We start from the raw sequence: 57,671 nt of genomic DNA on the forward strand, positions 1-57,671 counted from the left end.
GGTGACGGGTCTTCAGCTTGTCGAGCCGGCCGCGCAGCCCGTCCAGGCCCTCCTGGAGGTCGGTGACGGCCTTGTCGAGCTTGTCCTGCCCGGCGTCGTCGGTGCCCTTGGGCGGGTTGTCGGCCTTGGACTTGGCCGTGGACAGGGTGGACTGCTTCGTCTCGGCCTGGGTGAGGAGCTTGTCCGCCTCGCCCTGGATGGTCTCCAGGTCGGTGGAGTAGTCCTTGAGGGCGATTCCGGCGTCGGCGTAGCGGTCGTGGGCCTTGCTGACCGTCTTGGCCGTCTCGGTCGCCTTCTCGGCGAAGGCGCGACCGGCCTCGGAGTCCCAGCTCTCCAGGTTGCCGATCCGGCGCAGCGCGTCGGCGGTCTTGGTGATGGTGTCGGCGGTGGCCGTGAAGCGGCGGGCGAGAGCTTTCATGTCGGTGACGTCGCCGGGCACGGGGTCGCCGCTCTCCCCGAGCACCTCCCACCGGTGGTCGGCGGGGCGGGTCACTTCTTCTTCCCCTTCTTGCCCACCAGCGCGTCGTACAGCGCGGTGTCGAGCTCGGTGTAGGCCTTCCCGGCCTCCTTGGCGATCGTGCCGAGCCCCTGGATCTCCTCGATCATCTTCTTACGGTTGTCGTCCCAGCCGTCGGAGAACTCCTGGAGCCGGTCGTGCAGCGTCTGGTGGCCGACGGTGCGGCGGTCGTAGGCGTCCATGAGCTTGTCGAGCCCTTCCAGCTCGGTCGCCACCGTCCGCAGACCGGTTCCGGCCGTGTCGAGATCCTGCGTCGAGACCCTGAGCTTCTTGCTCACGCGTCTTCCTCCCCCGTCGGCTCCTCGTCGCGGTGCTGCCAGCGCAAGGTCCCGGCCACCGCGTCGAACAACTCCGCCATGGCGTCCGCGATCGGCTCCAGCGGTGTGCTGAACGTCAGCATCAGCACCTCGTCGCGGCCCGGGACCGGGACGAAGTACTCGACGACGGTGTCCTCGAACTCGGAGCCCAGCTTCCGGGACTGCTTCGTCCGCTCCTGACGCCGCACCCGGGCCACGCGGCCGACGGCGGGCAGCGACTCCAGGGTGACCTCGCCGGTGCCGGCCAGGGCGGCCACGGCGTCGAGGCCGTCGAACCTCTCGTACAGGCGGGAGATCAGCAGTGAGGCCGACAGCGGGATGCCGCCGGCCTCCAGGAACGACAGGTACAGCACCACCCCGCCCTGCCCGACCGCGGCGTCGGCCGTGCCGAGCAGCTGCTCCTCGGCCTTGCGGCGCAGCACGGGCTGGTCGTCGACGCCCGCGAACTGCCGTTTGATCAGGGCGTTCACGGAGGCCTCGCGGCGGTCGGCGGGCAGCAGCGGGATGCGGTACCAGTCCTCGGGCGTGATCAGCCCGAAGACCGGTGCGCGCGGCCCGGCCGGCTCTGTCGTCGGAGCTTGTCTCACTGGTGTTCTCTCACGTGCGGCCGAAAAGGGACCTCGCCGGGGGCCGCTCATCGTCCGCCCCCGCCGATGCCGGGCCAGCTTAGCCGCCGGGTTCCTGGCGCCTCCGGCTCCCGCGAACCCTCACCCGAGGCTCACTTTTCGGCCACAACCGGGGCTTCTGCTTCGCCGCCAGGTCCTCCACCCAGCCGAAGGCCAGGACGCAGCAGCCGATCAGGACCCAGACCAGGAACAGGACCGGCCAGACGCTCTCCAGCAGCCCGGGCACGTTCTGCTCCAGCAGGGGGAAGCCCCACAGCCGGTCCCACAGGGTCGCGGCGATCAGGATGCAGGTGTTGTGCCACAGGTAGATGGTCACGGCCCGGGAGTTGAGCAGCGAGATCGTCCCCGCGAAGGGGCGCAGCCGGCGCGGCCACTCGGACCAGGACGGGCTGAGGTGCAGCAGCATGAACACCGTGCCGAAGGACCACAGGGCCTGGGCGAGCGGCATGCTGTCCAGGTCGTTGCCGGTGCCGAAGTCGTGGCGCAGGGCGTACCAGAGACCGGCCAGGGCGATGACGGGTGCGACGGACGGCACGATGTAGCGCGGCAGCCGCCGCAGGATGCCCTCCTGGTGGGCCATGCCGAGGATCCAGCAGGCGCCGAAGGTGGAGAAGTCCGTGAGCGCCGAGGGGATCCGCTCGCCGGGCAGCGTGATCCAGCCCTGCTCGAAGGCGACGGCCAGGGCGATCGGCGCGAGGATCGTGCCGACCGGCAGGGCGCGCAGGGCCTTCAGCAGCACCGGCGACAGCAGGACGTACCAGAGGTAGGCGCGGATGTACCACAGCGGGCCCGCGAGGTCCACGGCCCAGTTCTCGCCGATGAACCCGTGGACGCCGGGCAGCCCCTCGGCGTACGGCGGGTCGCTGAGCGGGACGATCCAGAAGGTGAGGTGGAGCAGCCACCAGCCGGGGTGCCCGTCCGCGTCCGGGCCCCAGCCCTGGAGGACCATGCCGGTGACGCCGACGACGCCGAGCAGCCACAGCGGGGGCAGCAGCCGGCGCATCCGGCCGCGGATCACCTCCACGGCCGGGCGCTTCAGAGAGCGGGCCATGAGGTTTCCGGCGAGCGCGAACATCACGCCCATGGACGGGAACACCAGCGGCAGCCAGGCCCAGCCCGTCAGGTGGTACAGCACGACACGGAACAGGGCGAGGGCGCGCAGCAGGTCGAAGTACCGGTCGCGGCCGGGCTTCTTGACGGGGGCCGCCTCGCTCGGCGCGGTCGGGGTGGCGGGAGTCGCGTGCGTGGTCATCCGGTCGGCCTCCCGTCCATCTGCGGACGGCCGGCGGACGAGCTGGGCCCGGGCAGGCCCACCGCGCCCGTGCGCCGCAGCTTCTGCCAGCGCAGCCGGCCGCCGGTGAGGGCGGTGATCCAGGACTGGAGCAGGACGACGTACATGAGCTGGCGGTAGAGGAGTTGCTGGAGCGGGAGTGAGATCAGGTGGGTCATGCGTTCCTTGTCCAGGTGGAACGCATAGGCCGCGCACACCCCTTGCACCGCGAGGACGCCCAGCCAGGCGCCGATGGTCTTCTCCGTGGGGCCGAACACCAGCCCGTACAGCAGGAAGACGTCGATCAGCGGGGCCAGCAGCGGCGCCACGACCATGAACATCGACACCAGCGGCATGCCCACCCGCCCGAAGCGGCCCGAGGGCCCCCGCTCGACGATGGACCGGCGGTGCTTCCAGATGGCCTGCATGGTGCCGTACGACCAGCGGTAGCGCTGGGACCACAGCTGCTGGACGGACTCCGGGGCCTCGGTCCAGGCGACGGCCTTCTCGGCGTACACCACGTGCCAGCCGTCACGGTGCATGGCCATGGTGATGTCGGTGTCCTCGGCGAGCGTGTCGTCGCTCATGCCGCCGACGCGCTCCAGTGCGCTGCGCCGGAACGCCCCGACCGCGCCGGGGATGGTGGGCATGCAGCGCAGCACGTCGTACATGCGGCGGTCGAGGTTGAAGCCCATCACGTACTCGATGTGCTGCCACGCGCCGATGAGGGAGTCCCGGTTGCCGACCTTGGCGTTGCCCGCGACGGCGCCGACGCGCGGGTCGCCGAAGGGCTGGACGAGCTCGCGGACGGTGGTCGGTTCGAAGACGGTGTCGCCGTCCATCATCACGATCAGGTCGTACCGGGCGTTGGCGATGCCCCGGTTGAGGGCGGCGGGCTTGCCCGCGTTGAGCTGGCGGACCACACGTACGCCGGGCAGACCGAGGTTCTCCACGATGCGGGCGGTGCCGTCGCTGGAGCCGTCGTCAATGACCAGCACCTCGATGGGGTGGTCGCTGGCGACCAGCGAGCGGACCGTCTGCTCGATGCACTTGGCCTCGTTGTAGGCGGGCACGAGGACGGACACCGGTTCCGTGATGGGCTCGCCCCAGTGGAAGCCGCGGCGCCGGACCCGGCGGGCGTGCGCCACGGAGAGGATCAGCATCAGCCCGAGACGCCCGAAGACCAGCACGCCGACGACGGCGAGGCCGGCGACGAGGACCCCGGTCGTCTTCTCGGACGCCTGCACCAGGAAGACCCACGCCTCGCCCTTCAGCGACTCCAGCCCGGCGACGGTGGTGTGCGCGCTCGGTGCGTCCAGGGCGCCGGTGAGGGTGTGGAAGCGGTAACCCTTGTCCTGCAGTCCTGAGATGTACTCGTCGAGCGCGGCCACGGTCTGGGAGCGGTCGCCGCCGGAGTCGTGCATCAGCACGATGGCGCCCTTGCCGCCCTTCGGCGTGGCATTGCTGATGATCTTCTGGACCCCGGGCCGGCGCCAGTCCTCGCTGTCGGTGTTGTTGACGATGGTGATGTAGCCCTTGCTGCCGATGTACTCCGTGACCGGCCAGGTGTTGTTGTCCATGTTGTGGGCGAACGACGAGTAGGGCGGGCGGAACAGCGAGGTGCGGATGCCGGCCGCGCCGGCCAGCGCGAGCTGGTTCTGGGACAGCTCCCAGTCGATGCGGCTCTTGGTCTGCAGCGACAGGTCCGGGTGGTTGAAGGTGTGCAGGCCGATCTCGTGGCCCTCGTCGACCATGCGCTGGACGAGGTCCGGGTGACGGGAGGCCATGGTGCCGGTGATGAAGAAGACCGCCCGGGCGTCGTGCTTCTTCAGGACGTCGAGGACCTTGGGCGTCCACATCGGGTCGGGACCGTCGTCGAAGGTCAGCACCAGCTCGTTGTCCGGGAGGTCCAGGCTGGCCGGCTTCCCGCCCCGGGTGTCGATGACGGGGCCGCCCTTGAGGATGTCCTTCGGGACGCGGTCGTTCGCCGCGGGCGGTCCGACGCGGTGGTCGGCGAGGACCTCGCTGTGCACGTATCCGCGCAGCATGAGCATCGCCCCCAGCGCGACGAGAACGAGCAGGGGCAGCAACAGACGCATGGGCAGGCGCCGGCGCCTGGAGCCGCCACGGGCTCGGGACGCGGGCCCGGAACGGCGAGTACGGGATGCCATGGGTGGTGGTACTCCGGGTGGTGCGGGATGGGGTGGTACGGGGACGGGTGCGGGCGGACGGTGTGCTGGACGGGCCCGGCCGGTCGGGGGCGTCGCGGTGCTGCGCGGTGGGCGGACTCAGCGACGTCCTGTGGGTCCCGCTGCGCGAGCGGGACGGGTGGGTGGAGCGGGTGAACGGTGGCCCCGGACCGGAGAGCTCGGGTTCCTCCGGCCGGCCGGGCCTGTCGGGAATGCGGCGCCCGGCCGGAAGGGCGGTGATGCGGTGCCCGGAGCGGCGGGCACCGCTGTCGCGGCGCGGTCTAGCCGGCGGCCGGCGCCTCGGCGACGGGCTGCGGCTCGGCGGGGCCTTCCGCGACCGTGCCACCGTCGCCGCCGGTGCCCGTGGTCTCGGTGGGCGGGGCCGTGGGCTCGCCCGTCGGTGTCGGGTCGGTGACCGGCGTGCTCGGCGGGTCCGCCGGTTTGGTCGGGGCCGGGTCGGTGGCCTTGGGACCCGGTGCCGGGGCGGTCCGGGTCGCGGTCGGCGTGGGCTCGGCGGACGTGCCGGAACGGCCGGGGCCGGCGGTGGCATCGGGTGCGGTGGCGCTGGAGTCGGGCGCGGGTGCCGTGGCCTCGCCGGTCGCCGGTGCGCTGCCCGGCGCGGTGGCGCCGGGGTCTCCGGCCGGTGCCGACTCGGCGGGCAGCCGCGGGGTGTCGACCTGTCCGGCCGGCGGGTTGTCCTCCTTGGTCGGCACGGGCAGCCAGGGAGCGTTGGAGTTGCCCGACAGCAGCGTGGCGACGATGACGACGGCGTAGACGCCGCAGGCCAGGGCGATGGCCATGCCGATCCGGCGGAAGCGGCGGCTGCGGCGGCCGGACTCGTCGACGAAGACGGGCCGGTCGGCGGCGGCCTCGGCGCCGGGGCCTTCCTTGACCTGTCGCAGGAACCCGTCCCCGAGCTGCACGGCGTCGAGCTGGACGGTGACCTCGTGCGGATCGTGGGTCTGCCCGGCCTCATCGGAGGCGTGCCCCGACGGGTCGGCCTGCTCCTGCCAGGGGTCGCGGACCGAGGTCCGGGTCCCCGACTCCGGGGCGAACGAGTCTGCCTCGCCGTCGCTCTGGCGGGGAATGCCGCGCAGTATCTCCGTCCCGGCGGGCAGCCGGTCGCCGGTCGCCCGGACATCACGGCCGGGGAAGACCTGCGTGGCTCTCCTGTCCCGGACTCTGCTGTCCGACGGGAGTTCCCCGGTAGCCGTCGCAGCCTCGGGCCACTCGGGTTGGGCGTCTTCTCGCCACTCTTTCACGCGCACGCACTTCCCCCCACGGGATGGTTCAGGTGCGCTTGACGACCTGAGCACTCGCCGTCGGAGCGGGCCCCCACCCGTCCGAGCGCCCCCTCTTACCACACCGTGCTCAGGGGTCGAATGTAGCGCACGCGCAGGTTCTGTGCGCACGCCGTGTCGAATCGTGTCAGTCGTGAGACGCCATGAGGACATCGTCGCCGGCCGGAATCCAGGCGCCTGCGGGCCTGGTCAACCACCCTTCCGCCGCAGCCAGACGGGCTGCCGCCCGGCGCAGCGCGTCGAACCCGGGATGGGTCAAACCCTTGCGCCACACCAGGGAGACGGGGGACAGCGGAACCGGGTCGACCAGGGGCCGCACCACCATCGACGGCAGGGCCGGGAACTCCACGACGGCCAGGACCGGGTTGCGTGTTCTGGCCATGACCCGCTGGAATTCCTCGTCTCCGACGGCCAGCGGCGCGGGTGGCGCGATTTCGATGCCCCGCCCCTCGAACAGCAGCCGCGCGAGGCCGGTCCACTCCGGCGTACGCGGATTGCCGGCGCCCGCGTAGACGCTCTCGCCGGCCAGCTCGGCGAGCGGCACGGACTCCCACGCGGCCAGCCGGTGGTCCTCGGGCAGGACGACCGCCATCGGCTCGAACCGCACGGGCTGGTGGTCGAGCCCGGACCGCAGCGCCGGGTCGAGTCCGGCGAACCGTCCGAACGACGCGTCCAGCCGGCCGGCGAGCAGTTCACCGGCGGCTCCGGTCAGGCCGCTCTCGTAGCGGGCCATCAGCTCATGGCGAGGGGCGAGTTCACGCGCCTCGTGCAGCACGCGGCGCGGTGTGACCAGGCCCGGCGAGTTGAGGTCGACCAGCAGCGGCCGGGCCTGGTCGAAGGCGGCGAGCAGTTCGTCCTGCGCCCGCAGCACCCGGCGGGCATACGGCAGCAGCCGCTCCCCGTCGGGAGTGAGCGTCACCTGCCGCGTGGTCCGCACGAACAACTCGGCCCCCAGCTCCCGCTCCAGCCGCCGCACGTCCCGGCTGAGCGCCTGCTGAGCCACATGCAACCGCACCGCGGCCCGCGTGAAGTGCAACTCCTCGGCAACGGTGACGAAGCCACGCAGCAGCCGAGGGTCGAGGTGGGCGGACATGCGGCGAACTTACAGCGGGCGGGGGGACGGGAGTGCGGGGCGCCGGTGGCACCCGCCCTCAGAGGCCGGTGTCCCTCCGGGAGGTCTCGCTCTCGGTCGCCCCCATGCCCGTGCCCTTCGGGCCTTCCGCGCCCGCCGTCGGTGAAGCCTGACCCACCCGGTGTCGAGGGACCGACCGCATCGGCGGCCTGGTCAGGGTGATCTGGCGGACGACCTGCTGGAAGCACGCCAGGGCGGCGAGGCCGGGCAGGGCGGCCGCCGCGGTGCCGAGGATCGTCCGGGGTGCCTGGACGACGCACAGCAGCACGGCGATACAGGAGAAGACCAGGACGACACACCAGGAGTGCACCGCACGGCGCTGGTGCAGCGCGGCCCGCAGCACGGACAGGGAGCCCACCAGCCAGGGCCCGTAGACCAGCAGGGGCCACCAGGTGCGCAGGCCCCTCGCCGCGGGGGACACGGCGACCAGGCGCAGGGGGTCGTAGGCGACCATGCCGCTCAGGAGGCTCACCGCGGCGGCGATGACGGCCGCCATGGCGGCGACGAGGAAGCTGGTGGTGCGGAGCAGGCCCGGGGCTTTGCGGGCCCGGACCTTGCGGTGCCGCCGGGGGACGTCCCGCACGGGCGGCAGTTCCTCGGTGATGTCCTGGAGCCGCCGCATGTGCGCGCCCGCGGCCGGGTCCGGGGCCGGAGCAGGGGCCGAGACCGGAGCAGGGGCCGGAGCCGGAGCAGGAGCCGGGTCCAGGTCCACGTCACGAGGGGCGGGGATCCTCGCCGCCTGCTCCCCGAGGGCCTCCTCGAGGATGAACGCCAGTTCCTCGGCGGGGTCCCAGGTCGGGTCCGGAGGAGTCAGGGGAGTGATGAAATCGCGGGCCGGAGCCCGATGCCGGCCGGTGCCCTCTACTTTGTCGTACATGGCGTGACCCGACTATTCCGCGAGCGCGAAAGCAGACCAATCCGTCGCACTGATCCACCGTCGGGCGAGATCCTTTTCCAACGTGCTCATGGCGTTGATGAAATCGCGCAGAACCGGCTCGGTCACCTGCAACGTTACCGGGCAACCCCCTCTGGTGAGCGTCCCGTTGACTGTCGCCGACGAGTGCGCTGGAGCGGGAATGTAGGTGTACGGGCCGAGCGTTACCGCCCAGCCGTCTTTCCTGGTCGCCTCGGTCATGTACCGACTAACCGTCGACCCACTTCGGCGGATGCGCGGCAAACGAGTGAAGGATTTTCCCGAATGAGCATCTTTTCCATGCGCCATGAGGAGCATTAGGAATCTCTATATCTCTGTATGAAGAACATGGAGGGGTGTTTTTCGCCACGGCGTTTCGGCCCTTCTCGCCACGGATCCACAACCCAGGTGCGTGAGTGCGCACGGAACAGGTGTTGGACCGCGTGATCGTCCCCGGGCGACGGTGGAGGCATGCCGCAACTCTCCCCGTACCGCCGCCTGTTCCGCCTGCCCGGCGCCCGCGCCTTCACCGCCGGGAACCTCATCGCCCGGCTGCCGATGGGCATGTTCAGCGTCAGCGCCGTCGTGATGATCGCCGGGACCCGGGGCTCGTACGCCCTCGCCGGTGCCGTCACGGCGACGGGACTCGCGGCGACCGCGCTGGTCGCGCCGTGGACCGCGCGGCTCGTCGACCGGTACGGCCAGGCCCGCGTGGCCCTGCCCGCCACGCTGATCGCCGTCCTCGGCTCCCTCTCCCTGCTGCTGTGCGTGCGCCACGACGCCCCGGACTGGACCCTGTTCGCCTCCTACGCCGCCACCGCCACGACCCCCAACACCGGCGGCATGTCCCGGGCCCGCTGGGCATATCTCCTGGCCGGCGACCCGAAGGCGCTGCACACCGCCAACTCCTTCGAGCAGGCGGCGGACGAACTGTGCTTCATGCTGGGCCCGGTGCTCGCGGCCTTCCTGTGCGGGACGTTCTTCCCCGAGGCGGGCACCCTCGTGGGCGCGGTGCTGCTGCTGACCGGCATGGTCCTGTTCACGACCCGGCGTGCGACGGAGCCCCCCGTCCGCGCACACATACCCGGCAGGGCGCCCCTGCGCGCCCCCGGCATGCCTCGGCTGCTCGCGGTCTGCCTGGCGATGGGCGGCATCTTCGGCGCGACGGAGGTGGTCACGCTGGCGTTCGCCGACGCGCAGGGGCGGCAGTCGTCGGCCGGTGCCGTGCTCGCGCTCCAGGCCGCGGGCTCCTGTGCGGCGGGCCTGCTCTACGGCGCCGTGAAACCCGCCGGGCCGGCCGCGGCCCGGCTGCCCTGGTGCTTGGCCGCCATGGCCGCGCTGCTGACCCTGCCGCTGCTGGCCGCGGCCCTCACCGGCTCGCTCCTCCTCCTGGCGGCCGCGCTGCTGGTCGCCGGGATGGCGACGGCCCCGACGATGGTCACCACCATGACGCTGGTCCAGCAGCGCACCCCCGAGGGCCGGCTGAACGAGGGCATGACTCTCGCGGTGACCGGCCTGCTCGGCGGCATCGCCGGCGGCAGCGCGCTCGGCGGCTGGACGGTGGAGCACCTCTCGCCGACGGCGGGCTACGCGGTCCCGGTGACGGCGGCGGCCGCAGCCCTGGCCCTGTCCTTGAGCAGCGCTTCGAATCGCTTCACCGAGTGCCTCGCACCCCATTGACGCCCTCACGCACCCCGCATACGTTCGATCGTCGAAGCGCTTCGACGTCGTGCGCCGGGAGAAGAGGCCCCCCACATGAAGTTCACCGACGGCTACTGGCTGCTGCGCGAGGGCGTCACCGCGGCCCACCCGGCCCAGGTCCTCGACGTCACCGAGTCGGGCGGCACGCTGGAGATCCTCGCACCGACGCGGCCCGTCCGTTCCCGCGGCGACCTGATGACCGGCCCGGTCCTCACGATCAAGGCGCACACCCCCATGCCCGACGTCATCGGCCTGACCCTGACGCACTTCACCGGCGGGGAGCCCCACGGCCCCGAGTTCGAACTCACGGCGTCGGACACCACCGCACGGATCGCGTACGACGACGACCACGCGACCCTGACCTCGGGCGACCTGTCGGTCCGGCTGGTCCGCGGCGGCCCCTGGCACGTCGAGTTCCTCGCGCACGGCCGTACGCTCACCAGCAGCGGCCACAAGAACGCGGGCATCATGCGGGACGCCTCCGGCGCGCACCACCTGCGTGAACAGCTGGTCCTGACGGTCGGCACCTCCGTCTACGGCCTCGGTGAGCGCTTCGGCCCGCTGGTGAAGAACGGGCAGGTCGTCGACATCTGGCAGGCCGACGGCGGCACGTGCAGCGAACAGGCCTACAAGAACGTGCCGTTCTACCTCACGGACGCGGGCTACGGCGTCTTCGTCGACCACCCGGGCAAGGTGTCCTTCGAGGTCGCCTCGGAGGTCGTCTCCCGGGTGCAGTTCAGCGCGGAGACGCAGGAGCTGACGTACTACGTCATCCACGGCCCCACCCCGAAGGACATCCTGCGCAGGTACACCGCCCTGACCGGCCGCCCGGCCCTTCCGCCCGCCTGGTCGTTCGGCCTGTGGCTGTCGACGTCCTTCACCACCTCGTACGACGAGGAGACGGTGACGTCCTTCATCGAGGGCATGGAGGAGCGTGAACTGCCGCTGTCCGTCTTCCACTTCGACTGCTTCTGGATGCGGGAGTTCAACTGGTGCGACTTCCGGTGGGATCCCCGCGTCTTCCCCGACCCGGCGGGCATGCTGGCCCGGCTGAAGGCCCGCGGCCTGCGCGTCTCCGTATGGATCAATCCGTACATCGCCCAGCGCTCCCCGCTGTTCGCCGAGGGCAAGGCGCTCGGGCACCTGCTGAAGCGCCCGGACGGCAGCGTCTGGCAGTGGGACATGTGGCAGCCCGGCATGGCCCTGGTCGACTTCACGTCACCGGCCGCCCGCGACTGGTACGCCGCGAAGCTGGAAGGGCTGCTCGCGCAGGGCGTCGACTGCTTCAAGACCGACTTCGGCGAACGGGTGCCGCTCGATGTGACCTGGTCCGACGGTTCGGACCCGGAGCGGATGCACAACTACTACACGTACCTGTACAACCGCACGGTCTTCGAGGTGCTGCGCAAGCACCGCGGTGAGGAGGAGGCCGTGCTCTTCGCCCGCTCGGCGACGGCGGGCAGCCAGCAGTTTCCCGTGCACTGGGGCGGTGACTGCGAGGCGACGTACGAGTCGATGGCCGAGTCGCTGCGCGGCGGCCTGTCCCTCGGCCTGTCGGGCTTCGGCTTCTGGAGCCACGACATCGGCGGCTTCGAGGGCACCCCCACACCGGCCCTGTTCAAGCGCTGGCTGGCCTTCGGGCTGCTCTCCTCGCACAGCCGCCTGCACGGCAGCAGCTCCTACCGGGTCCCCTGGCAGTTCGACGAGGAGTCGGTCGACGTGGCCCGCCACTTCACCCGGTTGAAGCTCCGCCTCATGCCCTACCTGTACGAGACGGCCCGCACCGCGCACACCGAGGGCCTGCCCGTGATGCGGGCCATGGTGCTGGAGTTCCCCCACGACCCGGGGTGCGCGCACCTGGAACGGCAGTACATGCTCGGCCCGGACCTGCTGGTCGCACCGGTGTTCAGCGACGAGGGCGACGTCACGTACTACGTCCCCGAGGGCACCTGGACGCACTTCCTGACCGGCGAGCCGGTGACCGGCCCGCGCTGGGTGCGCGAGCGCCACGGCTTCCTGAGCGTGCCCCTGCTGGTCCGGCCCGGCGCGGTGATCCCGGTCGGCGCGCGCGACGACCGCCCGGACTACGACCACGCCGACGGAGTGACGCTGCGGGCGTACGGCCTGCGGCCCGGCGACGAGGTGACGGTGCCGGTCGGGGACGTGACCTTCACGGTCGTCCGCGAGGGGAACACCCTGCGGGCGACGTGCGCCCACCCGGCGGCCGGCTGGAGCCTGGCCGCGGGCGAACGCGAGGTCCAGGCACCGCCCGGCACGGGCCTGCTCACGCTGGAGCTCGGCTGATGGCCAAGATCACGGACGTGGCACGGCGGGCCGGGGTCTCCCCCAGCACCGTCTCCTACGCGCTGAGCGGCAAGCGCCCGATCTCCGACGAGACCCGGCGGCGCGTCGAGGCGGCCGCCCGTGACCTGGGCTACCGCCCCCACGCGGGCGGCCACGCCCTGGCCGGCGGCAAGCCGAACGTCCTGGCCCTCGCGGCGCCGCTGCGCCCCGGCGTGCATGTCCCGGTGGTGATGCGGCTGGCGGTGTCGGTGGTGACGACGGCCCGCGCGCACGGCCACGACGTCCTGCTGCTCACCCAGGAGGAGGCCGGGGAGGGACTGAGCCGCGCCATGGGCACGGCCGCGGTGGACGGGCTGCTGCTGACGGACGTCGAACTCCACGACCCCCGCCTCCCCCGGCTCCGCTCCCTGGACCGCCCGTCGGTCGTGATCGGCGTTCCGGCGAACCCGCGCGGTCTGACCTGCGTCGACCTCGACTTCGGGGCGGCGGGCGAGGCGTGCGTGGAGCACCTGGCGGAGCTGGGCCACCGGACGGTCGCCCTGGTCGGCTCGCCCCCGGAGGTCTACCTCCGCAGGACGGCCTACGCCCACCACCTCATGCAGGGCTTCACCACGGCCGCCGCCCGTCACGGCCTGACCACGTCCGTCCACCCGGGCGATGCCGACCCCAGCACGGCCCCGCGGCTCGCCGAGCGGTTGCTCCGGGAGCACCCCGCCCTCACCGCCGTGGTCGTCCACAACGAACCTCTCCTGGCCCCCCTGATCGCCGCCTTCGAGCAGCTCGGCCTGCGCGTTCCCGGCGACCTCTCCGTCACGGCCGTCTGCCCCGACGATCTGGCGGCGGCGCCCCGCGTCCCGGTCACGTCCGTGTCCCTGCCGGCCGATGAGCTGGGCACCCGCGCGGTGGAACTGCTGATGCGGAAGCTGCACGGCACGTCCGTACCGCAGACGACGCTCCTGCCGCCGCGGCTGACGGAACGGGCCAGCACGTCACGCCGGGTGTCCTAGCCTTGTCACCGGCGACTCCATGACGAAGGCCCCGCCGCTCGGAAGCGGCGGGGCCTTCGCCCACATGGGATGAGTGGAGATGGCGGGAATCGAACCCGCGTCCAACGGTGCAGAATCAGGGCTTCTCCGTGTGCAGTTCGCTGCGATTTTCTCGGCCCCGGCGATCACGCGAACAAGTCGCCGACGGGCCCAGTCACTGTTTGATTTCCCATCGAACCCCGTGACCGGGCTCGATGGTTTAGTTCCCTAGCTTATGCCAGGATCCGGGTCGGGAACGCTCCCGGGCTGACACCCATTTAGGGTCCTTCAGTCACTGCTTATCAGGCAGCGAGGGCGAAGGACTGGGAATCGCGCTTGGTATTGGCGATTATTTTTTGCGACATATGGTTTACGAGATCATTGCCGCTTCCTCGACACGCTTCCCCTGCTTCGACAGCCGCTGTCGAAACCGATCATCCCCATGTTGTGTTGACAATCCCCTCCGGAGAGGGGCACGCACCCGCCGTGGGGTGCAGACACCATCGTACGTGACCAACGCAGGTCGGTGCCAGCGTATTCCCTACGCCCCGCGCTGCCTCCGCTTCACCGCCGCGATCGCGCGGTCGGTCTCCCGGCGGTCCTGCTTCTCCCGCAGCGCCTGACGCTTGTCGTACTCCTTCTTGCCCTTCGCCAGCGCGATCTCGACCTTGGCCCGGCCGTCCTTGAAGTACAGCGCGAGGGGCACGATGGTGTGGCCCGTCTCCCCCGTCTTCGACTCCAGCTTGTCGATCTCGGCGCGGTGCAGCAGCAGCTTCCGCTTGCGCCGGGCGCTGTGGTTGGTCCACGTGCCCTGGCTGTACTCCGGCACGTGCACGTTGTGCAGCCACGCCTCGTTCCCGTCCAGCTGGACGAAGCCGTCGACCAGCGACGCCCGTCCCTGGCGCAGGGACTTCACCTCGGTCCCGGTGAGGACCAGGCCGGCCTCGTAGGTGTCGATGATGAGGTAGTCGTGCCGCGCCTTCTTGTTCTGCGCGATCAGCTTGCGCCCTTTTTCCTTAGCCATAGTGCCGACCATTTTCGCACTACGGAGGCGCTCTGCGGAAAGTGGATTACGAGGGGCTCGCGAGGCCGCGCAGTACGGACCCGGCCCGCTGCAGGGCGTCCTCGTCGGTCTCCAGGTCAGGCGTGATGCCCCGGCCGTCGACCCCGCGGCCGGAGGGGGTGCGGTAGTGCCCGACGGTCAGCTCCGCGACGGAGCCGTCCGGCAGCCGGCTCGGCATCTGGACCGAGCCCTTGCCGAAGGTGCGGGAGCCCACGACGAGCGCCCGTCCGCGGTCCTGTACGGCGCCGGTGAGGAGCTCGGCGGCGCTCATCGTCCCACCGTCGACGAGCGCGACCAGGGGCCTCGTGGTGTCCCCGCCGGACTCGGCGTGCAGGACGCGCTGCTCGCCGTCGACGTCGTAGGTGGCGACCAGGCCGCCGTCGAGGAAGGCGGATGCGGCGGTCACGGCCTCGCTGACCAGACCGCCGGAGTTGCCGCGCAGGTCGAGGACGATCCCGGCGCCGGGCGGGGACTGCCGGACGGCTTTGCGGACCTGGCGGCCGGAGCCCTTGGTGAAGGTGGCGACCTTGATGACGGTGACCCGGCCGGCGAGTTCCCGCACGGTGACCGAGTCCGTGGACAGCTGGGCGCGGCGCAGGGTTTCGGTCCACGCGCGTGTGCCGCGCTCCAGGCCGAGGCGGACGGCGGTGCCGGCGGGGGCGTCGGTGGCGTCCCCGCGCAGTAAGGAGACGACCTCGGTGACGGGGCGGCCGTCGGTCTTCTCGCCGTCGACGCTGCGCAGCAGGTCTCCGGGGCGGATCCCGGCGGTGGCGGCGGGCGACCCGGCGCGTACCTTCGTCACCTCGATACGGCCGTCCCGTTCGCTGCGGGCCCACAGGCCGACGCCGGTGTACTGGCCGTCGAGGGACTCCTCGAACTCCTCGTACTCGCCCGGGGAGTAGACGGCGCCCCAGCGGTCCCCGCTGCGGCTGACGGCGCGCTTCGCGGCCTGGATCGGGGACTTGCCGTCGGCCATGGCCTCCTCGGCCGCCCGGGCGACGTCGGCGTGGTGTCCGGCCGTACCGGCGGAACGGGCCTCGTCGGGCGCGGACTTCCCCACGCCCTGGGGCAACGCCCCCGTGGCCGCACCGGCGACGAGCACGCTCGCGAACACCAACGTCAGGGCGGCCCCGCGACGGATGCGGCGGGGCTGACAGAACGGGTCACGACCTGACATGCCGGTGAGTCTAGGACAAGCGGAAGGGCCGTACGGCCGGTTGACCGTACGGCCCTCTTGGCATGCGTCACACCTTCAAGTACTTGCGCAGCGCGAAGAACGCGGCCAACGCGGGCATCAGAAGGCTCGTCGCGAGGATGAGCGGCAGCTTCGTGAGGACGGCGTCCCAGCCGATGAAGTTGATCAGCGTGAGCTGGTCGGCCAGGGCCAGTCCGTGGTCGATGAGGAAGTACCGGGCGACCAGCAGGAAGCCGCACGCGAGGGTGCCGCCGATGAGTCCGGCGACCGCGGCCTCCATGATGAACGGCGCCTGGATGTAGAAGCCGGAGGCGCCGACCAGCCGCATGATGCCGGTCTCACGCCGGCGGCTGAACGCCGAGACGCGCACGGTGTTGACGATCAGCATCAGCGCGACGACCAGCATCAGCGCCATCACCGCGCGGGCGGCCCAGTTCATGCCGTTCAGCAGCTTGAAGAGGTTGTCCAGGATGCCCTTCTGGTCCTGCACGGACTGCACGCCGTCCCGGCCGTTGAAGGCGGTGGCGATGACCTGGTACTTCTCCGGGTCCTTCAGCTTGATGCGGTACGACTCCTGCATCTGGTCCGGCGTGAGGGAGCTGGCGAGCGGGGAGTCGCCGAACTGCTCCTTGTAGTGCTTGTACGCCTGGTCCTGCGACTCGTACGTGACCGCCTGGACGACGTCCATCTTGGCGAGGTCGGCCTTGACCTGCTTCTTCTGGTCGTCGGTCACCGCGCCCTTGGCGCAGTTGGGGTCGGACTCGGCATCGCTCTTGTTGCAGAGGAAGATCGAGACGTTGACCTTGTCGTACCAGTAGCCCTTCATGGTGTTGACCTGGTCGCTCATCAGGAGCGACCCGCCGAACAGGGCGAGCGACAGGGCGACGGAGACGACGACGGCGAAGGTCATCGTCAGGTTGCGGCGGAGACCGACGCCGATCTCCGACAGGACGAACTGGGCGCGCATGGCGAAGGGTTATGCCTTTCCGTGACTCTCGGGTGCGGTCTCAGTGCTGGTAGCCGTAGACACCGCGGGCCTGGTCGCGGACGAGGCGGCCCTTCTCCAGTTCGATGACGCGCTTGCGCATCTGGTCCACGATGTTCTGGTCGTGCGTGGCCATCACCACGGTCGTGCCCGTCCGGTTGATGCGGTCGAGCAGCTTCATGATGCCGACGGAGGTCTGCGGGTCGAGGTTGCCGGTGGGCTCGTCGGCGATGAGCAGCTTCGGCCGGTTGACGAAGGCCCGCGCGATGGCGACGCGCTGCTGCTCACCACCGGACAGCTCGCCGGGCATCCGGTCCTCCTTGCCGCCGAGCCCGACGAGGTCGAGCACCTGGGGCACGGACTTGCGGATCTCGCCGCGCGACTTGCCGATGACCTCCTGCGCGAAGGCGACGTTCTCGCCGACCGTCTTGTTCGGCAGCAGGCGGAAGTCCTGGAACACCGTCCCCAGCTGGCGCCGCATCTGCGGCACCTTCCAGTTGGAGAGGCGGGCGAGGTCCTTGCCCAGAACGTGCACCTGCCCGTGACTGCACCGCTCCTCGCGGAGGATCAGCCGCAGGAAGGTGGACTTTCCGGAGCCCGAGGACCCCACGAGGAAGACGAACTCGCCCTTCGCGACCTCCAGGGAGACATCCCTGAGGGCGGGGCGGGTCTGCTTGGGGTAGACCTTGGAGACGTTGTCGAATCGGATCACGGATGCACCACGGGTCGCCGGGGGTAGATGAGCGTGACCTTACGCGAACCGGGTAGGGCACCGCAGTCACCGACCGTGGTTGCGCCATGGTTGTGCCGTTTTATACCGAGCCCCGAGGGGCGCGGGGAGACTGTGCGTACAACCACAGAAAATGCGCAGCCGCGCGACGGCCGACGGAACCTGGCAAAGTGGAGGGGGAACATTCCCACCCCCACGGACGTTGGACACGTGGAACCGGCGCAAGGAGGGCAAGCGCATGACGTACGACCGGCTGGTGTGCGCGAACTGCGCGTCCCCCGTGAACGAGGGCCGCTGCCCCGTGTGCCGCGCGAACCGCGAGCGGCTGCAGCAGGAGAACTTCCTCGCGGGCCTGAATCCGATGGCTCTGATCGCACTGCTGACGGTGCTGATCGCGGCGGTGGCCCTGCTGGCGCACCAGACCGCCTGAGGCGGCGGGCGGCCGCCCCCGGACATGGCCGAGGGCCCGGAGCGTTTCGCTCCGGGCCCTCGGTGTTGCGCTGTGCCTTGGTCCGTACGGACGCGGCTACCGTCAGGCAGCAGCCCCGCCGCGGCCGCCCACGAGGCGCGGCAGCAGACGGAAGCCGACCCCGCCGGCGATCATCGTGGCGGCGCCGATCACCAGGAAGGTGGTCTGCGCGGCACCCGTCTCGGCGAGCTCCTGACCGTTGCCCTGGGCCTGGGCCTGGGGGGCGGGGGTGGAGTCCGAGCCGATCTCGGTGAGCGAGGAGGAACCCTCCTCCTGCGGCGAGGTGCCGCCGTCGGGGTCGGCGTTGTTGCCGCCGCCGTTGCCGCCACCGTTGCCGTTGCCATTGCCATTGCCGCCACCGTTGCCGTTCCCGTTGCCCGGGTCGGTCGGCGCGTCGGTCGGGTCCTCGGTCGGCTCGGTGGGCTCGTCCGTGGGCTCGGTCGGCTCCTCGGTGGGCTCCTCGGTCGACGGCGGGTCCGTCGGGAGGTCGGTCGGCGGGTCGGTGGGAAGCTCGGTGGGAACCGGCGGGGTCGGGGTCGGGGCCGGCGACTCGTCGGCGCACAGGATGCCCAGCAGGCAGTCCTCGGTCTCCGCGGCGGATGCGGCACCGGCGGCGGTCAGCGAGGCACCGGCGGCGATCACGGCACCGGCCGCTATCCGCGCGACACGGATCCGTGTCTTCTTCGTCATGTGGTTGCTACCCCCAGTAGCTCATCGTCATTAGGCAGCGTTTGGAGCTGTGCTCGACGGGGGTAGCTGCGGTGAAGAGCCCCCCGGTTCACATGCGCCCCAGAGACACGCATGCCGCGCTTTACCCTTCCCATTTTTCAAGAACACGTCAAGGCCGTTTGCAGCCGCCATGTCCAACTACGGGGGCTATGCCGGGAGTCTGAGCCTGTGAGTGTGATGTAAAACCCGGACATCCGAGCGCAGAAAAGGCAACTACCGCCCCGAGAGCGGCAGTTGCCTTGTCGACAAACTTACTTCTCCTGCTGCTTGCGCCAGCGAATCCCAGCCTCGATGAAGCCGTCGATCTCGCCGTTGAACACAGCCTCGGGGTTGCCGACCTCGAACTCGGTGCGCAGGTCCTTGACCATCTGGTAGGGGTGCAGAACGTAGGAACGCATCTGGTTGCCCCAGGAGCTCCCGCCGTCCTTGAGGGCGTCCATCTTGGCCCGCTCCTCCTGGCGCTGCCGCTCCAGCAGCTTCGCCTGGAGAACGTTCATGGCGGTCGCCTTGTTCTGGATCTGCGACCGCTCGTTCTGGCAGGAGACGACGATGCCGGTGGGGAGGTGGGTCAGCCGCACCGCGGAGTCGGTGGTGTTGACGCCCTGCCCGCCGGGGCCCGACGAGCGGTACACGTCCACGCGCAGTTCGGACTCGTCGATCTCGATGTGGTCGGTCTGCTCCACCACGGGCAGGATCTCCACGCCCGCGAAGGAGGTCTGCCGCCGGCCCTGGTTGTCGTAGGGCGAGATGCGCACGAGCCGGTGCGTGCCCTGCTCGACGGAGAGGGTGCCGTACGCGTAGGGCGCCTGGACGGCGAAGGTGGTCGACTTGATGCCGGCCTCTTCCGCGTACGACGTCTCGTAGATCTCGGTCTTGAAGCCGCGCTGCTCGGCCCACCGCAGGTACATGCGCTGGAGCTTCTCGGCGAAGTCGGCGGCGTCGACGCCACCGGCCTCGGCACGGATGTTCACCAGCGCCTCACGGGAGTCGTACTCGCCGGAGAGGAGGGTGCGGACCTCCATCTCGTCCAGCGCCTTCTTCACGGCGGTGAGCTCGGACTCGGCCTCGGCGCGGGTGTCCGGGTCGTCCTCCTCCTCGGCCATCTCGAAGAGGACGCTCAGGTCGTCGATGCGACCGCGCAGGGTTTCGGCCTTGCGCACCTCGGCCTGGAGGTGGGACAGCTTGCTGGTGATCTTCTGCGCCTCATCGGGGTTGTCCCAGAGGGACGGCGCGGCCGCCTGCTCCTCGAGCACGGCGATGTCTGCCCTCAGCTTCTCGAGGTCCAGAACGGCCTCGATCGACTCCATGGTCGAGGAGAGGGACTTGAGCTCTTCGGATACGTCGACGACTGCCACGCCCTCCAGCGTAACGGCTCCGCCCGGCGGCCATCGCCGGGCGGCCGGAGCAGGCGGCTCAAGGGGTCTGCGGGGCCGAGTTCTGCGTGTCCTGGGGAGGTGTGCTCCCGTCGTCGTCCGACGAGGTCAGCCAGGCTCCGATGCCGATCGCCGCCGCGAGGGCGACCGCGCCCGCTCCCAGGGCCAGCCGGCGGCGCCGGGTCGCGGCGCGGTTGCGGGCCGAGCCCGGGCGGGGGGTGCCCGCGGTGCGCGGGGCCCGGGCCGTGCCGTGGGCGCCGCCGGCCAGCTCATCGGGGGCGGGGACGCGCATCGAGGTGTGGGTGTCGCGGTTGGAGTCGGCCGGCCTCGCGCCCGGGACCAGCGGGACCGCGCCCCGCCGCCGGACCCGCTCCCCGGCCGGTGCCGGTCCGGCGGGCTGCTCCTCGCGGTCGGCCTCCTCCGCGGACTCGGTGTCCGGCTCGTCCACCTCCAACGGGGGCATGCCCTCCAGCATCGGCAGCAGCTCCCGCAGCCGGGCGCCGAGCTCCGAGGCCCGCAGCCGCGAGGCCGGGGCCTTGGCCAGGCACTGCACCAGCAGCTGCCACAGCTCGTCCGGGATGCCGGGCAACGGGACGACCGTCTCCGTGACGTGCCGGCGCAGGACCGCGCCCGGGTGGCCGCCGCCGAAGGGGGTGAAGCCCGCCAGCAGCTCGTAGAGGACCGTGGCGAGCGCGTAGATGTCGACGGACGCGCGCGGGGGCAGGCCCTCGACGATCTCCGGGGCGAGGTAGTCCGGGGTGCCGATGATCTTCGTGGCCTTGGTCCGGCGCGGGGTGTCGATGAGCTTGGCCACGCCGAAGTCGGTCAGCAGCGCGCGGTGGGAGCCGCCGGGGCCGAGCGGGCCCTGCATGTCCAGGAGGACGTTCTCCGGCTTGACGTCCCGGTGCACGACGCCCGCGGCGTGCGCGGCGGCCAGTCCGTCGGCGATGTCGGCCGCGATCGCGACGGCCGCCTCGGGGGCCAGGCGCCGGTCCCGGTCCAGCCGGGTGCGCAGGTCCGTGCCGCGGACGAGGTCCATGACGAGCGCCAGGTCGTTGCCGTCGACGACCAGGTCCCGCACCGACACCACGTGCGGGTGCTCCAGGCCGAGCAGCGCCGTGCGCTCCTGGACGAAGCGTCCGACGAGTTCCTGGTCGGACGCGAGGTCCTCGCGCAGCAGCTTGATGGCGACGGGACCTTCGGGCCCCTCACCCAGCCACACCGTGCCGGCGCTGCCCCGCCCGAGGATCTGGTGGGCGGTGTACCGGCTGCCGATCTTCCGTGCCAAGGCTGCTCCTACCGACGCGTGTTGTCGCTAAAACTACGCGTCCGGAGAGCCAACCTTCACCGGGGAGGCGGAAATCACCCGCCAGGTGTCGACAAATCACCAACCCCGCAGGGCGGTTCCGGTCAGTTCGTGCCGGAACCGCTCCCGCCGAGCTTCTCGAACCAGCCGGTCACGGTGTTGAACCAGTCGGTGATCTGGTCCCAGTAGCCCTTGGTGGTGCCGATCCACTCCTGGAGCGGGCTCAGCTCCCAGATCAGCCAGCCGGCGACGAACAGGATGACGATCGTGAAGAGACAGCCCTTCAGACAGCCGAGCCCGGGGATCCGCATCGGGTTGGCGCTGCGCTGCCGCGGCTGCCGGGGCTCGCGCTGCGGCTGCTGGGGCTGCTGCGGCTGGGGTGGCGGCCCGGGCGGGGCGTAGCGCTGCGGCGGCTGGGGCCGCTGGGGCTGCGGGGCGTACTGCTGGGGCTGCTGCTGCGGGTGGCCGTAGCCGGGCCCGGGCGGGGGTGCCTGGCGGCGCGGGGGCTGCTGCTGGGGCCGGGCCACCTGGCGCTGGGGGCGGCGGCGCAGCGGGTCCTGGCCGGGGTCGAGGTACTGGACCTGCGTCTGCTCGTTGCGGTCGCGGGCCGCCCGCAGCTGGTTCTGCCAGGGGTGCGGGTCCTCGGGGCCGCCCTGCTGGCCCTGCTGTCCGGGGTGGCCGGGCGAGCCCGGCGGGACCGGCGGCATGACGGCGGTCGGGTCGGCCGCGCCCCGGTGGGGCATGACGGCGGTGGGGTCGGCGGCGCCGCCCGGGCCGCCGGTGTGCGGCATGACGCTGGTCGCGGCGTTCGGGTCGTACGAGCCCGCGCCCTGCGGGAGGACCTGGGTCGGGTCGGCCTCGCCGGACATGTCCGGCACCGGCGCGGGGGCCGGGTCGGGCACGAGGAGCATGCCGACGCCCTCGGCGGCGGCGATCTGCGCGGAATTCGAGTGCACCCCGATGCCCTCGGCGACGACGCGCAGGCCGCGGGCGAGGTTCTCGGCGCTGGGCCGCTCGTCCGGGTTCTTGCGCAGGCAGCGCTCGATGACCGTCCACAGCGGGTCGGGGACCGTGGAGGGACGGCGCGGCTCGGCGCTCAGATGCTGGTGCAGCACCTCCAGCGCGGAGCCGCCGGCGAACGGCGGGCGGCCGGTGACCAGCTCGTACAGCAGGATGCCGGCGCCGTAGATGTCGACGGCGGAGGTCTGTGGGCGGCCCTCGGCGGACTCGGGCGCGACGTACGCGGGCGTGCCGACGAACTCCTGGGTGCGGGTCAGTCCCGGGGAGTCGGCCAGGCGGGCGATGCCGAAGTCGGTCAGCAGCGGGTGCATCTGCCCGTCGTACTGCTGGAGCAGGACGTTGGCCGGCTTGAGGTCGCGGTGGACGACGCCGTCGGCGTGGCTGGCGGCGAGCGCGTCGGCGATCTGGGCGGTGAGCAGGGCGGCGGCGACCGGGCTGAACGGGCCGTTCTCGCGCAGGTAGCGGTGCAGGTCGGGCCCCTCCACGAGGTCCATGACCAGCGCCAGCAGCTCGCCCTCGACGACCAGGTCACGGACCCGGACGATGTTCGGGTGGGTCAGCCGCAGCAGGACGGACCGCTCGCGCAGGAACCGCATGACGATGTCCGCGTCGCTGGCCAGCTCCTCCTTGAGGACCTTGATCGCGACGGTCTCGCCGGGCTGCCCCGGCACGGCCGCCTCGGCGCCCGCGGTCTCACGCTGGCGGGCTCGCCAGACGGTGCCCGTGGCGCCGCGTCCGAGCGGCTCCTCGAGCAAGTACTTGCTGCCTACCGGCCGCACGTCATGCGCTCCCTGGTGCTTGCCTTGCCTGCTGGCCTGTCCGACCCACTGTAGTGCCGGGTGGCCGCGGACCGGAGTGTCGTCATTCTGTGGGTCTTACGTAGCGGCCGTCACAGCCGTTCGAAGGAAAGACGCTCACCTCGGTCTTGTGGTTGCCGGTAACGAACGTGACTGATCTCAACCGATCGCCTGTGGGTCATCTCTCAGGCACTTTTGCGGGCAGAGCCGACCAATCAAGATCACCTTTTCCCGAGCGAGGGGCGCACTGTCAGTGGCAGGTGCGAGGATGCTGGCAGTACTGGCCGACGTGCTGGGGCGGGGTGGGGGACTCCGCGCCCGGGCAGAAGGGACCGCTGACGGCGATGCAGATCCGGCTGACCGTCGTAGATCCGCTGGGCCCGTCGGCGCCGGCACGGGACCGCGCCCCGCGCAGCGACGTGCTGGTCACGGCGCCCGCCGGTACGGCGCTCGCTGCGGTCGCCTCGGCGCTCGCCCAGGTGGTCTCCGGCGGTGACGGCTCGGGCACGCCGGTGCTGTACGCCGGGGAGCAGCGGCTGGACGCCCAGCGCTGCACGCTCGGCGAGCCCCCGCTGACCGACGGTGCCGTGCTGTCCGTGGGCGCGCCCGGAGAGCCCGAGCCGCATCCCGAGCTGGACGACGCCCCCGCTCAGCTCCAGGTCGTCGCGGGCCCCGACGCCGGCGGCGTCCACCTGCTGCACGGCGGCGAGATCCGCATCGGCCGCTCCGCGGACGCCGACGTGCCCCTCGACGACCCGGACGTCTCCCGGCTGCACTGCGCGGTGACGGTGAGCACGGACGGCCGCGTCGCAGTCGCCGACCTGGACTCCACGAACGGCACGACGGTGAACGGCGCGCGGGTGGGCGGCCGGGCGGTCCCTTTCGCGCCGGGCGCGCTGCTGCGGATCGGCGAGTCGGCCCTGCGGCTGGCTCCCGCCGGGGGGCCGGGGGGCCGGGTGGAGACGACTCCGGACGGGGAGGGGCACGTGCGCGTGGCCGGGCCCGCCGGTGCCGGGGCGGAGTCCCCCGCATCCCCCGCGCGCGTGGCGGACCCGGGACCGGCCGCGCCCCTCGGTCCCACGTACCACGCCCACGGCTCGGCGCCCTGGGGCGCACCGGGCGCTTCGGGGCACCGCTCCGCCGATCCGGCTGTGGTGCCGGGGCAGGGTGGGGCGCCGAGGATCGAGAACGGAGGCGCGGGCGCGGGGCCGGAAGCGCCGCGGGGCCGGGACCAGGGCGGCTGGACCCGCCTGGCGGGCAGCGGCGGCGAGACCCATTCGGGAGGCGGCCGGAGCGAGATGCCGCCCCGGGGCGCCGGGCGCACGGCCCACGCGGGAGACGCCCAGGGAGAAGCGCCCTCGCGAGGCACCACGGACACGGCCCACTCGGGAGGCGGCCACAGCGAGGCGCCGCCCCGGGGCGCCGGGCGCACGGCCCAGGGAAGCGACAACCGGAGTGGGGCGCCGATCGCCGGCACCGGGGGTGAGCCGCGCGGTGAATCGCGGTCAGGGACCGCCGGGGCCACGCAGGCTGCCTCCGGGACTCACGGAACACACACCGGGCAGCACGCCGCCGCTCAGGGTTCGCCGCCCCTGGCCTCTCCCGGCGCCCCGGCCGACGCCGTGCGGCAGCGCGACGCGGTCCGGCCCGGGAGCGGCGCCGGGGACACCCATGCGGGTCGTTCCGGTGCCGGGGCGTTCGGCGAAGCGGCCCCCGTCCGGCCCGCGGCGGCGTACGACGCCGGAGTCGCGGACGGAGCCGGTCCTGCCGGTCCTCATCCGTGGGGCCCGGACGTGCCGGTTGCTCCCGCCGGTGCCGGCGAGTCGGCCCTCGCGGACCAGCGTGCCGGTCGTGGGCGCAAAGGCACCCCCCTCCGCGGCACCGACGTGCCCCCGGGCACCCGCAGGCGTGGCGGGCTCGGAGCGTGGGCCCGGCGACTGGCCGGAGGCCGTGGCGAGCAGACGGAAGAACCGCGCGAGGCATACGAGGACGACTCGGCCGCAAGGGTGACGGAGCACCAGCCGGTCGTCGTGCCGGCCGCGCCGGAGACCTGGCCGGACCCGGCCACGCTGCTGCTCACGGCCCTGGGGCCCGGGCCGCGGCTGTGGGAGCGCGGCCCCGGCCACCCGGAGGCGCTCGCCGTGCGCCTCGGTACGGCCGACCGGGCGGCACCGGACGGCTCAGGCCTGCTGCCCGCCGTCCCCGTGACCGCCGGGCTGCGCGAGGTCGGCGGACTGGGGCTGGCCGGACCGCGGGCGCGGCTGGCCGGTCTGGCCCGTGCCGTGCTGGCCCAGCTCACCGCACTGCACTCCCCCGACACGCTGGAGATCGTCCTGATCGCCGCGGACCGCTCCCGTCCCCTCGAGGAGCGCACCGCCGAGTGGTCCTGGCTGGGCTGGCTGCCGCACGTCCGCCCGGGGCACGGGCAGGACTGCCGGCTGCTCCTGGCCCACGACCGCGAGCAGGCCGCGGCCCGCACCGACGAACTCACCCGCCGACTGGAGGACCACCTCGCGGAGGCGGGCCCGGGCGGCAGCCCCGCGGGGATCGGCGGCGCGCAGCCGCCCAGCGGTGCCGACCCGGCCCCGAACCACTCCGTTCCGGCCCCCCGCCGCCCCTCCTGGGCCCGCGACGACGCCGGCACCGACGAGACAGCCGGTTTCCCCGGCCCGTACACGGTCGTGGTCGTCGACGGCGACCCCGGCGGCGCCGATCTGCGCAAAGCCATCGCACGGCTGGCGCTGGAGGGCCCCCGGGCCGGGATACACGTCGTCTGCCTGGCCGAGACGGCCGCCGCCTCCCCGGCCTCGCCGGTGACGGAGACGTACGAGGCGGCCTGCTCGGTGGCACCGACCTTCCGGCAGTGCGGCGCGGTCGCGCTGCTCAGCGGTGATGTGGCGACGGCCCTGCGGCTGATGCGCGTGGCCCGGGCGGGCGGTGACGGCTCACCGGCCGGGCCCGTCGGGCACGGCACCGTCGCCGCCGTCGACGCCGTCTCCGCCGCCTGGGCCGAGCGGTTCGCGCGGGCGCTGGCGCCGCTGCGGACGGACGGCCCGGCGAGCGAGCCCCAGCCGCGCGTCTCCGCACCGCTGCCGCAGGCGGCCCGGCTGCTGGACGAGCTGGGTCTGGCCCGGGCCACCCCGGCGTCGCTGATGGCGCGCTGGGCGGACGCGGCCGACGACGCCGAGGCGCTGGGCGGCCGTGTGCGCGCGGTGCTGGGCGCCGGGCCGCGCGGCCCGGTCTGCGCGGACCTCGCGGTCCAGGGACCGCATCTGCTGATCGAGGGCCCGCCCGGCAGCGGTCGTACGGAGCTGCTGCGGGCGATCGTCGCGTCGCTGGCCGCCGCCGAGCGGCCGGACCGCCTCGGCATCGTGCTGGTCGACGGCCGGGGCGGCCCGGGCGCGGGCGGTGGGCACGGCGAGGGCCTCCAGGTGTGTACTGACGTACCGCATGTCACCACGCTGCTCATGGCACACGACCCGGTCCGGATGCGGGAGTTCGCGCAGTCCCTGAGCGCCGAGCTGAAGCGGCGAGCCGAGTTGCTCGGGCGGTCCGACTTCGCCGAGTGGCACACCGGGCGTGCGCTGTCGGGCCGTATGGTCGCCCAGCGCACGGCGACGGCACGTGGCGGTGCCCAGGCCGAGGCGGCCGCCGCGGGAGGGCCCGGCGATCTCGACTCCCCGTCCAGTTCCACCCTGCGGCTGCGGCCCGCAGCGGCCCGGCGGCAGGCGGAGGCGGCCGCGCCCCCGCTCCCCCGGCTCGTGGTGGTCGTCGACGACCTGGACGCGCTGGTCTCCCCCGCCCTCGGCTCGACCGGGCGGCCCGCGGCCGGGTCGGTGATGCGCGCGCTGGAGGCCGTGGCCCGGGAGGGCGAGCGGCTCGGCATCCATCTGGTGGCGGCCACCGGTCCGTGCGCCCGTACGGCGGAGACGGAACCGGCGCGCCGGGCCACCCTGCGCGTCACGCTCGACACCCCGGCCCCGGGCCCGGACGAGCCCGCTCCCGGCCGGGGAAGGCTGACCGGTGCGGACGGGCGGGTCACGGCGTTCCAGGGCGGGCGGGTCACCGGCCGGATTCCCCGGACGGCGACGCTGCGCCCCACGGTCGTCCCCCTGGAATGGCACCGCATGGGTGACCCTCCGACCCGGCGTCCGGTGCGGGAACTCGGAAACGGCCCGACCGACCTGGCACTGTTGGCCAGCGCGCTCGAAAGGGCGGCGCGAGAGGTCGCGGCGGCGAAGGTGCCGTCGCTTCTGTGACCGGGGACGGCCTCCGGCCGCACCCGGCGTCATGGGGCCACGCGTCCCTGGTCACGAGGGAGTCACGATCCCCCGCTTGACAGCCGACGCCATCTTGCCGCCCCCGCACACCCGGGCGTAGACCAGATCGCACGGGAGCGCGCTCGACGTTCGACGAGGAACGAAGAACGGGGCAGTCATGCGCATGACGAGCAGCACCATCCGGACACGCTGGTCGCCCAAGCAGGACACGGCGACCCCCCAGCACCGCGGAGCCGCCAAGGCCGCGGCCGCCGTCGCCGCGGGAGCGCTCGCGCTCTCGCTCTCCGCCTGCGGAGGCAGCGACAAGGACACCAGTGGAAGCACGGGCGACAGCGAGGAGACCGCCAACAGCGTCACTCTTCCCAAGCTGGACGGGACGAGCCTGGAGATCGCCGCCGTGTGGAGCGGTACGGAACAGGCCAACTTCAAGAAGGTCCTGGCAGAGTTCGAGAAGCGCACGGGCGCCAAGGTCACGTTCGTGCCCGCACAGGACCCGATCATCAACTTCATCGGTTCCAAGGTGGCCGGCGGGCAGCCGCCGGACATCGCGATGCTGCCGCAGCCCGGCGCCATCAAGCAGGCCGTCGACCGGGGCTGGGCCAAGCCTCTCGGCTCCGAGGGCCTCAAGGAGCTCGGCGAGAACTACTCGCAGGGCTGGCAGGACATCGGCAAGGTGGGCGGCAAGCAGTACGGCGTCTACTACAAGGCCGCCAACAAGTCCCTGATCTGGTACAACAACCAGGTCTTCGAGAACGCCGGGGCGAGTGAGCCCGAGACCTGGCCGGATCTGCTCAAGACCGCGCAGACGGTCTACGACTCCGGCGTCACCCCGTTCTCCGTCGGCGGCTCCGAGGGCTGGACGCTGACCGACTGGTTCGAGAACGTGTACCTCTCGCAGGCCGGGCCGGAGAAGTACGACCAACTGGCCAAGCACGAGATCAAGTGGACCGACCCGTCCGTGAAGGACGCGCTGACCACGCTCGCGCAGGTCTGGGGCAAGCCGGACTACATCGCGGGCGGGGCGAACGGGGCGTTGCAGACCGACTTCCCGGCGTCCGTCACCCAGGTCTTCACCGGCGGGGACCAGCCCAAGGCCGCGATGGTGGCCGCGGGTGACTTCGCGCAGGTCAACATCCCCTCCAGCATGAAGATCGGCACGGACGCGAAGGTGTTCCCGTTCCCGGCGGTCGGTGACAACGGACCGGTGGTCTCGGGCGGCGACGCGGCCGTGATCCTGGAGGACTCGAAGGGGTCGCAGGCCCTGGCCACCTGGCTCGCGTCGCCCGACGCGGCTCAGATCCAGGCCAAGCTGGGCGGCTACCTCTCGCCGAACAAGAACGTGCCGAACTCCGCGTACCCGAACGCGGTGCAGCAGAAGATCGCCAAGGCGCTCATCGACGCCGGTGACGACTTCCGCTTCGACATGTCCGACCAGGCCCCGCAGGCCTTCGGCGGTACGCCCGGCAAGGGCGAGTGGAAGATCCTCCAGGACTTCCTGAAGAACCCGAAGGACATCGCGGGGACGCAGGCGAAGCTGGAGGCCGAAGCGGCCGCGGCCTACGGGAACTGACGTCATGACGCCGGTTCCGGCGGCAGGGGGCACCAAGCCCCCTGCCGCTCCCAAGTCGCGCAAGAGTGTGACCGGCACCCGCAGGACCGTCGCGGCGCTGTTCCTGCTGCCCGCGCTCGTCCTGCTCGGCGCGCTCGTGGTGTACCCGATCGGGTACTCGGTCGTGCGCAGTTTCTACGACCAGTCCGGTGACGGCTTCGCCGGAATAGACAACTACAAGGCCCTCTTCACCGACGAGGGCATCCGCACCGCGCTGAAGAACAACATCATCTGGGTGGTGTTCGCGCCGACGGTCGCGACGGCGCTCGGCCTGATCTTCGCGGTGCTGACCGAACGGGTGCGCTGGGGCACGGCGTTCAAGCTGGTCGTCTTCATGCCGATGGCGATCTCGATGCTGGCGGCGGGCATCATCTTCCGCCTGGTGTACGACCAGGACCCGGACAAGGGCGTGGCGAACGCGGTGTGGGTGGGCGTGCACGACACGTTCTCCCAGGCCTCGGCGTTCCCGAAGGCCCACCCGGGCCGGGACTCGCCGCTGGAGCCGGCCGGCGGCGGCGCCTTCATCACCACGTCGCCCGTCCGCACCGGCGAGCCGGTCTCGCTGCCCCTGGTGGGGGTGGCGCCCGACATGATGCCGGACGGCGCGAAGGCGGCCGCGGCGCCGGAGCCGGAGCCGGACAAGGTCACGGGGACGACCTGGCAGGACTTCACGCGCGGCAAGGGCGTCGGCACGCTCAACAGCGTCGACACGGCCGAACTGGGCTATCCCGGCATGAAGATCGAGGCCGTGAAGGACGGCAGGGTGGTGGCGTCGGCGACGGCCGCCGGCGACGGCACCTTCACGCTGCCCGCCTCGGCCGACGGGGCCCAACTCCGGCTCCCGGCGAGCAACTTCAAGGAGCCGTACAACGGCCTGGACTGGCTCGGCCCGTCCCTGGTCACCCCGGCCATCATCGGCTCGTACATCTGGATGTGGGCCGGCTTCGCGATGGTGCTGATCGCGGCCGGGCTCGCGGGCATTCCCCGGGAGCTGCTGGAGGCGGCCCGGGTCGACGGCGCGAGTGAGTGGCAGGTGTTCAGACGGGTCACGGTGCCGTTGCTGGCGCCGGTCCTCGCGGTCGTCGCCGTCACCCTGATGATCAATGTGCTGAAGATCTTCGACCTGGTCTTCATCATCGCTCCCGGCTCCTCCCAGGACGACGCGAACGTCCTCGCCCTGGAGCTGTACCGCAAGGGCTTCTCCGAGGACCAGCCGGGCATCGCCAGCGCCATCTCGGTGTTCCTGCTGTTGCTCGTGATCCCGGTGATGTGGTTCAACGTGCGTCGGCTGCGGCGGGAGGTGCGGCGATGAAGGCGAAACAGTCGCTGGGGGCCCGACTCGCCGAGGGCGTCAGTGGTGGGCTGGTACGGGTGCTCCTCATCGTGGTCGGCCTGTTCTGGCTGGTGCCGACGATCGGTCTGCTGCTGTCCAGTCTCCGCTCGCCGGAGGACATCGCGGCGAGCGGCTGGTGGAAGGTGTTCACCGAGCCGTCCCAGATCACCTTCGACAGCTACTCGAAGCTGCTGCAGAACGAGGACATCACCAGCAGCCTGCTGAACACCGTGTGGATCACCGTCCCGGCGACCCTGCTGGTGGTGATCATCGGCTCGCTGGCGGGCTACGCCTTCGCCTGGATGGAGTTCCCGGGCCGGGACTGGTGGTTCCTGGGCGTGGTCGGCCTGTTGGTCGTGCCCGTGCAGGTCGCGCTGATCCCGATCGCCGAACTCTTCGGCAAGCTCGGCATCTTCGGCTCGGTGATCGGCGTGGTGCTCTTCCACGTCGGATTCGGTCTGCCGTTCGCGGTGTTCCTGCTGCGGAACTTCTTCGCGGAGATTCCCAGAGAGCTGCTGGAGGCGGCGCGCCTGGACGGGGCCGGTGAACTGCGGCTGTTCTTCCGCGTCGTACTGCCGCTCGGCGGACCGGCGATCGCCGCCCTCGGCATCTTCCAGTTCCTGTGGGTGTGGAACGACATGCTGGTCGCGCTGATCTTCTCGGACTCCGGGAGCCAGCCGATCACGGTCGCACTCCAGACGCAGGTCCGGCAGTTCGGCAACAACATCGACGTGCTGGCACCCGGCGCGTTCATCTCGATGGTGGTCCCGCTGGCCGTCTTCTTCGCGTTCCAGCGGCAGTTCGTGTCCGGCGTGATGGCAGGCGCGGTCAAGTAGCCATCAGAGCAAGGCAGTTGGAGGGGCGGGCCGGGGGCGGGCCGCCCCTTCCGCGTTCCCCCGGATGCCGTAGCCGGCGTAACCAAGTCGGCCCACCGGCCGTTCCCGGGCCGAACGCCCGCGCCGACCGATGGATGGCCTCTTGCCCAGGTTCAGTGTCATTGTCCCCGCGTACCAGGTTCAGGCGTACCTGCACGAGTGCCTCGAATCGGTGCTCTCCCAGTCCTGTCCCGATCTGGAACTGATCGTCGTCGACGACTGCTCGCCGGACGCGTGCGGCACGATCATCGACGAGTTCGCCGCCCGCGACGCGCGCGTACGTCCCGTCCATCTGCCGGAGAACGTGGGCCTGGGCCGCGCGAGAAACGCGGGCGTGGCGCACGCGAGCGGCGACTACCTGCTGTTCCTCGACAGCGACGACACCCTCACGCCCGACGCGCTGCGGGCGATCGCCGACCGGCTGAAGGAGACGGGCGAGCCGGACGTGCTGGTCTTCGACTACGCGCGCACCTACTGGACGGGGGAGGCGATCCGCAACCAGGCGGCCCTCCAGCTCACCGAGCAGGGCCCGGCGCCGTTCCGCCTGGAGGACCGGCCGGGGCTGCTGCGGCTGCTGATGGTCGCCTGGAACAAGGCCTACCGGCGGGAGTTCGTCGAGCGGGAGGGGTTCGTCTTCCCGCCCGGTGTCTACGAGGACACGCCGTGGACGTATCCGGTGCTGATGACCGCCGAGTCGATCGCGACCCTCGACCGGGTCTGCGTGCACTACCGGCAGCGGCGGCAGGGCAGCATCCTGCGCACCACCAGCGAGCGGCACTTCGACGTCTTCGAGCAGTACGAGCGGGTCTTCGCGTTCGTCGACGAGCGTCCCGAACTGGCCCGGTGGCGGCCGGTGTTGTTCCGCCGCATGGTGCACCACCTGGCGATCGTGTACTCCCGGCGGGACCGGCTGCCCCGGGGCTCGCGGGCGGACTTCCTGCGCCGGGCCCGGGCCCACTACCGCCGCTACCGCACACCCGGCGTCCCCCTCCCCCTGCGCTGCCGGATCCACCACGTCCTGATCCGCTTCGGTCTGCACCGCACCTACCGCACCCTCCAGCTGGCGTCGGCCCTGCACCGCGGCGCCGCCCGGGCCACCGGCAAGCTGCTGCGGGGCCTGCGGTCGGCCGCCCTCAGGACCCACTACCGCGTCCAGCGCTGCCTGCCGCTGCGCGCCGACCGCGCCGTCTTCGCCGCCTACGACGGCCGTGGCCACGGCTGCAACCCGGGCGCGCTGGAGAGCGCGTTCCGCGACCTCGCGCCGCACATCCGCACGGCGTGGATCGCCCGCCGCGAGCACCACCACACGATCCCGCCCGGCCCGCGCCGCCTCGTCCCCGGGACGGCCGCCTACTGGACGGCGCTCGCCCGCTCCCGCTACCTGGTCAGCAACACCGGCTTCGACGACCGCCTGGCCAAGCGCCGGGGCCAGGTCCTGATCCAGACCGGGCACGGCACCCCGCTGGGCCACATCGGCCTCGACCTCCAGGAGCGCCCTGCGGCGGCCTGCGGCCGGGACTTCGCGCGGCTGCTGAAGGACGTCGACCGGTGGGACTACGTGCTGTCCGCCAACCTCCACACCACGCTGACCCACGAGCGCGTCCACCCCGGCCGCTACACGACGCTGGAGTACGGCTACCCCCGCAACGACGTGTTCCGGACGGCGACCCCGGCGGACGTGGCCCGGCTGCGCGCCTCGCTCGGCATCCCGCAGGGCGCGGTGGCGATCCTGTACGCGCCGACCCACCGCGACTACCGCCGCTCCCAGCGCCACACCCTCGACCTCCAGCGGATCGTGCGCCGCCTCGGCCCGCGCTTCGTCGTCCTGGCCCGCGCCCACCACGCCTACGACGCCCCCCTGACCAGCACCTGCGGCCGGGTCGTCGACGTCTCCGAGCACCCGAGCGTGGAGTCGCTCTGCCTGGCCTCGGACGCCCTGGTCACGGACTACTCGTCGCTGATGTTCGACTACGCCAACCTGGACCGGCCGATCGTGGTCCACGCCGACGACTGGGAGGCGTACGACGCGGCCCGCGGCACCTATTTCGACCTGCGCGACTTCCCGCCGGGCGCGGTCGCCCGCGGCGAGGACGAACTGATCGACATCTTCGCCACCGGTCACTGGCGCGGCTCCCGCTCGGCCCAGCTGCGGGCGGCGTTCCGCGAGCGGTTCTGCACCTACGACGACGGCCGGGCCGCCGAGCGGGTCGTGCGCCGGGTCGTCCTCGGCGAATCGGAGCTGCCGCCGGTCGTGCCGCTCGGCGAGCGCCGCCCGGTGCCCTCGGCGGCGGCCTCGCTGACCCGGGAGCCGCTCACCACGGTGCCGCTGCCGGCCGGCCCCCACGCCGTCACCGACAGCCTCTGACCACGGTTCTCACTCCGGGGAGTCCCCATGCCCTCCAGCCCGTCGCGGCCGACACCCAGCAGGCCGCCCTCCTGGCGCCCGTCCGGGCGGCCGGGACGCCCGCGCGCCGCCTGAGACGGCCCTCCTCCAGCAGACCCGCCCCCAGCGGACCCGCCTCCTGACAGAAAGAGCAGAATGCCCCGCTTCAGCATCGTCGTCCCGTCCCATGGGGTCGCGGGCCGGCTGTCCCAGGCGCTGGACTCGGTCCTCGCCCAGTCGTTCGGCGACTTCGAGCTGATCCCGGTGTGCGACGCACCCGACGCACCGGCGGCGGACGTCGTCGCCGGGTACGCCGAGCGGGACTCCCGGGTGACGCCGGTGCACTCGCCGCCGTCGGCCGGTCTGGCCGGGGCGCGCAACACCGGGCTGAAGGCGGCGGTCGGCGGCCATGTGCTGTTCCTCGACGGCGACGACGTCCTGGTCCCGGGGGCGCTGGCGGCGCTGGACGCCCGGCTGCGCGAGACCGGCGATGCCGACGCCCCGGTGGACGTCCTGTACTTCGAGCACGAGCGCACCCCCTGGTGGGAGGGCGAGCCGACCAACCCGGCGGCGCCCCTGCTCGCGCGGACACCGAAGGGGGCCTTCTCCCCCGGCCGGGCCCCGCAGCTCACGGGCGTGACGCTCCCGGCGTGGAGCGCGGTCTACCGCCGGGCGTTCCTCACCGAGCGGGGTCTCGCCTTCCCCGGCGACCACTTCACCGACGTCGGCTTCGGCGGGCTGGTCGCCCTGCGGGCGGAGCGTGTGGCGGCCCTGCGCGCGGTCGTCGTCCGGCACCTGCTGCGCAGGCAGGGCAACCGGCTGGGCCTGCCCGGCGAGCACCACGCCGAGCTGCTGGACCAGACCGAGCTGGTGCTGACGCGGGCCGCGGAACAGGACCTGCCGGCGGACCGGCTGAAGCCGCTGTTCGAGCAGCTCTTCGCCGCCGTGCTGAAGACGGCCGCCCACCCACGGCGGCTGACGTCCGGACGCCGCGCCTTCTTCCGGCGGGCGAGCGCGCTCTACCGGCGGCACCGCCCCGCCGGTTACCGGGCGCCCGGCGGCAGCGTCGGCGTCCAGCACCGGCTGCTGGCCTCGGGGTCGTACGCGGCGTTCCGGACCCTGCGCGCCGCCAACCGGACAGCGTCGCGGGCCGCCGCGCTGCTCCCCCGGCCGCGGGGACTGCGCACCCGGCTGCGCTACGCGGCCGCCCTGCGCCTCCCGCTCGACCGGAACCTCGTCGTGTACTGCGCGTACTGGGGCCGCGGCTACGCCTGCAACCCGGCCGCGATCCACGCCAAGGCCCGCCTGCTCGCCCCACAGCTGCGCTCGGTCTTCCTGGTGGAGCCGGAGGCGGTGGGCAGCGTGCCGCCGGGCGTCGACCACGCGGTGATCGGCAGCCGGAAGTACTGGCAGGTGCTGGCCCGCGCCGCGTACCTGGTCAACAACGCCAACTTCGCGGACGCCGTGGTCAAGCGCCCCGGCAGCGTGCACCTCCAGACCCAGCACGGCACCCCGCTGAAGACGATGGGCGCCGACCAGGCGACGTACCCCGTGGTGGCCGCGGCGACCGGCAGCTTCGCCAAGCTGCTGGCCCGGGTGGACCGCTGGGACTACAACCTCACCTCCAACCGGCACTCCACCGAGATGTGGGAGCGGGCGTTCCCGAGCACGCACGAGACCCTCGAGTACGGCTATCCGCGCAACGACGTCTACTGCACGGCGTCCGCCGAGGACGTCGCCCGCGTCCGCAAGGAACTGGGCGTCCCCGACGGCAAGAAGGCCCTGCTCTACGCGCCCACGCACCGCGACTACGCCACCGGCTTCGAATCGGGCCTGGACCTGGCGGAGTTCTGCGACGCGATCGGCGACGACTACGTGGTGCTGCTGCGCGCCCACTACTTCTACGACCAGGGGTCGAGCAGGAGCGGCGGCCGGATCATCGACGTCACCGGGCACCGCTCCTCGGAGGACGTGTGCCTGGCCGCGGACGCGCTGATCACCGACTACTCGTCGATCATGTTCGACTACGCCAACCTGGACCGGCCGATCGTCGTGTACGCCGACGACTGGGACGTCTACCGGGAGACCCGGGGCGTCTACTTCGACCTGATGGCGCTCCCGCCCGGCCGGGTCGCCCGCACACCCGAGGAGCTGGCGGCCGTCTTCCGCGACGGCTCCTGGGCGGACGAGTCCGCCACGTCCCTGCGGGCCGCCTTCCGGGAGCGCTTCTGCCAGTTCGACGACGGGCGTGCCGCCGAGCGCGTCGTGCGCCGGGTGCTGCTGGGGCAGCCGCCCGAGTCGATCCCGCCCGTGATCCCGCTCGCGGAGCGCGTCCCGGCCCCCGCCGCCACCCTCGTGAGGAGCTGACCGAAGAAGTGCCCCGCTTCAGCATCATCGTCCCCGTCTACAAAGTGCAGGGCTTCCTGCGCGAGTGTCTCGACTCGGTGCTCGGCCAGTCCTACGGCGACTTCGAGGTGATCGCCGTGGACGACCGCTCGCCCGACGGCAGCGGCACGATCCTCGACGAGTACGCCGCCCGCGACACCCGGGTGCGGGTGCTGCACCTGCCCGAGAACGTGGGCCTCGGCCGGGCCCGCAACGCCGGTCTCGCGCAGGCCGCCGGCGACTACGTCCTGTTCCTGGACAGCGACGACCACTACACACCCGGCCTGCTGGCCGCCGTCGCCGCCCGCCTCGCGGCGACCGGCGACCCGGACATCCTGGTCTTCGACCATGTGCGCACCCACTGGTGGGGCCGGGGCGGGCGCAGCGAGGCGGCGGACCTGCTGGCCGCGGCGGGCCTGGAGACGTTCGGCATCCGGGAGAGCCCGCAGTATCTGAACCTGTTCCTGGTCGCCTGGAACAAGGCCTACCGGCGGTCGTTCTTCGAGGAGCACGCCCTTCAGTACGCGCCGGGGCTGTACGAGGACGCGCCGGTCACCTACCGGTCGATGGTGCTGGCCGACCGCATCGCCTGTCTCGACCGGATCGGCGTGGAGTACCGGCAGCGCCGGCAGGGCGCGATCACCAAGACGCCCGGGCGCCGGCACTTCGACATCTTCGCGCAGTACGAGGGCCTGTTCACGTTCCTGGAACAGCGCCCCGACCTCGACTGGGCGCGGCCGCTGCTGCTGGAACGGGCGCTGGACCACATGCTGTTCGTGCTGGCCCGCGAGGACCGGGTACGGCCCGCGGACCGGGGCGACTTCTACCGGGAGATCCGCTCCTTCCACCGCCGGCACCTCCCCGAGGGCGGCTTCCCGCTGCCGGACGGCTGGCGCGGGGCCGAGATGCGGCTGCTGGCCTCGGCGCCCTACGAGTCGTACGCGGCGGCACGCGGGCTGCGCGATCTGCGCGCGGCCGCCCTGGGCGGGCAGCGGCGGGTGGCGAAGAGGGCGTCGGAGACGGCCCTGCGCGGCTGGTACGCGGCCCAGTCGAAACGCCCCCTCGATCCGCACCTCGCCGTCTACTCGGCGACCCACCACCGGGGTGTGTCCGGTGACCCTGCCGCGATCTACGAGAAGGCGCGCGAGATCGCCCCGCACATCCGGGGCGTGTGGGTGGTCCGGGAGGACGCGGTGGACGCGCTGCCGCCCGGCGTCGACCATGTGACGCCGGGCTCGCGGCGCTACCACGAGGTCATGGCGCGGGCCACGTACTGGGTGAACAACGTCAACTGGCCCGGCACCCTGGCCAAGCGGCCCGGCAGCGTCCACATCCACACCCACCAGGGCACCCCGCTCAAGTACATGGGCGCCGACCTGCTGACCAAGCCGGGCGCCCGGCACGGCTTCGACGTGCCGCAGATGCTGCGCCGCGCCGACCGCTGGGACTACAGCCTGGTCGCCGGGCGGCACGCGGAACGGGCGTGGGAGCGGGCGTACCCGTGCCACTTCACCTCGCTGCGGACCGGCAGCCCGCGCAACGACGTGCTGGTCGGCGCCGGTCCGGAGCGGGGCCGGGAGGTGCGCGAGCGGCTCGGCATCCCGTCCGGTGACACGGTCGTGCTGTACGCGCCGACCCGTCGCGACTACCGCCGGGGCGGCCATGTCGACCGGTTCGACCTGGCCCGGTTCGCCGAGGACCTGGGCCCCGGGCACACGCTGGTCGTCCGTCTGCACCCGTCGCTGGCGGTGGGTGTCGCGCGGGGACTCGGCCTGGCCGACCTGCACCGGCGGGGCGTGCTGGTGGACGTCACCGACGAGCCGCACGTCGAGGACGTGATGCTCGCCTCCGACGTGCTGGTCACCGACTACTCCGCCCTGATGTTCGACTACGCCCTGCTGGACCGGCCGATCGTCGTCCACGCCGACGACTGGGGGGCGTTCGCGGCGAGCCGGGGCGCCTACTTCGACGTCACGGCCGACGCGCCAGGCCATGTGTCGCGCTCATACCGCGAGCTGGCCTGGCTGTTCGCGTCCGGTACCTGGCAGGACGGGGAGGCGGCGCGGCTGCGGGCGGGCTTCCGGGAGCGGTACTGCGAGTTCGAGGACGGGCAGGCCGCCGAGCGGGTCGTCCGCCTGCTGATGCTGGGTGAGCGGGGCGGTGCGCTGCTGCCCGCGGCCCGCCGGACCGAGGGCGCCCACACACGACCCGAGGCGCTGATCGACAGATGAGGACTCCCGCGACCCCCGAGGCCGTCCCCTCCCTGCCCGGCCAGCGGGCCTCCTCGGCCCGGCCGCCGGCCGCCGCCGAGCCGCTGCGTCCGGTGCACTGGTGGCATGCCGCCCTGGTCGCCGTGCCCACCGCCGCCCTGTTCGTGCTGGGCTACCGGCGCCGCTGGATCTGCGACGACGGGCTCATCTACCTGCGCCCGGTCCGGCAGATCCTGGCGGGCAACGGGCCCGTGTTCAACGTCGGGGAGCGGGCGGAGAGTTCGACCGGCACCCTCTGGCAGTGGCTGCTCGCCCTCGCCACCTGGGTCACCGGCGAGGACCCGGCGTTCCTGGCGGTCGGGCTGGGTCTGCTGCTGAGCACCGCCGGGTTCGCGTTCGCCCTGCTCGCCACGTGCCGACTGCACCGGGGTGCGGGGCCGCTGCTCCCGGCGGGCGTGTTCGTGCTGCTGGCCGTGCCGCCGTTCTGGTCGTACATGACCTCGGGTCTGGAGAGCGGCCTCGGCACCTTCTGGACCGGCCTGTCGTGGTGGCTGCTGACGCGGACCCGGCGCGGTCAGGAGGTCCGGCAGACGTGCACGGCTGCCTTCGTGTTCGGGCTGGGTGCGCTGGTCCGGCCCGATCTGGCGGTGGTCACGGCGTGCTTCCTGGCGGCCCAGTGGTGGGTGCTGCGGCCCTCCCGGAGGGGTACGGCGGCGATGCTGGCGTCGGCGGGGGCGGTGCCGCTGGCGTACGAGGTCTTCCGGGCGGGGTACTACGGGATCCTGGTGCCGCTGCCCGCCATCGCCAAGGAGGCGAGCGCCAGCGACTGGGGCCGGGGCGCCGGGTATGTCCAGGAGACGCTCGGGCCATACTGGCTGTGGCCCGTCGTACCGGTGCTCGGCGCGCTGGCCGTCCTGCTGGTGCGGCGCACGCGCAGGCGGCGGCAGGACCGCGTGCCGGTGCGGGCCTCGCTCGCGGTGCTGCTGGCGCCGCTCGCGGCGGGCCTGCTGCTGGCCGGGTACGTCGTGCGCGTCGGCGGCGACTACATGCACGCCCGCATGATCCTTCCCGCGCTTCTGCTGCTGCTCCTGCCGGTGCTGGTGGTGCCCGCGACCAGGTTCACGGGTGTCGCGAGCGCGCTGCTGGCGGTGTGGCTGTGCGCGACGGTCAGTCCGCTGCGGGCGCCGTTCGACGTGCGCAGCACGCCCGGCTCGTTCAACGTGCGCAGCTCCGACGTGGAGGGCCTCGGCGACCACAACCCGGTGCGCACCGCCACCTGGGTGGACAACTGGCCCGCCCTGCCGGAGGGGCGCGCCATGCTGGCGCGGGCCGAGCGCGCGCCGGGGCCGACCCTGCTCTACTTCGACGCCGAGCGGCGGCTGCACGCCACGCCGATGCGGGCGGACTCCCCGTACCAGGTGGTGATCGTGGGTCGTCATCTCGGAGTGACGGGAGCGGCGGCGCCGCTGAACGCCTACGTCAACGACGCCTGGGGGCTGGCCAGTCCCGTCGGCGCGCATCTGGCGCTGGAGCGGTGGAGCTGGCCCGGGCACGAGAAGTTCCTGCGCAACTACTGGGTCTTCGCGGAGTGGGCGGCCGAGCACCCGCCGCAGCGCGACCTGCTGCGCGCCGGGGCCTCGCGGGAGGCGGTCGAGGCGGCCCGGGCCGCGCTGGGCTGCGGCGAACTCGCCGAGCTGCGGGAGTCGGTGCGCGCACCGCTCACCGCCGAGCGGTTCTGGCAGAACCTCACCGGGGCGGTCGAGCGGACCCGGTTCCGCTTCGCGCGCTGGCCGGCGGCGGCGCAGCAGGCGCTGTGCGACCGACCGGCAGGTGGCGGTAGCGGCCTCACCCGATGAAGTGATCCGAGGTCAGGGCATGCGTAGGGGCGGGAACATTCGGCGCATGCCCCAGACCCCTTCCACCCTCCTGTGAGCGCCCCGGCCCTCGTCCGGCGGGCCGTGCGCGGCGCGACGGCCCTGCGCGGCGGCCGTGCCGGGCGGCTCACCCCGTACCAGTTCTACGGCGCCCTGTTCTGGCTGGTGATGACGCTGGCGTACTGGCGGATCCCGCTGTGCTGCGACGCCGGACAGCACGCGGCGGTCGTCGAGCGCCTCAAGGCCGACCTGCTCCACCCGGCCCACACCATGGCGGACCTGCCGGGCGCGGGCAGCCCGTACTACGGCCCCTACGCCGTCGCCCAGGGCGTGCTGGCACGGCTGACGGGGCTGTCCGGCTGGGAGGTCGTGAAGCTCGCCGGGCCGGTGCATCTGCTGGTGCTGCTGACGGGCCTCGGCCGCTTCGTCAGGACCCTCACCCCACGCCCCTGGGCGCCGGTGTGGGCCCTGCTGTTCATGACGCTGCTGTGGGGCACGGTCCGGATCCTGTGGAGCGGCTACCTCGGGCTGATGTCGATGACGACGAACCTGGGCTACCCGTCCGCGATCGCCATCGGGCTGACGTTCTGGGCGTGGGCCTGGACGGGCACCCGCGCGCGGGGCGACGCCCCCGCCGTGCGGTTCGTCGGTCCGAGCGGCCTCGGCGGCTGGTGGGGGTACGCCGGGATCGGCGCCCTGTACGGGCTGATCCTGCTCACGCATCCCGTCACGGCCGCCTCGGCGCTCACCGGGGCGGTGGCGATCGTGGCGTCCCGGCAGCGCGGCTGGCGCCGGCCGGTCGTGGCGCGCTGGGCGCTCACCGGGCTGGCCTGCGCGACGGTCGCCGTGGCCTGGCCGTACTACGACGTCCTGGGGCTGGTGCGCGACACCGGCATGGACGCGATGCACCGGCAGCTGTACGAGAGGATGCTCGCCAATTCCTGGCTGGCGCTGCTCGGCCTGCCCGCACTCTGGGCGCGGGCCCGCCGGTCGGCGCGTGATCCGCTGGTGCTGATGTTCCTGCTGGAGTGCCTGCTGGTGGCGTACGGCTGGGTCAGCGGGCACTACACGTACGCCAGGGCCCTGTGGGCCCTGCTGGTGCCGCTGCAGTTCGCCCTGGCGGTGGAGCTGGCGGCGCCCCGGCCCTGGCACCGGGCCCGGCGGGTGCTGGGCGGGGCGGCGGCGGTCGGGGTGTGCGTCGGGTTCGTCACCGTGCACGCCGGGGCGGTCGTGCCGCGCTCGGCCGACCCGGTGGGGTTCCCGCAGCCGACGCGCTGGCCGTCGTACGACTGGGCGGCGCGGCACATCGGGCCCGGCGAGGTGGTGATCACCGACGGGTACCTCGCCAGTCACGCCATCGCCGGGTACGGGCCGAACCTCGCCGCGCCCATCTGGCCCGACCCCGCCCTGGACGAGCGGAAGCGGGAGCGCCGGGCGGCCGACGTCCGCGCCTATCTCGCCCCCGGCTCGACCCGCGCCGAGCGGTCCGCCGTCGTCCGCCGCTACCACGTGCGCTGGCTGCTGCTGACGCGCTGGCACCCGGTGCCCGAGGAGGCCGTGGTGGTGGCGTGGAGCAGACGGACGGGGGAGGTGCTGGCGCGGGTCGGGGGGTGACCCGCGTCGGCTCTCGGGGTTACTCGATGACGAGGTCGACCTCGATGTTGCCGCGGGTGGCGTTGGAGTACGGGCAGACCTGGTGGGCCTGCTCGACCAGCTTGCGGCCGGTCGCCTCGTCCACGCTGTCGGGCAGCTCCACGCGGAGGACGACGGCGAGCCCGAAGCCCTCGCCCTGCTTGCCTATGGAGACCTCGGCGGTCACGGCGGCGTCACTGACGTCGACCTTGGCACCACGGCCGACGAGGCCGAGGGCGCTGCCGAAGCAGGCGGCGTAACCGGCGGCGAAGAGCTGCTCGGGGTTGGTGCCCTGGCCGTTGCCGCCCATCGCCTGGGGCAGGCCCAGCGGGAGGTCCAGCACGCCGTCGGAGCTGACGGCCCGGCCCTCGCGGCCGTGGGTGGCGGTGGCGACAGCGGTGTAGAGCGAGTCCATGGAAAACCTTCCCTCTCACATCAACGTTCGGCGGCCCGCTTCCGGGCCGCCTGACATCCAGAATTAGAGCACACAATTCAGTTGTGCGCAATTGAATGGTGGGCACGAGCTATCTTGGAGGCATGAACACGCCGGACGACGACTGGCTCCGCCTGGACCAGCAGATCTGCTTCTCCCTGCACGCGGCCTCCCGCGCCTTCAACGGCGTCTACCGCGGGATCCTCAAGGACCTCGGACTCACCTACCCGCAGTACCTGGTGATGCTGGTGCTGTGGGAGCACGACGAGCTGCCCGTGAAGAAGCTCGGCGAGCACCTGCGTCTCGACTCCGGCACGCTGTCGCCGCTGCTCAAGCGGCTGGAGGCGGCCGGTCTGGTCCGCCGGGAGCGCAGTGCGCGCGACGAGCGGTCGGTGGAGGTGCGGCTGACCGAGGAGGGCGTCGCGCTGCGCGGGCGGGCGCTTCAGGTGCCGCGCCGGATCGCCTCCTCGACCGGCTTCGGCCCCGAGGAGGTCCGCGCCCTGCGCGCCCGCCTGGACGAGCTCACCACCGCACTGGACGCGGCCGCGCTCGCGGAGCCGCCGGCCGGCCCGCCGGCAGACGAGCGGTCGTAGCGGCGCCGGGCGGCACCTCGGACACGTCCGGCGGCACTTCGGACACGCCCGGTGGCACCTCGGCCCGCTCCCGCCGGACGTGGAGGCGGAGCACCACGTCGTCCCTGACGTGTTCCTCCCGGACGGCGAACTCCTCCTCCAGGACGGCGAGCTTGGTGCGCTCGACCGGGTCGGGCGGAGACCAGCGCGGGTCCAGCGCAGACCGCTCGGCGACGACCCAGACGCGGTCCACCGGGGCGAGCCGCTGCCGCAGCTCCCCGGGGGTCGCCTCCAGCCCCCACAGCGTTCCGGAGCGGGGCGCGGACTCCCGCAGCGCGATGTCCCGCGCCCGCCGGAACCCCTTCGGGTAGGCCAGCGCGGCGAGCCTGCCGACGGACGGCACGAACAGCACCGGGTCGCCGGGGCGCATCTGGCGGACGGCGAGCGCGGAGACCACGGCGAGGTTGTCCGGGCGGTGGGCGGCGGACCGGTCCTGGCGGTGCACCGGGAGCTGACTCAGGAAGGTGACGGTGAGGGCGAGGACGCCGGTGACGCCCACGGCGGCCCGCACCCGCCGGCCGCCGACCCGCATCCGCCGCCCGTCGAACCGCACCCGCCCCAGCGCTCCGGCCACCCGCCCGGCCCCGGCCGCGACCAGCAGGGACGCGCCCGCCAGCGCGTAGAGCACGTACCGGTCGTGGTAGAGCGGCCGGACCTGCGACACGGTCATCAGGATCCCCGGCGGCACCAGCAGCAGCGGCAGCGCGACCGCGGCCGTCCGCCGCTCCCTCAGTCCCACGGCCATCAGCAGCAGCGACCCCCAGAACACCGGCCCCGCCGGGCCGGGCGAGAAGTTCCGGGCCAGCTTCCCGACCCGGTCCCACCCCGGCGACACCAGCCACGCCACCTGCCCGGACTGCCCCTGCGACACCCACACCAGCGGCAGCAGGAGCAGCACCACCGCCCCCGCCGCACGCCCCCAGCCGGACCACACCCTCCTCGGCACCCGCAGCAGGGCCAGCGCCACCGCGTGCGCGGCCAGCACCGGCACCGCCAGCTCGTGCAGCACACAGGTCAGCGCGACGACCGTCCCGTACGGCCACCACGCCCGGACACCCACCCCGTCCACGACTCTCAGGAGCAGCAGCGTCGCCCCCGCCACACCCGCCGCGACCAGCGCGTACGACCGTCCCTCCTGGGCGTAGTGGCCGGTCATCGGGGTGATCGCGTAGAGGACACCGGCCCACAGGCCGACCCGGGGCCCGGCCAGCCGGACGCCCAGGGCCGCGACCAGGCCGGCGGTCGCCGTCGCCGCGCACACCGACGGCAGGCGCAGTACGACCTCCCCCGGATGGACGGCGAGGACGGCGTGCATGAACAGGTAGTACAGGCCGTGCACCGCGTCCACGTCGTGCAGCAGCCGCCAGATCTGCGGGACCGTGCGCTGCGCGACCTGGAACGTGACGCTCTCGTCGCCCCACATGCCGCCGCGGTCCAGGCCCCACAGCCCGATCGCGAGCATCACCGCCATGGGCACCGCCACGGGCAGCACCCCCGCGCCGAACCGGCCGCTCCCCCTCGACTGTCCGCTCTTCACGGCCCGATTCTGTGCCGAATCAGAGGCTTCATCAGGGTTTGATGGTGTGTTATCACTTTCATGTCATTCGCCCGGCTTACGATCCGCCATGATGAATGCCGAGAGTGAGACCGCGAGGGACACCGAGAGGCCGCCTGCCGAGGTCGCCGTCGTGGTGATCGGTCACGACGACGCCGCGCATGTGACGGACGCCGTGCGCTCGGCGCTCGCCCAGGGACCGGCCGTGCGCGAGGTGGTGGCCGTCGACGACTGCTCCACGGACGGCAGCGCCGGCCTCCTCGACCGGCTCGCCGCCTCGGAGCCACGCCTGAAGGTGATCCGCCGCCGGGTCAACAGCGGCGGCTGCGGCACCCCGCGCAACACCGGGCTCAACGCCGTGACCTCGCCGTATGTGATGTTCCTGGACAGCGACGACGTCCTGCCGCCGGGTGCGGTCGACGCGCTGCTCGCAGCGGCCGAGGGTGCGCACGCGGAGGTCGCGAGCGGCCTGTGCGTACGCCGGGAGCTGCCGTCGGGGCGCGAAGTCCCCTGGCAGCCACGCCTCTACGCGCTGCACGCCGTGGTGCCGCACCCCGCTCGGCGACCGCGTCTGGTCCACGACACGCTCTGCGTCAACAAGCTCTACCGCACCGGCTTCCTGCGGGCGCACGGCATCCGTTTCCCCGAGGGCCGCTTCCCGTACGAGGACGTCGTCTTCACCGCGCGCGTGCTCGCCGCCGCTCCGCGCATCGCCCTGGTCCCGGACCGGGTGTACGTCTGGCACGTGCGCCGGTCGGCCGAGCGGCTGTCGATCTCTCTGAACCGGTGTGGCGTCGAGAACTGGCGGGCCCGTACGGAGGCGTGCCGGCAGGCGTACGAGGTGCTGCTGGGCGCCGGGCAGAAGGACCTCGCGCGGGCGACGCGCGCCAAGTTCCTCGACCACGACCTGCGGATGTACGTGCGCGAACTGGGGTTGCGCGACGCCGCCTACCGGCGCGCGTGGTGGGAGCTCGCGCGAGCGCACCTCGCGGAGTACGACGCCGACGACTGGGCGCGCAACCCGGCCGCTCCCGGCCGACTGGCCGGGCGGGTCGTCCTGGCCTCCCCGGAGCCGCGCGACCTGCCCCGGCTGCGGGAGCTCGCGGCCCGCCCGGCCCGCCTGTACCCGCCGTACGCCCGTGCGGCGGACGGCACGCCCGTCTGGTCGGACGACCTCGCGCAGGTCTCCCTGGAGCCCCTGCAGGCCCGGCCGGTGCGCGCGCTGCCCCTCGCCGTCGACGCGGAGCTGCGGCCGGGCGCGCGCGGCACGCGGCTGCGGCTGCGCCTGCACGAGCTGTACGGGCGGGTGGCGCAGGCGGGGCCGGAGGCGGTGGACGTGGAGTGGCGGCACCGGGACGACGGGGACGTGGTGGTCCGGGGCGCGAGCGTGGCACTCGTGCCGTGCGCGGGGGGCTTCGGGACTGCTGGGGCGGCCGGCACAGTTGGGGCGGCTGGGGCTGATGGTCCTACCGGTTCTGACGGTTCTGCCGCTTCCGGTGATTCCGGTGATTCCGCCGGTTCCGTCTGCGCCTGGTCGGCGGAGACGGGCGTCGACCTCGCCGCACTGGCCGCACCCGGCGCGGGCACCTGGGACCTGCGTCTTCGCATCCGCTTCCGCGACGGCGCCGGCCGCGACGTCACGGCGCACGCGCTCACGGGCGCCGGTCTGCTGCGCCGCAGCGCCGTCCCGAGCGCCCGGCACGGCGTGGTACTCGTACAGCCGTACACCACCCACTCCGGCTCGCTGGCGCTGCGGGTGGCCCCCGGCGTGCGCGGTGTGCTGTCGGTCGCACGCGCACGACTGCGCCGCCTGCTTCACTGAGAGCACGACGACCACGACGGATCAGCGCACAGCACCACCACCACGGGTCAACTGACGAGGGGACGGCCGCACATGACCTGGTTGATCACGGGCGGCGCCGGTTACATCGGCGCGCACGTCGTACGGGCGATGACCGCGGCCGGCGAACAGGCGGTGGTGTACGACGACCTGTCCACCGGCATCGCCGAGCGCGTGCCCGACGGGGTGCCGCTGGTGGTGGGCTCGACCCTGGACGCCGAGCGGCTCGCCCGCACCCTCGCGGACCACTCGGTCACCGGGGTCGTCCACCTGGCGGCGAAGAAGCAGGTGGGCGAGTCCGTCGAACTGCCGCTGCACTACTACCGGGAGAACGTCGAGGGCCTGCGGATCCTGCTGGACGCCGTGACGGCGGCGAAGGTGCCGTCCTTCGTCTTCTCCTCCTCGGCGGCGGTGTACGGCATGCCGGACGTGGACCTGGTCACGGAGGAGACGCCGTGCGTGCCCATGTCGCCGTACGGCGAGACCAAGCTGGCCGGTGAGTGGCTGGTCCGCGCGACGGGCCGGGCCACCGGTCTGTCGACGGCGTCCCTGCGCTACTTCAACGTGGCGGGCGCGGCGGGCCCCGAGCTCGCGGACACCGGCGTCTTCAACCTCGTGCCCATGGTCTTCGAGAAGCTCACGCAGGACGCCCCGCCGCGCATCTTCGGCGACGACTACCCGACCCCGGACGGCACCTGCGTACGCGACTACATCCACGTCGTCGACCTGGCCGAGGCCCATGTCGCGGCGGCCAGGGTCCTGCGCTCCTCCCCCGGCCGCGACCTCACGCTCAACATCGGCCGGGGCGAGGGCGTCTCCGTCCGCGAGATGATCGACCGCATCAACGCGGTCACCGGCTACGACCGGCCGCCCGCTGTCGCCCCCCGCCGCCCGGGCGACCCGGCCCGCGTCGTCGCCTCCGCCGACCGCGCGGCCACGGAACTGGGCTGGAAGGCCCGGCTCGACGTGCAGGACATGATCACGTCCGCGTGGGAGGGGTGGGTGCGGCTGCACCCGGAGGCCCGGCGAGGCTGACGCAGTACGGGTCGGCCCGGAGGACCTCCTCCCCGGCCCCCTACAGCGCCCGCAACGCCTCCGACGTCGCCCTGGCCAGCGAGCCGAGATACCCCTTCGGCAGCTTGGGGTTGCGGATCACCACCGAGCGCCAGTACAGCGGGCCGGAGATCAGGTCGAGGGCGAGGTCGTGGTCGATGCCCGGGCGGAGCTCGCCGCGGCGTTCCGCCGCCGTCACAATGCCGGTGGCGACGCCGTCCTGCCCCTCGCGCAGGGCCTTCTGCAGGGCTTCGGCGATGTCGGGGTTGCGAGCCGCCTCGGCCTGGAGGTCGGGGATGACCTGCGAGGCGACGGGGTGGCGCAGCGCGCGGGACGTCACCTCGTAGAGGAGCCGCAGGTCTCCCTCCAGCGAGCCGGTGTCCGGCGCGGGCAGGCCCTGGACGGCGAGCGCCGAGACGATGTCGAGGACGAGGTGCAGCTTCGAGCGCCAGCGGCGGTACACCGCCGTCTTCCCGACCCCCGCCCGCCGCGCGATCCCCTCGATGGACATCCGCGCGTAGCCGACGGCCGCGAGCTCCTCGAAGACGGCCGCCCGGATCGCTTCCGTCACGTCCTCCCGCAGTACGGCCGCCCCCGCGGGGGCCCGGCGGCGCCGGGGCTGCTGGGGCTCGTCGGGCTTCGTCGTCATGCCGACAGCATAGGGCGTCACGACGAAACGGTTGCGTTCCGACGCTCGTCCGACGTACGCTCCCGTTACGACGATACGGTCCCGTCCCGACGTAAGAGTTCGTGAAGAGTCCGGTAAGAGCGCCACCCCGCCATCCCTCCCGGACGTCACCGCCCCAGGTCCCACGCCCTCCCCCGAGAAAGCAGCGGATGTGAGTACGGTCCTCCACACACCGCCCCAGACCCCGGCCCCGGCCCCGGCCCCGGCCGGCGACGACCTCGCGGCCCTCGCCGCCCGCCACGGCCTCTCGGTCAGCGGCGCCCGGCCCTCCCTGCCCGAGTACGTCCGCCAACTGTGGGCCCGCCGCCACTTCATCACCGCGTTCGCCACCGCCAAGCTCACCGCCCAGTACAGCCAGGCGAAGCTCGGCCAGGTCTGGCAGGTGATGACCCCGTTGCTGAACGCGGCGGTCTACTACTTCATCTTCGGCGTGCTGCTCGGCACCAAGCACGGCGTGCCGGACTACATCCCGTTCCTGGTCACGGGCGTGTTCATCTGGACGTTCACGCAGAGCTCGATCATGGCGGGCACCCGCGCCATCTCCGGCAACCTCGGCCTGGTGCGCGCCCTGCACTTCCCGCGCGCCGCGCTGCCGATCTCCTTCTGCCTCCAGCAGCTCCAGCAACTGCTGTTCTCGATGGGCACGCTGGTCGTCATCCTGCTCTGCTTCGGCGTGCCGGTGTCCGCCTCCTGGCTGCTGGCGCTGCCGGCCCTGGCGCTGCAGTTCACGTTCAACGCCGGCGTTTCGATGATCATGGCCCGGTGGGGCGCCAAGACCCCGGACATCGCGCAGCTGATGCCGTTCATCCTGCGCACCTGGATGTACGTCTCGGGCGTCATGTGGAGCCTCGACAAGCTGGCCCAGAACGACCATCTGCCGCATGTCGTCAAGGTGGCACTGGAGGCCAACCCGGCCGCGATCTACATCGACCTGATGCGCTTCGCCCTGATCGACAGCTTCCACGCGAGCCAGCTCCCCGCCCACGTGTGGGCGATCGCCGCGGGCTGGGCGCTGGTCGCCGGTGTCGGCGGCTTCATCTACTTCTGGAAGGCTGAGGAGACGTACGGCCGTGGCTGAGCACCTGAACGAGAAGATCCCCACCGTCGTCGCCGACGGCGTCGACATCGTCTACCGCGTCAACGGCACCGGCGCCGGACGCGGCTCCGCGACCGCCGCCCTCAACCGCATCGTGCGCCGCAAGCAGACCGAGAAGGCGTCGGGCGTGCGCCGGGTGCACGCCGTGCGGAACGTGTCCTTCGTCGCCTACCGCGGCGAGGCGATCGGCCTGATCGGCACCAACGGCTCCGGCAAGTCGACCCTGCTGAAGGCCGTCGCCGGGCTCCTGCCCGTGGAGAACGGCCGTATCTACACCGACGGCCAGCCCTCCCTGCTCGGCGTCAACGCCGCCCTGATGAACGACCTGACCGGCGAGCGCAACGTGCACCTCGGCGGCCTGGCCATGGGCATGTCCCGCGAGCAGGTCAGGGACCGCTACCAGGAGATCGTCGACTTCTCCGGCATCAACGAGAAGGGCGACTTCATCACGCTCCCGATGCGGACGTACTCCTCCGGCATGGCCGCGCGACTGCGGTTCTCCATCGCCGCCGCCAAGGACCACGACGTCCTGCTGATCGACGAGGCGCTGGCCACCGGCGACCGCTCCTTCCAGAAGCGCTCCGAGGCGCGCATCCGCGAGCTGCGCAAGCACGCGGGCACGGTGTTCCTGGTCAGCCACAACAACAAGTCGATCCGCGACACCTGCGACCGGGTGCTGTGGCTGGAGCGCGGGGAGCTGCGCATGGACGGGCCGACGGAGGACGTCCTCAAGGAGTACGAGGCGTTCACGGGTGACAAGGCGCCGAAGCCCAAGCCCAAGCCGAAGGCCGCCGTTCCCTCGTGAGGCCCACACGGTCGGCCCTTTTGCCTCATTGATGGCAGCATGACCGCATACGGTGCAGCTGCGAGAGGGGTCCCCGTGATGGCCGAGCTCAGTGTCGTCGTCCACGGGCCGAACGTGCAGGACCATCTGACGGAACTCCTCGACTCCCTCGCCGCCCACCCCCTGCCGGACGCCGAGGTGATCGTGGCAGCGGTCGGCGACTGGGCCCGGGAGACCGCCGAGCGGCACACCCCGGACGGCGGCGCGGTCGACGTAGTGCCGCTGCCGGACGGCACGGGCGACGCGGCGGCCCGGGCGGCGGGCGCGGCCCGGGCCTCCGGCCGCTGGCTGCACTTCGTCCACGCCAAGGACGGCCTGCCCGCCGGCGCCCCGCGCACGGTCGCCGAGCGGGTGGCCGAGCTCCCCGGCGAGGTCGACGTCCTGCTTCTGGACCACGTGCGCAGCACCTGGCACACCTCCGGCATGCCCTCCCCGGACGGCTCGCTCCTGGCCCGGGCGGGCCGCGCCGACGTCGTCCTCGACGACTGCGCGCCCCTGCTGCGGCTGACCCCGCTGCTCGGCACCCGCGTCCTGCGCGCGGACTTCTGGCGGGCGCACGAGCCGCGGCTCACCAACGACGACGAGCCGTACGCCGCCCTGGCCGCCCTGCTGCTCGCCGACCGCGTCGCCTGCCTGCCGCACGTCGCCTACGAGGACCGCCGGCTGCGCCCCGCGAGCCTGCCCCCGGTCACGCCCGAGCAGCGCTACGGCCTCGTCGAGCGCTACGAGTCCCTCCTCGACCTCACCCGCGACCGGCGCGCCGCCCACACCGTGCTCTACGACCTCATGGTCCGCGACTGCCTGCGCACCTTCGCGCGCGGCGGCATGCCGGAGGAGGTCGCGCGGGAGTTCTTCCGCCGGGCGTCCCTGGCCGCCCTGCGCCGCCGCCCCGAGGGCCACCGCCGCCCGGCCGGGCTCGAAGGCGTCCGCCGCTCCCTGCTCGAGGAGGGCGCCTACACGAAGTACCGCGCCTTCCAGGCCGTCAACCGCACCCGCCGCACCGCCAAGTCGGCCGTGCGGGCCCGGAAGCGCCAGGCCGGCGCCAAGCTCCGCGATCACCAGTACCGCAGGGCGCTCGGGCGTCCCGTCAACCCGCATCTCGCGGTGTTCTCGGCGTACTGGAACCGCGGCGTCGCCTGCAACCCCGCCGCGATCGCCGCCGAGCTCGCCCGACTCGCCCCGCAGATCCACGCGGTGTGGGTGGTCACCGAGGAGAACGCGGCCCTGCTGCCGCCCGGCACCGACCATGTCGTGCCCGGCAGCCGCCGCTACTGGGAGATGCTGGCCACCGCCAAGTACCTCGTCAACAACGTCAACTTCCCGAACGCGGTGGTCAAACGCCCGGACGCGATCCACGTCCAGACCCACCACGGCACACCCCTGAAGCGCATGGGCATCGACCAGATGGAGTACCCGGCCGCCGCGCAGGGCCTGGACTTCAAGGCACTGCTGGAGCGCATCGACAAGTGGGACTTCAGCGTCTCCGCCAACAGCCACACCACCCGCATGTGGGAGCGCGCGTACCCGTCGCACTACGTCTCCCTCGACCACGGCTATCCGCGCAACGACGTCTACTACACGGCCACGGCCGACGACATCCGCGCCGTCCGCGACCGCCTCGGCATCGCCCCGGGCCGCCGTGCCGTCCTCTACGCGCCCACCCACCGCGACTACGAGGCCGGCTGGACCCCGCGCCTGGACCTCGCCGCCCTCGCCGACCGCCTGGGCGAGGACACGGTCCTGCTCGTGCGCGGCCACTACTTCTACGGCGGCGCCGCCTCCCCGCTCACGAACCTGCGCCGCACGGGCCGGATCATCGACGTCTCCTCCTACGACCCGGTCGAGGAGCTGTGCCTGGCGGCGGACGCCCTGGTCACGGACTACTCCTCGATCATGTTCGACTACGCCAACCTCGACCGGCCGATCGTGATCTACGCCGACGACTGGGAGACGTACCGCACGACCCGCGGCGTCTACTTCGACCTGATGGCTCAGGCCCCCGGGCCGGTAGCCCGCACCCAGCAGGAGCTGACGGAGATCCTCACCACCGAGGCCTGGAACGACGAGGGCGCGGCGAAGACCCGGGCCGTCTTCCGGCGCCGGTTCTGCGAGTACGACGACGGCCGCGCCGCCGAACGCGTCGTCCGCCGGGTCTTCCTCGGCCAGGACGAAAGCTCCCTGCCACCCGTGCTGCCGATCGAGGAACGCACCCCGGCCCCGACCCCGCAGGAGGCGACCGCATGAGCACGCCCGACGTCACCGTGACGGTCATCGTCTACAACGACGCCGAACGCCTCACCCGCGCGGTCGACTCGGTCCGCCGCCAGACCCACGCGAACCTCGAGATCATCATCAGCGACGACCACTCCACGGACGCGACCCCGGCGGTGGCGCAGCGGCTGGCGGCCCAGGACCCCCGTATCCGCCACCTCCGCCTGGAGCGGAACAGCGGTGGCTGCAGCGCCCCGCGCAACCGGGCCCTGCAGATCGCGCGGGCGCCGTTCCTGATGTTCCTCGACAGCGACGACGAACTCCCCGGCAACGCCGTCGAACTGCTGCTCGCCGCGCACCGCGAACGCGAGATCGACTTCGCGATGGGCGCGGTGCAGCGGGTCCGGGTGGACAACGGCCGCCGCTCGACGTGGATGCCGCACCTGGTCGCCGAGCGCCGCACCCTCGACGGCATCGAGGCCGACCCGCGCCTGCTCTTCGAGCACCTGTCCACGAGCAAGATGTACGCCCGCGCCTTCCTCGACCGGCACGACCTGCGCTTCCCCGAGGGCATCCACTACGAGGACCAGTTGTTCTCGGCGCAGGCGTACTGCCTGGCCAAGAGCTTCACGATCATCCCGGAGCCGGTCTACCGCTGGTACGTGGCGCCCTTCGCGGCCTCCGAGGCGGCCTCGATATCGAACCAGCGGCACAAGCTCGCCAACGTCCGGGACCGGGTCCATGTCCAGCACCTGATCGACGCGTTCCTGGCCGAGAACGGGCACGAGTCGCTGCGCGAGGACAAGGACCACAAGTTCCTCAAGCACGACTTCCGGATGTACGCCGGTGACCTGCCCTACCGGGACGACGCCTGGCTCACGTCCTTCGCGGACATCGTCACCCCCTACCTCGACACGCTCACCCCGGGCGCGTTCGCCCGCCTCCCGCGCGCCGAACGCGTCGTCATCCAGCTGATCCGCGACCGCCGCCTGACGGAGGCCCGCCTGGCGGCCCGGGGCCTGGGGCACGGGGTGGCACCGAGGCGAGTGGTCACCGACTCGGAAGGCCGCACCTACTGGGGGGACCGGATCCCCGAGTCGGAGTGGTCCCGCCGCGAACTGGACATCTCCGACCTGGAGCTGGAGACCCGCCCCTTCCCGAGCGCCCAGTTCCGCCACGAGATCAAGGAGATCACCCGGGGCCCGGGTGCTTCGGTCGACCTCACGATCCGCACCTACGACCCGGCCCTGCGCCTCCCCGTCGGTCCCCATCGCGCGACGCTCCTCATCGCCCCGGGCGGCCGCCGTCTGCGCGTGCACTTCCGCCTCTCCCCCGTCCGCCCGGGCCTCTTCGAGGGCCACGCCCACCTGGACCTCGCGGCGGCCCCGCTTCCCCTCCAGGGCTTCGCGGGCATCCGTCACCCGTTGCTCCGCCTCCAGCACCAGGGCCTGTCCCACACGGGCCTGCTGCTGGCCCCCCTGACCTTCCCGACGCTGACGACATGCGTCCCGTCCCACCACCTGACCGTGGAACCGGAGGGCCACGGCCCGGGCCGCCTTCAGGTCCGCTGGGAACCGGTGGGAGTGACGGCGAGGGTGATCCGCCCGGCGGTGCACAGGGTGGCCCGCCCGAGGGTGAAGAGGGCGGCGCGCTTGGTGGCAAGCGCCCTGAAGTAACCACCTGCCTACGGGCAAGCGCGCCTCCGGGGCGGCACGGGTGGCGCCGAACTGCGGGCATACGTGCCGCGAGGGGACGCACGCGTGCGCAGCACCCCCCGCTGCGGGCATGCGTGCCGCTAAGGGCGGCACGGGTGGGCGCAGCGGCACCCCGCTCCGCCGGGTTGCGGACCCACCCGGCCTCAGCCGTCCCGCAGCACCACCTGACGCACCACCGCGTACAACACCTGCCCCTCCGGCCCCCGAGCGACCTCACGCAATCCGACGCCCCGCATCCCCACCCCCGCCACAACCCACCGCACCCCGTACTCCCGCAGAATCTCCCCCCGCTCCTCCTCCGTCGTCCCGGCAGCGAAGTACCTCCGTACAGCCCCTGCCCTACGCCCCTCGTCCGGCAGGAAGAAGTCGGGATACCCGGGCGCCACCGTGTACGCCCCGTACGCCGGGATCTGCCGGGCCGGCCGCCCCTCCCGCGCCATCACCACATCCCCGTACCTCACCCAGGGCGTCAGCCAGTAGTACCCCGCCCACGGCCGCCGGTACTTCTCCGCGACGGCCTGAGGAAGATCCGCCCGCTTCACCACGTACCCGACCGCCCCCACCTGCGTCCAGGCGCCCAGAGCCAGCGCCGCGCCCAGCACGCACGCCCACCCCACCCGCACCCCGCGCCGCCCCGCCTCACACACCTCCACGGCCACCGCGAGCTGCGCCGGGATCAGCGCCGCCGGCAACGCCCGCCCCCACGAGTAGTGGCCGCTCACCCCACCCGCGGTCACCACCACGACCCCCAGCACGAAGAACACCACCAGCGGATCCCACCGGTCCCGCCACCCGCGCACCCCGAGGGCCACCACTCCGAGCAGCCCCAGCCAGTACCGCCCGACCAGGTCGTCGTACAGCGGCCGGTGCACCGCCTCCAGCCCGCCGCCCTCCCCGAACAACGCGAAGAAGTCGTAGTACGGCCACAGCGCCAGCACCCCGAACCCCACCGCCAGCCCGCCGCCGAGGCGGAGCCACACCTCCCGGCCGGGCCGCGCGGCGACCACCGCCGCGACCGCCCCCAGCGAGGCCACCACCCCCGAGAACTGATGGCACAGCAGAATCACCGCCCACAGCGCCCCCAGCCCCAGCCACACCCCCCACCCGGCACGGCTCCGCTCCACCGCCCGCCTCAGCCACGCCCAGAGGTGGAACGCCAGCCCCAACGCGAACACGCTCGGATACGACACCGTCAGCGCGAGCGAGTTGAGCCCGTAGAAGCCGCTCCAGTTGAACAGGACCGTTCCCCACAGGAACAGCAGGCTCAGCACGGCCAGCGGGGGCGCGGCACGATGGCCGGTCAGGGTCCGTACATAGCGCCACACCCCCGTCACCAGCAGCCCGAGCCCGGTCAGCGCCCCCAGGCGCAGCACCACGAACACCGACAGTCCACTCACCCGCGCGACACAGCCGAGCACCAGCATCCAGGGCGAGTAGTACGGGCTCGGCGTGTCCGCGTCGACCAGCGGATTGCCCGGGTCGACGAGGTCGTGCCGCAGGCGCTGCACGGTCGCGGCGTGCATCCCGAGGTCCCCGGCCCAGGGCAGCCGGACGACGACCAGGAGCAGCAGCAGGACGACCAGCGCGGCGGCGGCCTGCGCGGCGACGACGGCCGGTCTAGGCGCGACGCGCATCGTGCTGGAACACCCAGGTCCGGTGGACGAGGAGGCGGAAGGCGGAGGCCGGCACGATGGACAGCGCCACTCGCTCCTCGGAGACATGCACAGTCACGCCCCAAGCCTTAGCCGGATCCGGCGACTCCTCCACTCGAATCGCCCTGGGGCACGCCAAGAAAAAGCGCCCCGGGCCGGAATCGGCCCGGGGCGCCTGTCACGCCATGCGCCCTACGAATGCGTCCGCAGCAGCGTCCTCATCGTGCGCATCGCCACCGACAGGTTGGCGAGGTCGAACGCGTCCGAGCTCTGGATCTCCTCCAGGGTGCTGCGGGCCCGGCCGAGGATCGCCGCGTTCTTCTGTTCCCAGGCCTTGTAGCGCTGCTCGGGCGTCGAGGTGCCGTTGCCCACCGCCAGGACGTCGGCGGTGAGCGCCGCGTGCGCCGCGTACAGGTCCTCGCGGATCGCCGCGCGTGCCATGGACTGCCAGCGGTCGGCGCGGGGCAGCTCGATGATGCGGTCCATGAGCTGGGTGATGCGCAGCCGGTCGGCGAGGTCGTAGTAGACCTCGGCGACGTCCAGCGGCTCCCGGCCCATGCGGTCGGCGATCGAGACGATGTCGAGCGTCGGGAAGGCCGAGGAGAAGCCCGCCACCCGGGTGGCGAGTTCGTCCGGGACGCCGACGCCCGTCAGCTCGTCGTAGATCTTCTGGTACCACTCCAGGTCAGCGCCGCGCAGCAGCTTCGGCAGCTGCCCCCAGACCTGCTCGACCCGTTCGGCGAAGAACTCGACGGTCCCGGCGAGCTCCAGCGGCTGCGGCCGGTTGTTGAGCAGCCAGCGCGTGCCGCGCTCCACCAGGCGGCGCGCATGCAGCCGGATGCGGGTCTGGACCTCGGCCTCGACCTTGTTGTCGAGCGCCTCGACCCCGTCCCACACCGGGGACTGGCGGAAGATCGCCCGGGCCGCGGTCTGCGCCCGCACGATCTCCTCCAGCGACGCGCCGGTCTCCTCGCGCAGCCGGTGCAGATACGTCGTACCGCCCGTGTTGACCGTGTCGTTGACCAGGACGGTCGTGGTGATCTCGCGGCGCAGCGGGTGGCCGTCGAGCCGGTCGGGGAACTGCTCGCGCAGCTCGGTCGGGAAGTACGCGTGCAGCAGACCCTTCAGGTACGGGTCGTCCGGCAGCGAGGTGTGCAGCAGCTCCTCGGCGACGGTGATCTTCGTGTACGCCAGCAGTACGGCCGTCTCCGGGCCGGTCAGGCCCTGGCCCTGGGCGAGCCGCTCGCGGATCTGCCGGTCCGTGGGCAGGAACTCCAGCGCCCGGTCGAGGTGCCCCTCCCTGACCAGGTGCTTCATGAAGCGCTGCTGGGCGTGGAGCATGTCCTTGGACTGGGCGAGGGCGTTGCCGATCGCCGTGTTCTGCGCGTAGTTGTTGCGCAGCACCAGGTGGCCGACCTCGTCGGTCATCTCGGCGAGCAGCTTGTTGCGCTGCTTGACGGTCATGTCGCCGTCCCGGACCAGACCGTTGAGCAGGATCTTGATGTTCACCTCGTGGTCGGAGGTGTCCACGCCCGCGCTGTTGTCGATGGCGTCGGTGTTGATCCGGCCGCCCTGCAGCGCGAACTCGATCCGGCCGAGCTGGGTCAGGCCGAGGTTGCCGCCCTCGCCGACGACCTTGACGCGCAGGTCCTTGCCGTCGACGCGGATGGCGTCGTTGGCCTTGTCACCGACGTCCGCGTTGGACTCGGCCGAGGACTTGACGTACGTGCCGATGCCGCCGTTCCACAGCAGGTCGACCGGCGCGTGCAGGATCGCCTTCATCAGGTCGGCCGGGGTCAGCTTGGTGACCTTGGCCTCGATGCCGAGGGCCTCGCGGATGTGCGCGTTGACCGGGATCGCCTTGGCCGTGCGCGGAAAGATGCCGCCGCCGGCCGACAGCAGCTCCTTGTCGTAGTCCTCCCAGCTGGAGCGGGGCAGCTCGAACAGGCGGCGGCGCTCGGCGTAGGAGGTGGCGGCGTCCGGGTTCGGGTCGATGAAGATGTGCCGGTGGTCGAAGGCCGCGACCAGGCGGATGTGCTCGGAGAGCAGCATGCCGTTGCCGAACACGTCACCGGACATGTCACCGATGCCGACGACCGTGAAGTCCTCGGTCTGGGTGTCCACACCCATGTCGCGGAAGTGCCGCTTGACGGACTCCCAGGCACCGCGGGCGGTGATGCCCATGCCCTTGTGGTCGTAACCGGCGGAGCCGCCGGAGGCGAAGGCGTCACCGAGCCAGAAGTTGTAGTTCTCGGCGACACCGTTGGCGATGTCGGAGAAGGTCGCGGTGCCCTTGTCGGCGGCGACGACGAGGTAGGTGTCGTCCTCGTCGTGCCGGACGACGTCCGCAGGGGGCACGACCTCGCCCGCGACCATGTTGTCGGTGATGTCGAGCAGCGCCGAGATGAA

At 72.5% G+C, this 57,671-nt stretch carries 42 protein-coding genes and 1 other RNA gene (2 of these 43 running past the window's edge); 20 read left to right on the forward strand and 23 right to left on the reverse strand.

All coding sequences use genetic code 11. From position 1 onward, the window contains the following. From AB0G20_RS04420 to AB0G20_RS04460, 9 genes are all read right to left on the reverse strand, one after another. A protein-coding gene (locus tag AB0G20_RS04420) for a hypothetical protein (protein WP_361295573.1) crosses the window boundary here: on the reverse strand, positions 1-493 show its 5' end (the start). 899 nt of this gene lie to the left of the window's left edge; only the first 493 of its 1,392 coding nucleotides appear in the window; its start codon is at positions 491-493; the stop codon falls past the left edge of the window. Beyond that, positions 490-795 carry a hypothetical protein gene (locus AB0G20_RS04425; protein ID WP_361295576.1) on the reverse strand — a complete coding sequence of 102 codons (306 nt, stop codon included), beginning with the start codon at positions 793-795 and terminating at the stop codon, positions 490-492. Before AB0G20_RS04425 ends, AB0G20_RS04420 begins: the two co-directional genes overlap by 4 nt. After that, a complete protein-coding gene (locus AB0G20_RS04430; protein WP_361295579.1) occupies positions 792-1,421 on the reverse strand; it encodes a hypothetical protein in 630 nt (209 codons plus the stop codon). Before AB0G20_RS04430 ends, AB0G20_RS04425 begins: the two co-directional genes overlap by 4 nt. 79 nt (positions 1,422-1,500) lie before the next feature. Continuing rightward, positions 1,501-2,712: an acyltransferase gene (locus AB0G20_RS04435; RefSeq protein WP_361295582.1), complete on the reverse strand. Its 1,212-nt coding sequence runs from the start codon at positions 2,710-2,712 to the stop codon at positions 1,501-1,503. Further along, positions 2,709-4,901, reverse strand: coding sequence for a bifunctional polysaccharide deacetylase/glycosyltransferase family 2 protein (locus AB0G20_RS04440; RefSeq protein WP_361295585.1), 2,193 nt, complete (start codon positions 4,899-4,901; stop codon positions 2,709-2,711). The genes AB0G20_RS04435 and AB0G20_RS04440 overlap by 4 nt, the downstream gene beginning before the upstream one ends. 299 nt (positions 4,902-5,200) lie before the next feature. Beyond that, complete coding sequence (locus AB0G20_RS04445; RefSeq protein WP_361295588.1) at positions 5,201-6,181, reverse strand: hypothetical protein; 981 nt, start codon at positions 6,179-6,181, stop codon at positions 5,201-5,203. Between the two features lie 166 nt (positions 6,182-6,347). Continuing rightward, positions 6,348-7,313, reverse strand: coding sequence for a LysR family transcriptional regulator (locus AB0G20_RS04450; RefSeq protein WP_361295591.1), 966 nt, complete (start codon positions 7,311-7,313; stop codon positions 6,348-6,350). Positions 7,314-7,371: 58 nt separating this feature from the next. After that, positions 7,372-8,229, reverse strand: coding sequence for a hypothetical protein (locus tag AB0G20_RS04455; RefSeq protein WP_361295594.1), 858 nt, complete (start codon positions 8,227-8,229; stop codon positions 7,372-7,374). A 12-nt stretch (positions 8,230-8,241) separates the two neighbouring features. After that, the gene (locus tag AB0G20_RS04460) at positions 8,242-8,487 is read right to left on the reverse strand and encodes a hypothetical protein (protein ID WP_361295597.1); all 246 of its coding nucleotides are present in this window, start codon (positions 8,485-8,487) and stop codon (positions 8,242-8,244) included. Positions 8,488-8,736: 249 nt separating this feature from the next. On the opposite strand from AB0G20_RS04460, the gene AB0G20_RS04465 reads away from it, so the two are divergent. From AB0G20_RS04465 to AB0G20_RS04475, 3 genes are all read left to right on the forward strand, one after another. Next, a complete protein-coding gene (locus AB0G20_RS04465; RefSeq protein WP_361295600.1) occupies positions 8,737-9,945 on the forward strand; it encodes an MFS transporter in 1,209 nt (402 codons plus the stop codon). Between the two features lie 75 nt (positions 9,946-10,020). Next, a complete protein-coding gene (gene yicI, locus AB0G20_RS04470; RefSeq protein ID WP_361295603.1) occupies positions 10,021-12,270 on the forward strand; it encodes an alpha-xylosidase in 2,250 nt (749 codons plus the stop codon). Further along, positions 12,270-13,277: a LacI family DNA-binding transcriptional regulator gene (locus AB0G20_RS04475; RefSeq protein ID WP_361295606.1), complete on the forward strand. Its 1,008-nt coding sequence runs from the start codon at positions 12,270-12,272 to the stop codon at positions 13,275-13,277. The genes yicI and AB0G20_RS04475 overlap by 1 nt, the downstream gene beginning before the upstream one ends. Positions 13,278-13,348: 71 nt before the next feature. On the opposite strand, the gene ssrA is transcribed toward AB0G20_RS04475, so the two are convergent. From ssrA to ftsE, 5 genes are all read right to left on the reverse strand, one after another. Beyond that, positions 13,349-13,737, reverse strand: a transfer-messenger RNA (tmRNA) gene (gene ssrA, locus AB0G20_RS04480). Positions 13,738-13,836: 99 nt separating this feature from the next. Next, the gene (gene smpB / locus AB0G20_RS04485) at positions 13,837-14,319 is read right to left on the reverse strand and encodes an SsrA-binding protein SmpB (protein WP_062927167.1); all 483 of its coding nucleotides are present in this window, start codon (positions 14,317-14,319) and stop codon (positions 13,837-13,839) included. Positions 14,320-14,365: 46 nt separating this feature from the next. Beyond that, positions 14,366-15,535, reverse strand: coding sequence for a S41 family peptidase (locus AB0G20_RS04490; protein WP_361295610.1), 1,170 nt, complete (start codon positions 15,533-15,535; stop codon positions 14,366-14,368). Positions 15,536-15,602: 67 nt separating this feature from the next. Then, positions 15,603-16,520, reverse strand: coding sequence for a permease-like cell division protein FtsX (gene ftsX, locus AB0G20_RS04495; protein WP_248507917.1), 918 nt, complete (start codon positions 16,518-16,520; stop codon positions 15,603-15,605). A gap of 40 nt (positions 16,521-16,560) precedes the next feature. Further along, on the reverse strand, positions 16,561-17,250 hold the full coding sequence (gene ftsE / locus AB0G20_RS04500) for a cell division ATP-binding protein FtsE (protein WP_361295614.1): 690 nt from the start codon (positions 17,248-17,250) through the stop codon (positions 16,561-16,563). A gap of 256 nt (positions 17,251-17,506) precedes the next feature. On the opposite strand from ftsE, the gene AB0G20_RS04505 reads away from it, so the two are divergent. Further along, the gene (locus AB0G20_RS04505; RefSeq protein ID WP_030837676.1) at positions 17,507-17,698 is read left to right on the forward strand and encodes a hypothetical protein; all 192 of its coding nucleotides are present in this window, start codon (positions 17,507-17,509) and stop codon (positions 17,696-17,698) included. 102 nt (positions 17,699-17,800) lie between these two features. On the opposite strand, the gene AB0G20_RS04510 is transcribed toward AB0G20_RS04505, so the two are convergent. The 4 genes from AB0G20_RS04510 to AB0G20_RS04525 all read right to left on the reverse strand — a co-directional run bounded on the left by AB0G20_RS04510 (position 17,801) and on the right by AB0G20_RS04525 (position 22,944). After that, positions 17,801-18,427, reverse strand: a complete 627-nt coding sequence (locus AB0G20_RS04510; RefSeq protein ID WP_361295618.1) for a hypothetical protein — start codon at positions 18,425-18,427, stop codon at positions 17,801-17,803. 290 nt (positions 18,428-18,717) lie between these two features. Then, the gene (gene prfB, locus AB0G20_RS04515; RefSeq protein ID WP_361295621.1) at positions 18,718-19,821 is read right to left on the reverse strand and encodes a peptide chain release factor 2; all 1,104 of its coding nucleotides are present in this window, start codon (positions 19,819-19,821) and stop codon (positions 18,718-18,720) included. Positions 19,822-19,879: 58 nt separating this feature from the next. Next, positions 19,880-21,127, reverse strand: coding sequence for a serine/threonine-protein kinase (locus AB0G20_RS04520; protein ID WP_361295624.1), 1,248 nt, complete (start codon positions 21,125-21,127; stop codon positions 19,880-19,882). Positions 21,128-21,249: 122 nt separating this feature from the next. Then, positions 21,250-22,944, reverse strand: a complete 1,695-nt coding sequence (locus tag AB0G20_RS04525) for a serine/threonine-protein kinase (protein ID WP_361295627.1) — start codon at positions 22,942-22,944, stop codon at positions 21,250-21,252. Between the two features lie 362 nt (positions 22,945-23,306). Between AB0G20_RS04525 and AB0G20_RS04530 the strand changes: the two genes are divergently transcribed. The 9 genes from AB0G20_RS04530 to AB0G20_RS04570 all read left to right on the forward strand — a co-directional run bounded on the left by AB0G20_RS04530 (position 23,307) and on the right by AB0G20_RS04570 (position 41,525). Beyond that, positions 23,307-27,221 (forward strand): FtsK/SpoIIIE domain-containing protein, encoded by a 3,915-nt coding sequence (locus AB0G20_RS04530; RefSeq protein WP_361295630.1) that lies wholly within the window; start codon positions 23,307-23,309, stop codon positions 27,219-27,221. 178 nt (positions 27,222-27,399) lie between these two features. After that, positions 27,400-28,812, forward strand: a complete 1,413-nt coding sequence (locus tag AB0G20_RS04535) for an ABC transporter substrate-binding protein (protein WP_361295633.1) — start codon at positions 27,400-27,402, stop codon at positions 28,810-28,812. A gap of 67 nt (positions 28,813-28,879) precedes the next feature. After that, positions 28,880-30,163: a sugar ABC transporter permease gene (locus tag AB0G20_RS04540; RefSeq protein ID WP_361295836.1), complete on the forward strand. Its 1,284-nt coding sequence runs from the start codon at positions 28,880-28,882 to the stop codon at positions 30,161-30,163. Then, the gene (locus AB0G20_RS04545; protein WP_361295637.1) at positions 30,160-31,020 is read left to right on the forward strand and encodes a carbohydrate ABC transporter permease; all 861 of its coding nucleotides are present in this window, start codon (positions 30,160-30,162) and stop codon (positions 31,018-31,020) included. The genes AB0G20_RS04540 and AB0G20_RS04545 overlap by 4 nt, the downstream gene beginning before the upstream one ends. Before the next feature lie 142 nt (positions 31,021-31,162). After that, entirely contained in the window at positions 31,163-33,424 is a 2,262-nt protein-coding gene (locus tag AB0G20_RS04550) for a bifunctional glycosyltransferase family 2 protein/CDP-glycerol:glycerophosphate glycerophosphotransferase (RefSeq protein ID WP_361295640.1), read from the forward strand. A gap of 174 nt (positions 33,425-33,598) precedes the next feature. Further along, complete coding sequence (locus AB0G20_RS04555) at positions 33,599-35,809, forward strand: CDP-glycerol glycerophosphotransferase family protein (RefSeq protein WP_361295643.1); 2,211 nt, start codon at positions 33,599-33,601, stop codon at positions 35,807-35,809. 8 nt (positions 35,810-35,817) lie between these two features. Then, positions 35,818-38,058 (forward strand): bifunctional glycosyltransferase family 2 protein/CDP-glycerol:glycerophosphate glycerophosphotransferase, encoded by a 2,241-nt coding sequence (locus AB0G20_RS04560; RefSeq protein ID WP_361295646.1) that lies wholly within the window; start codon positions 35,818-35,820, stop codon positions 38,056-38,058. Next, positions 38,055-39,893: a hypothetical protein gene (locus AB0G20_RS04565; protein ID WP_361295649.1), complete on the forward strand. Its 1,839-nt coding sequence runs from the start codon at positions 38,055-38,057 to the stop codon at positions 39,891-39,893. The genes AB0G20_RS04560 and AB0G20_RS04565 overlap by 4 nt, the downstream gene beginning before the upstream one ends. Positions 39,894-39,965: 72 nt before the next feature. Then, positions 39,966-41,525, forward strand: a complete 1,560-nt coding sequence (locus AB0G20_RS04570; RefSeq protein WP_361295652.1) for a hypothetical protein — start codon at positions 39,966-39,968, stop codon at positions 41,523-41,525. Positions 41,526-41,544: 19 nt separating this feature from the next. Here AB0G20_RS04570 and AB0G20_RS04575 read toward each other — a convergent pair whose 3' ends face one another. Then, a complete protein-coding gene (locus AB0G20_RS04575) occupies positions 41,545-41,958 on the reverse strand; it encodes an organic hydroperoxide resistance protein (RefSeq protein ID WP_361295655.1) in 414 nt (137 codons plus the stop codon). 122 nt (positions 41,959-42,080) lie between these two features. Between AB0G20_RS04575 and AB0G20_RS04580 the strand changes: the two genes are divergently transcribed. Further along, positions 42,081-42,569 (forward strand): MarR family transcriptional regulator, encoded by a 489-nt coding sequence (locus tag AB0G20_RS04580; RefSeq protein WP_361295658.1) that lies wholly within the window; start codon positions 42,081-42,083, stop codon positions 42,567-42,569. On the opposite strand, the gene AB0G20_RS04585 is transcribed toward AB0G20_RS04580, so the two are convergent. Then, positions 42,499-44,079 carry a glycosyltransferase family 39 protein gene (locus AB0G20_RS04585; RefSeq protein WP_361295839.1) on the reverse strand — a complete coding sequence of 527 codons (1,581 nt, stop codon included), beginning with the start codon at positions 44,077-44,079 and terminating at the stop codon, positions 42,499-42,501. The two genes, AB0G20_RS04580 and AB0G20_RS04585, sit on opposite strands and share 71 nt — an antisense overlap. A 157-nt stretch (positions 44,080-44,236) precedes the next feature. Between AB0G20_RS04585 and AB0G20_RS04590 the strand changes: the two genes are divergently transcribed. Both AB0G20_RS04590 and galE read left to right on the forward strand, forming a co-directional pair. Next, the gene (locus AB0G20_RS04590) at positions 44,237-45,985 is read left to right on the forward strand and encodes a glycosyltransferase family 2 protein (protein ID WP_361295842.1); all 1,749 of its coding nucleotides are present in this window, start codon (positions 44,237-44,239) and stop codon (positions 45,983-45,985) included. A gap of 72 nt (positions 45,986-46,057) precedes the next feature. After that, positions 46,058-47,038, forward strand: a complete 981-nt coding sequence (galE, locus tag AB0G20_RS04595) for a UDP-glucose 4-epimerase GalE (protein ID WP_361295662.1) — start codon at positions 46,058-46,060, stop codon at positions 47,036-47,038. Positions 47,039-47,078: 40 nt separating this feature from the next. Here galE and AB0G20_RS04600 read toward each other — a convergent pair whose 3' ends face one another. Beyond that, positions 47,079-47,705: a TetR/AcrR family transcriptional regulator gene (locus AB0G20_RS04600; protein ID WP_361295665.1), complete on the reverse strand. Its 627-nt coding sequence runs from the start codon at positions 47,703-47,705 to the stop codon at positions 47,079-47,081. Between the two features lie 190 nt (positions 47,706-47,895). On the opposite strand from AB0G20_RS04600, the gene AB0G20_RS04605 reads away from it, so the two are divergent. The 4 genes from AB0G20_RS04605 to AB0G20_RS04620 all read left to right on the forward strand — a co-directional run bounded on the left by AB0G20_RS04605 (position 47,896) and on the right by AB0G20_RS04620 (position 53,571). Beyond that, a complete protein-coding gene (locus tag AB0G20_RS04605) occupies positions 47,896-48,822 on the forward strand; it encodes an ABC transporter permease (RefSeq protein WP_361295668.1) in 927 nt (308 codons plus the stop codon). Next, complete coding sequence (locus AB0G20_RS04610) at positions 48,815-49,645, forward strand: ABC transporter ATP-binding protein (protein WP_361295671.1); 831 nt, start codon at positions 48,815-48,817, stop codon at positions 49,643-49,645. The genes AB0G20_RS04605 and AB0G20_RS04610 overlap by 8 nt, the downstream gene beginning before the upstream one ends. Before the next feature lie 78 nt (positions 49,646-49,723). Then, entirely contained in the window at positions 49,724-51,928 is a 2,205-nt protein-coding gene (locus AB0G20_RS04615) for a CDP-glycerol glycerophosphotransferase family protein (protein ID WP_361295674.1), read from the forward strand. Next, positions 51,925-53,571: a glycosyltransferase family 2 protein gene (locus AB0G20_RS04620; protein WP_361295677.1), complete on the forward strand. Its 1,647-nt coding sequence runs from the start codon at positions 51,925-51,927 to the stop codon at positions 53,569-53,571. Before AB0G20_RS04615 ends, AB0G20_RS04620 begins: the two co-directional genes overlap by 4 nt. A gap of 182 nt (positions 53,572-53,753) precedes the next feature. On the opposite strand, the gene AB0G20_RS04625 is transcribed toward AB0G20_RS04620, so the two are convergent. Continuing rightward, on the reverse strand, positions 53,754-55,244 hold the full coding sequence (locus AB0G20_RS04625; RefSeq protein WP_361295680.1) for a hypothetical protein: 1,491 nt from the start codon (positions 55,242-55,244) through the stop codon (positions 53,754-53,756). 210 nt (positions 55,245-55,454) lie between these two features. Further along, positions 55,455-57,671, reverse strand: partial view of an NAD-glutamate dehydrogenase gene (locus AB0G20_RS04630; protein ID WP_361295683.1) — the final stretch only. It continues 2,733 nt past the right edge of the window; 2,217 of the gene's 4,950 nt are visible here — the last part of the coding sequence; its start codon lies off the right edge, out of view; its stop codon occupies positions 55,455-55,457.

Source organism: Streptomyces sp. NPDC024017 (assembly GCF_040638895.1).
GTDB lineage: Bacteria > Actinomycetota > Actinomycetes > Streptomycetales > Streptomycetaceae > Streptomyces.

Excerpts from the sequence above, each read along its gene's own strand:
- AB0G20_RS04505 (WP_030837676.1), top strand. The coding sequence starts at position 17,507 with ATGACGTACGACCGGCTGGTGTGCGCGAACTGCGCGTCCCCCGTGAAC.
- AB0G20_RS04555 (WP_361295643.1), top strand. The coding sequence starts at position 33,599 with ATGCCCCGCTTCAGCATCGTCGTCCCGTCCCATGGGGTCGCGGGCCGG.
- smpB (WP_062927167.1), bottom strand. The coding sequence starts at position 14,319 with ATGGCTAAGGAAAAAGGGCGCAAGCTGATCGCGCAGAACAAGAAGGCG.
- AB0G20_RS04475 (WP_361295606.1), top strand. The coding sequence starts at position 12,270 with ATGGCCAAGATCACGGACGTGGCACGGCGGGCCGGGGTCTCCCCCAGC.
- AB0G20_RS04600 (WP_361295665.1), bottom strand. The coding sequence starts at position 47,705 with ATGACGACGAAGCCCGACGAGCCCCAGCAGCCCCGGCGCCGCCGGGCC.
- AB0G20_RS04620 (WP_361295677.1), top strand. The coding sequence starts at position 51,925 with ATGAGCACGCCCGACGTCACCGTGACGGTCATCGTCTACAACGACGCC.
- AB0G20_RS04585 (WP_361295839.1), bottom strand. The coding sequence starts at position 44,079 with ATGGCGGTGATGCTCGCGATCGGGCTGTGGGGCCTGGACCGCGGCGGC.
- AB0G20_RS04575 (WP_361295655.1), bottom strand. The coding sequence starts at position 41,958 with ATGGACTCGCTCTACACCGCTGTCGCCACCGCCACCCACGGCCGCGAG.
- AB0G20_RS04450 (WP_361295591.1), bottom strand. The coding sequence starts at position 7,313 with ATGTCCGCCCACCTCGACCCTCGGCTGCTGCGTGGCTTCGTCACCGTT.
- AB0G20_RS04455 (WP_361295594.1), bottom strand. The coding sequence starts at position 8,229 with ATGTACGACAAAGTAGAGGGCACCGGCCGGCATCGGGCTCCGGCCCGC.
- AB0G20_RS04590 (WP_361295842.1), top strand. The coding sequence starts at position 44,237 with ATGAATGCCGAGAGTGAGACCGCGAGGGACACCGAGAGGCCGCCTGCC.
- galE (WP_361295662.1), top strand. The coding sequence starts at position 46,058 with ATGACCTGGTTGATCACGGGCGGCGCCGGTTACATCGGCGCGCACGTC.
- AB0G20_RS04490 (WP_361295610.1), bottom strand. The coding sequence starts at position 15,535 with ATGTCAGGTCGTGACCCGTTCTGTCAGCCCCGCCGCATCCGTCGCGGG.
- AB0G20_RS04440 (WP_361295585.1), bottom strand. The coding sequence starts at position 4,901 with ATGGCATCCCGTACTCGCCGTTCCGGGCCCGCGTCCCGAGCCCGTGGC.
- AB0G20_RS04545 (WP_361295637.1), top strand. The coding sequence starts at position 30,160 with ATGAAGGCGAAACAGTCGCTGGGGGCCCGACTCGCCGAGGGCGTCAGT.
- AB0G20_RS04615 (WP_361295674.1), top strand. The coding sequence starts at position 49,724 with ATGGCCGAGCTCAGTGTCGTCGTCCACGGGCCGAACGTGCAGGACCAT.
- AB0G20_RS04565 (WP_361295649.1), top strand. The coding sequence starts at position 38,055 with ATGAGGACTCCCGCGACCCCCGAGGCCGTCCCCTCCCTGCCCGGCCAG.
- AB0G20_RS04465 (WP_361295600.1), top strand. The coding sequence starts at position 8,737 with ATGCCGCAACTCTCCCCGTACCGCCGCCTGTTCCGCCTGCCCGGCGCC.
- ftsX (WP_248507917.1), bottom strand. The coding sequence starts at position 16,520 with ATGCGCGCCCAGTTCGTCCTGTCGGAGATCGGCGTCGGTCTCCGCCGC.
- AB0G20_RS04460 (WP_361295597.1), bottom strand. The coding sequence starts at position 8,487 with ATGACCGAGGCGACCAGGAAAGACGGCTGGGCGGTAACGCTCGGCCCG.
- yicI (WP_361295603.1), top strand. The coding sequence starts at position 10,021 with ATGAAGTTCACCGACGGCTACTGGCTGCTGCGCGAGGGCGTCACCGCG.
- AB0G20_RS04625 (WP_361295680.1), bottom strand. The coding sequence starts at position 55,244 with ATGCGCGTCGCGCCTAGACCGGCCGTCGTCGCCGCGCAGGCCGCCGCC.
- AB0G20_RS04435 (WP_361295582.1), bottom strand. The coding sequence starts at position 2,712 with ATGACCACGCACGCGACTCCCGCCACCCCGACCGCGCCGAGCGAGGCG.
- AB0G20_RS04510 (WP_361295618.1), bottom strand. The coding sequence starts at position 18,427 with ATGACGAAGAAGACACGGATCCGTGTCGCGCGGATAGCGGCCGGTGCC.
- AB0G20_RS04530 (WP_361295630.1), top strand. The coding sequence starts at position 23,307 with ATGCAGATCCGGCTGACCGTCGTAGATCCGCTGGGCCCGTCGGCGCCG.
- AB0G20_RS04535 (WP_361295633.1), top strand. The coding sequence starts at position 27,400 with ATGCGCATGACGAGCAGCACCATCCGGACACGCTGGTCGCCCAAGCAG.
- AB0G20_RS04580 (WP_361295658.1), top strand. The coding sequence starts at position 42,081 with ATGAACACGCCGGACGACGACTGGCTCCGCCTGGACCAGCAGATCTGC.